Source organism: Streptomyces sp. NPDC048337 (assembly GCF_043201175.1).
Classification (GTDB): Bacteria; Actinomycetota; Actinomycetes; order Streptomycetales; family Streptomycetaceae; genus Streptomyces.
In genome coordinates this window covers 224,864-272,772 of the sequence record NZ_JBICYR010000009.1, presented here as the reverse complement: position 1 = coordinate 272,772, position 47,909 = coordinate 224,864, and the positions used below count along the sequence as shown (strand labels likewise).

The window sequence follows — 47,909 nt, the reverse complement described above, 5'->3', positions numbered from 1 at the left end:
CTGCCGGGAACCCCCCCAAAGGAACGGGCCGGGTCAGAGACACATCCACGAGCCTGTCAGGGACCAGGCGACGGGCCGGGGGCGGCCCAACCCACATCAAACAGCGCCGAGAAGCCCATCCCGCGCCGCCGACGCGCCAGATCGCTACGCGCTCCCCACGTCTCGGCGTCCGACGGCCGCCTGGGGCCGATACCCGCACCAAAGGGCGGCTGGAAGCCCGTCGGAGGATGGCGGCGCGGCAGATCGCTACGCGCTTTGCACGTCTCGGCGTCCGACGGCCGCCTGGGGCCGATACCCGCACCAAAGGGCGGCTGGAAGGCCATCGGAGGATGGCGGCGCGGCAGATCGCTACGCGCTTCGCACGTCTCGGCGTCCGTCGGCCGCCTGGGGCTGATACCCGCACCAAAGGGCGGCTGGAAGGCCATCGGAGGATGGCGGCGCGGCAGATCGCTACGCGCTTCGCACGTCTCGGCGTCCGGCGGCCGTCTGGGGCTGGGTGGGTGGCGGAGGATCAGCCGGCGGTCTTCGGGGCGGCCTGCCACTCGCGGCCGATGCCCCTGATCAGGGCCGGGTAGACGCCGAGGTATCGGAAGGGCTTGATGGCTGCCATGTATACGGCGCCGAGCGGGCCGTTCGGTTTCACCAGGACGGTCATCTGGCCGCGGTAGCCGCCTGTTCCGTCCGGAACCCAGCCGATGTGCATCAGCCCGTGCACGGTCCGGTTGCCCATCTCGGCGACCCACTCGTCATGGGTCTGGTAGACGGACGTGAACGGGACCGCGCCGAGGTCGGCGCCGCGGGGACCCTCGCGGAGGTCCTCCGGCAGGCGGTCCCGGAGGGAGTGCACACGGGTGCCGACGCCGGCATCGGCCTTGTCCCAGCCGAGGAGTTTGCCGAGCTTCCAGCGGATCGCGAAGAGCGTGCGCACCACCGGGGAGGAGATGGGCTCGCCCGTGCCGTTCGTGAACTGGTCCACCAGTCGCGCGAGGTCGTCGGGACCGCCTGGTGTCGGCAGTGCCCATACGTCCTCCACCTGGAAGTCGCCGGCGATCTCGTGGATCCGCCAGGGACGGGAGGTGTGCGCGGTTGTGGGGAGTCTCATGTGTCGGCCCCTATCTATACGATGGCGTATAGATCAAAGCTAGCACTATCTATACGGCACCGTATAGACGAGGGGAGCACATCATGGGCGTGACGCGCACGCCTCGCGGCAAGTGGATCGAGGAGGGGCTCAAGGCGCTGGCGGCCGGCGGCCCGGAGGCCGTGCGGATCGAGCCGCTGGCGCAGGCGCTCGGCGTCAGCAAGGGCGGCTTCTACGGGTACTTCGACAACCGGGGCGCGCTCCTCACCGAGATGCTCGACACCTGGGAACGCGGGGTCACCGAGGCGGTGATCGAGCAGGTCGAGAGCGGCGGGGGAGAGGCGAAGGCCAAACTGGAGCGCCTCTTCGCGATCGCCGCATCCGCCGACGGCCCCACGACGGGTGTCGCGGCCGACCTCGCGATCCGCGACTGGGCACGGCGCGACGAAGACGTGGCAGAACGCCTCCGACGCGCCGACAACCGCCGCATGGACTACCTGCGTTCCCTGTTCCGCTCCTTCTGCCCCGACGAGGACGACGTCGAGGCCCGCTGCATGCTCGCCTTCTCCCTGCGCATCGGGTACTACTTCATCGCCGCCGACCACCCTGGCCGCTCCCGCGCCGAGGTCATGGCCCTGACCAGACAGTGGCTCCTCCGCTAACAGCCACCCCCATCCCCCGTCCGCTGTCCGCCATCCCCCGTCCGCCGTCCTGGGGCGCCCCTCCGCCACCCACCCAGCCCCAGACGTCCGCCGGACGCCAAGACGTGAGAAGCGCGTAGCGATCTGCCGCGCCGCCGTCCTCTGATCGGGCCGCCCTGTCAAGGGCGCTCACCTAAGCGCCCGAACCGCCTCCCCCAAGGCCTCCATCGCCCGCCCGAACGCCGCATTCGGGGGTGCCGCGTAGCCCACCACGAGACCCTCGCGGGGCGGTCCGGCTGCGGCGGGGTGCCGGTAGGAGGACAGGCCGTCCAAGGCCAGGCCCGCCGCGTGGGCCGCCCGCAGGGCCGGGGCTTCGCGGCCCGGGGGGAGTTCCACGACCGCGTGGAGGCCGGCCGAGATGCCGGTCACCCGGACCTCCGGGGCGCGGGCTGCCAGTACGGAGACCAGCTGGTCGCGGCGGTCGCGGTAGCGGCGCCGCATCCGGCGGACGTGCCGGTCGTAGCCGCCGCACTCGATGAAGTCGGCCAGCGCCAGCTGGTCCAGCGCACTCGCCCAGGACTCGCGGGCCCCCTTCGCCGCCAGGACGGGACCGACCAACTCCTCCGGGAGGACCAGCCAGCCGAGGCGCAGCGCCGGCGAGAGGCTCTTGCTGAGGGAGCCCGCGTACACCACGTGTTCGGGGGCCAGACCCTGGACGGCGCCGACCGGAGTAGGTCCAACACTCTGGGACCTTCCGGTTGGCGGGCCGTTCTCGCAGGTCAAGAGGGGTCCGGCATGGCTGCGACACCGAAGGTCAGCGATTTTAGGAATCCCTCGCACTCTAGGGAGGGGGTGAACACATCCACTCAGGTCAGCGCGGGCAAGGGATTGACTCACCAGACCGTGAGCGTGAAGGCATCCGCGCACGGCAGCGAAGACAGGCAACCGACTCCCTTCCCCAGGGGAGTGAAGGCATCTACCCACGCGGGCGCGTCCCGCTCAGCGAGCAAGGCAGACGACAGGCCAGAGGTGGACCTGTTGCTCAGGAAGTCAAAGATCGTCCGGGAAGGTGAGCGGGCCCTATCGCTGCGGGCTCAGGAGGAGCGCGGGCGGCACTGGGCGGATGAGCACGGCTACCGGGTCCGCAAGGTCTGGAAAGAGAACCTGTCCGCGTGGTCGGACGTTCAGCGCCCGAAGTACGACGCGGCCATGGGCGCTGTGCTGAACGGTGAGGTTCCCGCGCTGTGGGTGTACGCGCTGGACCGATTCAGCCGTAAGGGTGCTGAGGCGGTCGTCCCGATTCTGGGCAAGGCGCGGGTCATCTTCGATTACGAGCGTCTTGACTCGATGGATGAGCGCGACCGGCGTTGGATTATCGACCGTGCGGAGAATGCCCGCGAATACTCGCAGCGGCTTTCGTACAACGTGCGGAGCACGAAGACGCGTCAGCGGAACGAGGGGCGTTGGCTGGCCCGTGCCCCGTTCGGTCTGGCTGCCGACAAGGACACACGGAAGCTCTCTCCGAACCGCGTGAAGGTGCGGGGCAAGGACTATTCCCCGTGGGCCATCGTGGTCCGGATCTTCAAGGAGATAGCGGGCGGTACGTCGTCGCGTGCACTGGCCCGGAAGTTCAATGAGGAGGGGATCAAGTCAGCGACGGGCAAGAGTTGGCGTGCGGACAGTATCCGGGCGATCGTCATTCATCCGGTCTATGAGGGGTGGCTTACGGTTTCGCCGGGCGGGAAGTCTCACAAGGCCCCGACGCACTATTTCAACGACGCTGGGGAGCGGGTCCGCTGCGTTGAGTCGGGCGTGTTGAAGTCGATGATTGCGGCGAAGACGGCTGAGCGTGCCCGGCGTGTTCTCAGCGGGCATCAGATCGTTGACAACACTCCGCGTGTGGGTCGGGTGGCGCACTTGCTTACCGGCAAGCTCCGGTGTGCCGAATGTGGCTATGCCATGACCCTCAGCGGCAAGTCCTACAACTGTCAGATGCGTGCGAATGGCGGTGCGTGTGCTGCCCCGGCTTCTGTATGGCGTGACGCCCTTGAGCCGTACATCGTGGATCGCTGGATTGCGCGTATGGAGAATTCCGATGTTGACGACCCGCTGATGATTGCAGTTGCCCAGCGCTGGCAAGCACTCACCCGCCCCCAGGAGTCGGCGGAGATCCGAGAAGCAGGGGCGGAACTCAAGGCCGCACAAGAAGGGCTGGACAATTTCCACGCAGACGATCAGGCAGGCTTCTATTCGGGGCGTTCCGCGAAGTACCGGATTCCCGCGAAGGCAAAGGCTGAGGAGCGCCTGACGGCAGCAGAGGAGCGCGTCAACGAACTCTCCGGCGGACCGGTGGATATCAGCTTCCTCATGAACGGGATGGCCCGCGAAGCGTGGGAGGCGGCGGACGCTGCGCTCAGGCGTGACCTTCTCGGACTGGGCATCGACCACGTGACCGTGACGAAGGCACCCGGCCAGGGCGTGAGGTTCAACGGCAAGACCCGCTGCGGCATCGAGTGGGCCACGCCGGAAGGCGAAGAGGCGGAGGAGTCGGCAGACATGGCGCTAGCCGCGTAGGCAGCCGCCTGAGCCCCGAACAGGCCCCGTTGGTCCCTGACGACCGGCGGGGCTCTCTCGTGCCCGAAGGAAACCCCTCCGCTCCAGTGGTGACGAGTGGTGATTGCGGTGGTTCTTCGGGTTGCGGTTTGACCTGGGGATATTTACAGCTACGTAAGTTGCTCAACTTGCAAGGTTCCTGCTTACAGCGGGGATAGAGCTGTGTGTTTCTTGCTCAGTGTTTGCGAATCCCTTGAACGCGCCTTGCAGGACAGCGGGGCGAAGAGTTGCGAGAGGTCTGTTGTGGAGAATCTGAAGAGTTCCAGCGTGGGCGATTGGGCTGAACTGATCGGGGACGCCGCCCGGCGCTACCTCAGTCCGCCCGTTCTGTGGTGTCCCGCTTCCCGATGCTGGGTGGAAGGGAGAGCACCTTACCCGCCACTTGATCCGGCCCTCTGGCGGGTTCGTATGTCGTCGTTCCTGAACACGCTTGAGATGCACGCGGACGGTCCCGGAGAGTTCGGTATTGCCGAAGTGGGGAAAGCTCCGGTGCCCTCTCGCAACGTGTACCCCTCGTGGCAGCGCATGGCGCGGGAAGTCCGCTACGCGTCCGGCCCCGTCACACGGGACCTGAAAGAGGTCTTGTCCGGTGAACCGGCATTCCGCCGCGAGTCCGCCATGACTCCTGAGCGGTGGCTCTCTCTGTGCGAACAGTCGGAAGCCGCCTTCGTATCTCGCCGTGACCTGATAGCCGCTTTCCGGCACGACTGTCCGAACGCCGCTATTGGCGAGCGCGCCTTTCTGCTGCTGGCTCGCAATCTCTTCGGGCGGGATGGCCGTTTCGGTCCGAACGGCGCCCGTGGTCCGTGGGGGTTCCGGGTGCGCCTGCCCCGCTGACCAATACCTCACGTGAGTTGTTGCCCCGGCTTCACCGAACCGGGGCTTTTCTATGCCCTGAGACTGGAGGCACACTGTGTACTACAACCCAACTGGCGTGACTGAGAACGAGATTGACGCGCTTATTGACACCCCAGACGAACTGACTGAGCACAAAGACCCGGAGCTTGTCCGGGCATTCATGCAGTGGGACACCAACCGCTCAATGCAGGGTGAGAGCGGCCCTGTGGACGTGCGCGCTGGGTTCGTCCGTGGTGGCTACCGGCTGACAGCCGACCCGTTCCGGCCTCTGTGGGATTTCCCGCCCGCGCTGCGTGATGACGTGCTGCGCTCCCGCCTGATCATCCGTCGCCGTGAGGCTCGCCCCATGTCGTGGAAGACGAAGGGCGGCACTATCCGCGTGGTGGATGGCGTGAAGGTGTTCACGGGCGAATGCGAGGTGTGCGGCAAGACGTATGAGCAGCAGCGCCCCGAGGGGCAGAAGCGCCGTTGGCCGCTGATGTGCTCAGACGGGTGCCGGGCGGAGCGCAACCGGCAGCGTAAGCGTGATTGGGCGACGAAGAACCGCGCTGCCGCTAAGGCCGCGTAGACATTTACTAATCCCTTTGAAGGGGCTTCCGAGATTCTATCTCAGCCCCCAGCCGGCTCGGACCCCCAAAGCTTCCCGGTCCGGGCCTTTCTGTTGCCTTCAAGAGGATCAGCAAGGGGCCTTAGATGAGTCATGCCGAGATAGCGCGCACCGCCATTGAGAAGCGGGATGCCGCATCGCACAAGCTACGTGAACTTGCGGACGGAGCGCGGAACCGCAAGCTCACCCCCAATGAGCAGAAGGAGGAGGGCAAGCTACTCGACCAGATCAAGGAACACGACGACAACGCCAAGCGCCACATTGCGGCATCTGCCGCTGAGGAAATGGCGATGAGCGTCAGGTCTCCACTTCAGGAGATGGGTACTACGCGCAGCCTTTTCCCCGGTCGGGAGAGTGCCGGAGTTACGCCGGGCGATCTCATGAGCCGTTCCATTAAGTCGGCCCGTGGGATCACCACGACCGGCACCGCCAAGGCTTTCAGCCCGGAGCAGACTGCTAAGCAGTTCGTTGACCTCCTGGCCCCTCAGTCGGTCGTTATGGCGTCCGGTGTGAACCGGGTGCAGACGAACGCTGAAACCTACTCGTTCCCGGTTATCCGTTCCGACTTCACGGCCGGATTCGTTGGTGAGCTTGACGACCTGCCGACCGGCGGATTTGGTGCTGACCCGCTCAAGGTCACGCCGAAGAAGATCGCTGCTGCTGACATGCTGGCCAATGAGCTTGTGCAAGATGGCGGTTCTTCGTTCCTGAACCCCGTTGCGAAGTCGCTTATGCGGTCCGTTGCGCTGGGCTTCGACCGTGAGGCGCTGATAGGAACCGGCACCAGTAAGGGGTTCGTCGGCATTGCCAAGACCGCCGGAATCCAGACTCACGCGGTCACGGGCGGGCTCAAGGACCTTGACCCGTTCGTCACGGCATTTGGCAAGCTGGAATCGGTGAACGCAAAGGCCACGACCATTGTGATGAACCCAAAGAGCTGGACCACGCTTATGGCGCTGCGTGAGGCGACGGGCTCTCTTAAGCCGCTTCTGAGTGAGTCGGCCGGCTCGCCGACCACTGGCATTCAGCGGTCGATTCTGGGTGTCCCCGTGTGGCTTTCCCCGTTCTTGGCGGATACCGAAATCCTGACCTACGAAGCAGATCAGGTCTTCGCTGTGTGGCGCAAGGATGCCGGATTTGAGATCAGCGATCAGTTCGGATTCCTCAAGGACGGTACTGCCGTGCGCGCTATCGCTCGTGCCGCTATCGCTGTCCCGAATGCTGCTGCCGTCTGCAAGATCACCGTTTCCGCCTAAGAGGAGTTCAACCCATGTCTTTCTTCAACACTGATGAGCCGACCGTGACCGTTCGCATGATTGGTTACATGAGCTACGGCCCGACTGATGGCGGAATTCCGGCTCATGTTCTCCAGAACGGCGAGACGTACGACGTTCCGCAGTCTGAGGCGGATTGGCTGCTTGGCGCTGATCTCGCTGAGCGCGTCTAACCGTGTTCGTGGAATTGCTCTCGGGGGTGCGCATTGATGGTGCACCCCTGGGGGCGGGTATGTGTGTGGAGTGTCCCGCTGACGTAGGGGGGTACCTCACCGAAAAGGGGTGGGGGCGGAAGCGGGCGGCTGCCCACAAACTCAGTGACGGTCGTCCGGTGATCGCATTCAGGGTGCGTGAGATTCCCGGCACTGCTGAGGAGTTGAGCGATTGGTCATCGTGGATGCGCCCGGCGTGGATGCGACCGGATGGCCGGGCAGTGCTCAGCGGGGATGACAGGCAATGGATTCCGGCTCGCTGCCGGTCGTGTCAGCGCTTTGGATACAGGCTCAAGGATCGGTTGCCCCAATCTGCGCGACGTGATGAGCGCGCGGATTCATGGGTCATTGAATGCGAGCGTTGCCGCCCTGTGGATGACACATCATCAAGCGAATGAGCGCGCAGGCTCGCGCTGAGTGTCGCTGGCATAGGGCGTACGCGGGTCGAAAGTTCGCAGAATTGGCGCTCAGCGATCCCGGTCCCAGCTCGGAAAACGCGTCCGTCCCGGACAAGCCTTTCCGGACTGTCCGCTAACTCAAGAGGGGGAACCCATGAGACGAAGGTGCGCGCACGCGCCGTGCGATGTGCCGATTCCTGCCGATGCTGACCGGCGCACCCGGTATTGCAGCGAGGCTCACCGCAAGGCGGCAGCCCGCGCCCGCAAGGCAACCGCGATGGCATCCAAGATCCGCCCTGAGCCCGTCTCCGGCGACGCGGAGCGATACCCGGCACTCCGGGCCGTCTGGGATGCGGTAGCCGCTCAGATCGTCGCTGAGGGCGTCACGGTGCCGGGCTCCTCCGGTATGCCCGTGGCTCACCCGCTCTTGCGCTTCCTGGGGCAACTCGACACGGCCCTGTCGGCACACGAGAAGACGGCCGATCCTGCTGCTTCGGCCGACCCCATCGACGCTGCCCGCGCGGCTGCCGTCGCCGCACTGGACGCGTACCGCAATGGCCAGTGACGAACTCCGCGCACTCTGCTGTGAGTTGGCCGAGCACGACACCCCGGAGCGCCACCCCTTGTGGCCCGTACTCGCCACGCTATACCGGCTCGAACTCGGCACCGCACCACAGCCGTTGGACCTATTCGCGGTCGGCTGCTGCCCCCGCCACTTCTGACCCTGCCTCCGATGGCTGCCCGCGCTGGGTGGTCGTCGGGGGCTTTCTGCGTTTCTGTGACGGTATGTAAGGGAAAATCGGGCATACATGGGCGCTGAGCCTCAGTCGGCGGGAACGCTGAGTGATCAAATGGCCTGTCGCCGGCCAAGTTGCGGGCGTACGCTGGCCGTACGGCTTGACTTCGTGCCAGGGAGCGCGCAATGACCGAACTGCCCACAGAGCTGACAACCGGCGAACGTATCCGCATCCTTCGGGAACGCCGTGGATTGAGTCGCCCCGTGCTGGCCGGTCTCGTCGGCCGTTCACCCGACTGGCTCAAGAAGATCGAGAACGGCGATCGCGAACTACGGTCGATCACACACCTTGTGCGCCTCGCGAACGCGCTCCACGTGCCGGACGTCGCGACCCTGACAGGTGGAGATCTGAGCATCCCTGCCGATGCGGTGGGCAAGCTCTCGCACGCTTGCGTTACGCCTATCCGGGCCGCCCTGCACGGCGTCTCGTTCGCTGCCGTACCGACCGTGGGCACGGTGACCCCTGAGGCCCTGAGAGGCCGCGTAGACGGCGCTTGGAGGCTGTGGCACAGCAGCACCCATCAGCGCACCGAAGTGGGGGCACTCCTGCCGGACTTGATCCGGGACGCTCACGCGTGCGTCAAGGCCCACCAGGGGGGCGAGCGACGAGCCGCCCACGCTGCTACCGGGGACCTGTACCGACTCGTTCAGCGCCTCTTGGCGCACATCTGCGAGCCTGAGCTGTACTGGCTCGCTCTCGACCGTGGACGCGCCCACAGCGAGGAAGCCGACCACCCCGTCTCGCTGGCTCTTGCTGCTTGGTCAACGGCCATCGGGCAACGGGCGGCAGGCTTCGCGGAGGAAGCGGTCCAGACTGACGAGGCAGGCATGGCGCTTCTCCGTGACCAACTGGAGGACGGGCCCGCCGAACTACTCGGCGCCTACGGTGCGTTGAATCTCCAAGCCGCCGTTTCGTGCGGTCTTGACGGCCGCTCCGGCGACGCTGAGCGCTACCTTGCCGAGGCCGATCGCACGGCCCGGCGGCTGCCCGCCGACTACACCCAGACCCAATCAGCGTTCGACGTGTCCAACGTCGCCGTTCACGGTGTCAGCGTCGGCGTGGGGCTGCTGACCCCTGGCGAGGCTCTGCGGCGTGCTGAGGGCATCGCCCCCGAGGGGATCGCGTCTCTTGAGCGTCGCTCTCGTCTGCTGCTGGACATCGCTGCCGGACATGCTCAGAAGCGGGAGACTGCGGCAGCCGTGCACTACCTGAGCCATGCGCACCGTGTGACGCCTGAAGGCATTCGATACATCCCCATGGCGCGCGGTCTCGCTGCCCAACTCGCGAAGACGGCATCCGGCCCCCTCAAGGGCGAGGCGGTCGCGCTCGCTGAGGCGGTCGGCGTGGTCGCTGCGTAGCCCAAACGGGTAGGGGGACAGTCTGTCCCCCTTGCCAACTCCTGCGCCCCCTACGGTCCTTCGAACCTGATGAGACCTAGGGGGCGCAGTCATGAGCAGCGCGGCGGACGACGTGGCAGAGCTGGGCGCGGCGATAGGGCGTCGTGACTTCCACCGGCTCCGGCCCGAGGGCGAGCGCGGCTTTCGGGCGTCCTTCACGCCGGAGGAACGGGCGCTACTCGATGCGGGGTTTACCGAAATCCTTGCCAAGCGCGAGGCCCGTGAATGGGTTCGCGCCATACGGGATGCCGCACCCCAACTCGTACAAGCAGCCTTAGAAGCCGCCGAAAAGGAGATGGCCAATGCGCAGCGACCGGCCGAAGCTGACCACGATTCCCGCTGACGCATACTGGCCCAAGGGGAATGCAGTGGAGCCCTCCAACTCTCGACCGGACTCTGACCCGGACAACTGGTGTCTTGAAGGCTTGGACATCCCACGCGACATCAGGGCCACTTTCGCCAGACTCGTCCCTGAAATCGACACGCTCCCTTGGGACGACGGCGCGATGTGCAATCTCCGCGTGAACCACAGTGGGCACCACGTAGGCCACCTCGCCGCATCCCGCGACACAGGGGACGAAGGCCGTGTTGCCTTGTGGCTCCACTGGGGCGAGGGCAGGCCACCGTTCGTGAGAGCCATCCCGTTCTGTGCGCACACCACGTGTGAGCACCCTCGGGACTACTACTGCGTTGGTTGCTTTATGCCCGCTGGGCATGAAGGCGCACACCAGGCGATGTGATGGCCAAACTAACCGCCCGGGAGATGAAGGAAAACCGCGACTATATAGCCGCTCACGAAGACAAGCTCAGGAATCGGCTTGCCAACGGTGAGACCTACGTGCAGTTGTCTGCACAACTTGGAATCAGCGAAGGCGTACTTCGCCGCATGTTGGAAATCGTCCTGCCTGGAAGGAACGTACGTGCCCACCCCCCTTGTATCTGTCAGGATCGAGCGCCCCGCACAGTGCGATTCGTGGGTCAAGCTGTACCCGAATCAAGTGGCGGCCGTACGGCGAGGAATTCGGGGCACGCGGCGTTATGACGAGTGGGTCAACGAGTCTGCGACATGTGGGCTGGCGTACGGGCACGCGGGTTGGCATGAAGCCGGAATGCGTCCGAACCGTCCCGAGGATGGGGGCGGGGAAATCGGCATCCGCTGGAACACCAGCAACGGCCGCGTGAACGGCTGCCAGGTGGTCCTACTCGAACCCCTCGCCGCCGGTCGGGCCTGATCGGGTGCGAGGACGGGGGCACCGCCAGCGGCCCCCGAGAAGCCCCGTTCGTGCGTCTCCCCCGGCGTACGGGCGGGGCTTCTTGCTGCCCTGAACTGGGCACTTTTCAAGTTGCCAGGGTGTAGGGTCCACCGGCTTGCGGTCGTAGCGGAACTCTCCGTCGTAGTCGTCCTCCACGATCAGCCCGCCCGCGGTACGCGCCCACTCCACGGCGGCGGCCCGCCGCGCCGGCAGCAGGCGGCCGCCGGTCGGGAACTGGTGCGCGGGGGTGAGCAGCAGGGTGCGTGCCCGGCCCGGGACTTCGTCGGTCCGGGCGCCGTCCTCGTCGACGGCGACGGGGTGCGGGCGGACGCCGGCGGCGTCGAGGATGCCGTGGTGAAAGGGGAGCCCGTACGCCTCGACGGCCCAGTCCCGGGGCCGGATCGAGGCGAGCAGGCGCAGGCCGTTGGCGAAGCCGGAGCAGATGACGATGTTCTCCGGGCCGGTACGCACGCCCCTTGCCCGGGACAGATAGCCCGCCAGTGCCCGCCGCAGCTCCGGGCGGCCCCGCGGATCTCCGGGCCCGAAGGCCTCGGTGGGCGCCTGGGCGAGGGCCCGGCGCGCGCTGGCGGCCCAGGGGCCGCGCGGGAAGGAGGCCGGGTCGGGCTTGCCCTGGAGCAGGTCGTGGCGGGGGCCCTCGGGGGCGGGCCCGGCGGTGGCGGCCGGTGCGGCCGCGGCCGCCACGCCTTCCGCGACGCGGGTGCCGGAGCCCTGACGGGCGGTGAACCAGCCCTCGGCAACCAGTTCCGCGTACGCGTCGGCGACGGCGTTACGGGCCAGCCCGAGGTCGGCGGCGAGCGTCCGGTAGGGCGGCAGCCTCGTCCCGCCCACCAGCCGACCACTGCGCACGGCGCCCCGCAGCGCCTGGGCCAGGGCAGTCCGCCGGGCGCCGCCGACGGGAAGCTCCAGATGCAGATCGGCACCGCCGCCGGTGCCGGGGCCGGGGCCCGAGTCGAATCCGGCACCGCTGCCGGTGCCGGCGCCCGCGCCGGAGTCCGACTCGGTGCCCCCGCCCTCGGAGTGGGAAAGGCTCATGCCTGCGATCCCGCCGCGAATACCGTGTGCGTGGCCGTCAGGAAGTGGCGGACGGTGTCCCGTTCGGCGGGGGTGAAGGAGTCCAGTACCCGGAGCAGCCCGTCGATCAGGGGGCCGAAGAACTCCCGGCCCAGGCGGATCGCCTCCGGCTCCACCCGGAGCAGGATGCGGCGGCGGTCGCGGTCGTCGCGGACCCGCGCCACGTGGCCGAGCCGCTCCAGCCGGTCGATCACGGCGGTGGTGCCCGCCGAGTTGAGGCCGAGCCGGGTGCCGAGCAGGCCCGCCGTGGCCGGCTCGCCCGCGCGGGCCGCGTCCAAGAGGCAGATCAGGGCCCGTACGTCGGTGGGGTGCATGCCGTTCCGGGTGGCGAACTCCCCCTGGCGCAGCCCGAATTCGACGGTCACCGCGCGCAGCAGATGCGCCAGGTGCAGGTTGTCGGGTTCCCGGCTGTCGTCCACATCGCCTCCGCCTGATATCCCTCGCCAAGCGAGATTATCGCCCGCTGAGATATCGGAGCCACCCATGCCGCCGGCCGCGGCCCGCGCAGCCGCGATGAGATCCTTCCGCACGGCCTACGACCAGGTCCTCGAGCAGCGGTGGCCCGACCCGTACGAGCCGGTCGACCTGCCCACCCCCTGCGGGATCACCCGCGTCAACAGCTGCGGCCCGGCGGACGCGCCGCCGCTGGTCCTGCTCCCCGGCGGCGGGGCGACGTCCACCGTGTGGGGAGCCTGCGTCGCGGCCGGACTCGCCCGCAGCCACCGCGTGCACGCGGTCGACCTGGTCGGGGACCCCGGACCCGGCGTCCCCGCGCCGGGGCGGCCGGTACGGGCCGTCGCGGACCTCATCGGCTGGCTCGACGCGGTCCTGGACGTCCCCGGCGTCTCGCACCATGCGCGTCCCCTCACGGCGGCCGCGGAGATCGCCCGGTGCCTGGCGGTGGCGGACTAGGTGGCGTCCCGGCGGTCTTCGCGAGGCGTGGCGCAGCCAGGCGGACCTCGACGCCCACCTGGCGCTGCCGCACCTCCGCGACTTCTGGGAGCGGCGGATGGACTACCTGGCGAGTGACCTCGAGCTCCGCTTCCTGACGATGCGGAGCCCGTACGACAAGGCCTAGCGGGCGCCGGTGGCCGTCCGCGTCCGCTACCCCTTGCGGGACAGGGCGTCCCGGACGGCCTCCTCGGAGCGGGCGACCACGGCCGTGCCGTCCTCGGCGGTGATGATCGGGCGCTGGATCAGCTTGGGGTGCGCGGCCAGATGGGCGATCCAGCGGCCGCGCGCCTCGTCGGTCTCCTCGCGCGGCAGCTCCCGTACGCCGGTCTCCTTGGCCAGCGGGTCCGAGGTGCGGGTGATGTCCCACGGCTCCAGCCCGAGGCGGCCGAGCACCTCGCGGATCTCGTCCCCGGAGGGCACGTCCTCCAGGTACCGGCGCACGGTGTAGTCGGCGCCCTCCGCGTCGAGCAGGGTCAGCGCGCCGCGGCACTTGGAACAGGCGGGATTGATCCAGATCTCCATGCCCGCCAGCCTATCCAGAACCCCTCCCGGCGCCGGTCTGGCCAGGGCCTTTGTCAGTGGCCCCCGGTAAAATCGAGGGAGAACGACAGGAAGCCAACTACCGTTTGGGAGGCTGTAGATGGCCACTGCCACCACCATCCAGCACGTCAAGAAGAAGCCGCTGCCGGCGGGCCTGCCCCGCGAGTGGTACGAGAGCCACAACCGCCGCCTGAAGGCGATGCGCCTGGCGATATCCCTGCTCGACTCGGGGACGTATGACGCCCGGCGCGCGACCAACCGGAAGATCCGGACGATGGCCGTCCGGACCGGCATCCACCGGCCGTCCAATGTCACCTGCAAGATGGTGCGCGCCTTCATCCAGGAGCAGTGACAGTCGGTCATCAGCCACTCCGTGCCGATCGGCAAGACCGGCAAGACCGGCACGGAGTGGTCATCCGTCCAGGCGGAGCAGCAGGAGGGCCACGTCGTCGCGGGGGCCGCCGTTCGTGAAGGCCGCGAGGTCCCGCCAGATCGCCTGGGCCAGGCCGGCCGGATCGGTCGACAGTACGGGGACCCGTGCGGCCAGCGGGTAGAAGTGGCCCGCCGCGTCGCGGGCCTCCGTCACGCCGTCGGTGTGCAGCAGGAACCGGTCCCCGAGGCGCACCGGCAGCTCCGCCACCGGCGGGGGGAGCGTCCCCGCGAGGCCCAGGCCCAGGGGCGGCCCCGGCTCCACGGCCACCTCCTCGACCTGCGGGCCGCGCAGGCGCAAGGCGGGCGGGTGCCCGCACGACATGATCCGTACGAGGTCCAGCCCGGGCGGGAACTCCATCAGCACGGCCGTCGCGAACAGTTCGGGGTGCTCCACGGCAGCGGCGGTCGCGTCCGCCGTCAGCCGCCGGTCCAGGCGGGCCGCGACCGCCGACAGCTCCGCGTCGTCGAGCACCGCCTCGCGGAAGGCCCCGAGCAGCGCCGCCACCGTGCCGACCGCCGCCAGGCCGTGCCCCTGCACGTCCCCGACCAGCGCACGCACCCCGTACGGCCCGGCCCGTACGTCGTACAGGTCGCCGCCCACCAGGGTGCCGCGCTGGGCCGCCCGGTAGAGGCCGGAGCAGGCCACCGGACCCACACGTTCCGGCACCGGCGGGAGGACCGCCAGCTGCGCCGCCTCCGCCACCGTCCGTACGCTGACCAGCTGGGCGTCGCGGCGCCGCCGGACCCAGGCGATCACCACGCTCAGCAGTCCGACGGTGGCGACCGTGGCCAGGTCGGTGCCCCGGGCGTGGGCGATGCCGAGGCTGGGCACGCCCAGCAGCAGGAGCACGACGCCGGCGAAGAACGCGGTCCCGGCCGCCCCGTACGCGAACGCGGCCACCGGTGGCAGCCCGGCGAGGAAGTAGCCGAGCTCCACGTCACCCGGGGTGAGCCCCTGGGCGAGGACCAGCCCCACGAGGGCCACCGCGGGCGCGAACCGGGCCCAGCGCGGCGGCGGCTCCCCGCGCAGCCAGCCCGGCTCCCCGCGTCCGCGTCTCACCCCTCCACCCTGGTACGGGGGCGGGGCCCGCGCACCCCGGACCGGTCTGCCGGGTGGCCCCGTACGGCCGGTGCCACGACAGTGGTGGCGTGACGGGAAACGAAGGCTCAGGCGAGGCCCCGGCCCCGACGCGGGCGCACATGGAGGCCCACGGCGGCGGTGGCGGCGGCACGCAGAGCGGGGAGATCAGCACCCGGCTGAACTGGCTGCGGGCGGGGGTGCTCGGCGCCAACGACGGGATCATCTCCACGGCCGGCCTGGTGGTCGGCGTGGCCGGGGCCACCACCTCGCGCTCGGCGATCCTGGCGGCGGGGGTCGCCGGGCTGCTGGCGGGGTCGCTGTCGATGGCGGCGGGGGAGTACGTGTCGGTCAGCTCCCAGCGGGATTCGGAGCGGGCGGCGCTGGACCTGGAGCGGCGGGAGCTGGCGGAGGAGCCGGAGGCGGAGCTGGCGGAACTCACCGAGCTGCTGATGGGGCGGGGGCTGAGCCGGTCGCTGGCGCGGGAGGCGGCCGAGCAGCTGACGGAGCGGGACGCGTTGCGGGCTCACGCCCGGGTGGAGCTGGGGATCAACCCCGACGAGCTGGCCAATCCGTGGCATGCGGCGCTGGCCAGCCTGGTGGCCTTCACGGTGGGGGCGTTGCTGCCGCTGCTGGCGATCGTGCTGCCGGGGCCGTCGGAGCGGGTGCCGGTGACCGTGGGGGCGGTGTTGTGCGCGCTGACCCTGTGCGGGGTGATCAGTGCCCGGCTGGGCGGAGCCCCTGCGCTCCGCGCGGTCGCCCGGAACGTGGCCGGTGGCGCCCTGGCCATGGCCGTCACCTACGCGGTGGGCACCTGGCTCGGCACCACCTGACCCCCCCCGGCCCACCCGGTGCTCCGCTCTGCCCCGCACACCGCGCCTCAAACGCCGGCGAGGCTGGGTTTGGTGCGGCTGGTTGGGCCCGCCCGCCTTAAAGATCGGGGCTCCGCCCCGCACACCGCGCCTCAAGCGCCGGCGGGGCTGGGTTTTGGCTGAGGGGTGCTCTCAGGTGGAACCGCCGTGCAGGGGCGGTTTCAGCCTCGCCGGCGTTTGAGGCGCGGGGGCTCGGGGGCGGAGCCCCCGCAGCGGCGCCGCACTCGGCAAGCCGGCCCCGCCGCGCCGCGGCCCGGCAGGATAGGGGCATGCGTATCGCGGTCACCGGTTCCACCGGGCTCATCGGCAGCGCCCTCGTGCGGTCCCTCCGGGCGGACGGGCATGAGGTGGTGCGGTTCGTGCGGCGGGCCGCCGCCGCGGCGGACGAGGCGCGGTGGGATCCCGCGCGGGGGTACGTCGACCCCGACGGGCTGGCCGGTTGCGGAGCCGTCGTGCATCTGGCCGGGGCCGGGGTCGGGGACCACCGGTGGACGCCCGCGTACAAGAAGGAGATCCGCGACAGCCGGGTCCTCGGCACCTCCACCATGGCCCGGGCGCTCGCCGCCCTCGCGCAGCCGCCGCAGGTGTTCGTCGTCGGATCCGCCGTCGGGTATTACGGGGACGCCGGCGACCGGGTCGTCGACGAGGGCTCCCCGGCAGGGCACGGCTTCCTCGCCGAGGTCTGCGTCGAGTGGGAGGCGGCCGCGGAACCGGCCCGCGCGGCCGGGATCCGTACCGCCTTCGCCCGTACCGGCCTGGTCGTCGCCCGGGAGGGCGGGGCCTGGGGGCGGATGTTCCCACTGTTCCGCGCCGGCCTCGGCGGCCGGCTCGGCAACGGCCGCCAGTACTGGCCGTACATCTCCCTCCGGGACCACATCGCGGCCCTGCGGCACATCATCGACACGCCCGGCATCGAAGGCCCGGTCAACCTCACCGCCCCCGAGCCGCTGACCAACCGCCAGGTCACCGCGGCCATGGCCCGCGTACTGCACCGGCCCGCCGTGCTGCCGGTACCGGCGGTCGCCCTGCGCATCGTGCTCGGCGAGTTCGCCTCGGACGTGCTGGGCAGTCAGCGGGCCCGCCCCACCCGGCTGCTGGAGTCGGGCTTCGTCTTCCGGGACCCCGGCGTCGAGCAGGCCATCCGGGCCGCCCTCCCCCGCACGTAGCAGTCCCGTGCGACCGCCGTGCGACCGTTCGTGACCCGGATGCGACCGCTGTGCGACCGGAGATGACCGTAATACCCCACCGAACTCGGGTTCCCCTGGAGCCGGTTGGGGGAAGGAGGATTCCCACACAGCCGCGCCGACCTCGGGGAGGGGCACGTGCTCAATGCGGACGTCGTCATCGTAGGAGCCGGAGTCTCAGGACTCGCGGCCGCGCACCACATGATCGCAGCGGGGGTCGCGGTCACCGTTCTGGAAGCCGCGGACGACCCCGGCGGCCGGATGGCCACCGTCTCGGCCGACGGGTTCCGGCTGGACCGGGTCGGGCAGCTGCTCCACACCTCGTACACGGAACTCGGCCGGACCCCCGGCCTGTCCGGCCTGCCCCTGCGCTCCTTCGCGCCCGGGGTCCTGGTCCACACCGACGGCAAACAGCTCCGGGCCGGAGCCCTCACCCCGGCCCGCGCCCTCGCCAGCGGCTCCCTCGACCAGGCCCGGCTCAGCGCCGCCCTCGGCCGGCTCGCCGCCCTGCCCGAGGAACGCCTGCTCGCCCGTCCCGAACGCACCGCGCTCGCCGCCCTGCGCTCCCGCGGCCTGCCCCCGCGCACCGTCAACGGCGTGCTCCGGCCGCTCCTCGCGGCCCTGCTCCGCGACCCGGAGCTCACCACCTCCAGCCGCGTCGCCGACCTCGCCCTGCGCGGCTTCGCCCGCGGCCGCCTCGCCGTGCCCGAGGGAGGCGCGGCAGCCCTGCCCGAGCTGCTCGCCGCCGCCCTGCCGCCCGGCACCGTCCGGACCGGGGTCCGGGTCCGGTCGGTGGCGACCAACCTGGTCACCACCGAGGAGCACGGCGACTTCGGCTGTCGCTCCGTCCTCCTCGCCACCGGCGCCCGCGCCGCCGCCGAACTCCTGCCCGGCCTGCGCGTGCCCGGCTTCCACGAGGTCACCGTCCTGCACCACGCCACCGCCGCACCCCTGCCCTGGGACGGCTCGCTGCTGCTCGACGCGGACCCCAAGTGGCCCGTCTCCCACACCACCGTCATGAGCGCGGTCGACCCGACGCGGGCCCCGGCCGGCCGCGGCCTGGTCACCACCACCGTGCTCGGCCCGCCACCACCCCCGCGTACGGTCGCCTCGCGCCTCGCCCGTCTCTACGACACCGCCACCCGCGACTGGGAACTGCTGGCCCTCCACCACACCCCGGAGGCCGTCCCCGCCATGCCCCCGCCCCACGACCTGCGGCGCCCGGTGCGCGTCCTGGCCGGGCTCTACGTGTGCGGGGACCACCGGGACACCAACACCGTCCAGGGAGCCCTGCGTTCCGCCCGCCGCGCCACCACCGCCGTCCTCCGCGACTTCGGCATCCCGCTCCCGACCGCCCCGGAACCAGCCCTTCCGATGGCGGCCTGAACAGGCTCAAGCGCCGGCGGAGACGGACTGCCCGAAGGGCAAGTTCCAGCCCCGCCGGCGCTTGAGCTGCGTTGCCGGGGGCGGAGCCCCCGGCAACGGCGCCGCAGGCTCACGACAACGCCGCCACCCGATCCCGGTACGTCCGCACGGCAGACGCGTCCCGATACGGCTCCAGCCTCCGCTCGAAGTCCCGTACGTACTCCACCGCCCGCACCGACCGCATCTCCATCGCCTGCTGCGCCGCCTCCGCCCCCAGCGCGCACGCCTGGTCCAGCTCGCCCAGCCCCAGCCGCGCCGTCGCCAGCACCACCCGGCAGAACAGCCGGGACCGCGCGTACCCCGGCGCCCGCAACTGCAGGGACCGCTCCGCGTGCTGCGCCGAGGCCCGGTACTGCTGGAGGTCCCGGTGGCAGTGCCCGAACTCGTCCGCCAGCTGTGCCTCGTCGTAGAACCGCGCCCAGTGCGGTACGTCGTCCCCCGGCCGGGCCGCGCCCAGCGCCCGCTCGGCCCGCACCAGCGAGGCCGTGGCCGCCCGCACCTCGCCGAGGACCGCGTGCCCGCGCGCCTCCGCCGAGTGCAGCAGGGCCTGCACCACCGGCGGGGGACCGGAGCCGACGCCCTGCTGGGCGACGCGGGCCAGCTGCACCGCCTCCCGGCCGTGGCCCAGGTAGACCGCCTGCCGGCTCATCGTGACCAGCACGTACGACCCGTACGGCCGGTCGCCCGCCGCCTGCGCGAGCCTCAGCGCCTGCACGAAGTACCGCTGGGCCAGCCCGTGCGCGGCGATGTCGTACGAGGTCCAGCCCGCGAGCCGGGTCAGGTCGGCGGCGGCGGAGAACAGCCGCCGCCCGGTGGTCTCGCCGTAGGTCCCGCGGAGCATCGGTTCGGCCTCGTGCTCCAGGTAGCGCACCAGGGCCTGCCGGGCGTGCCCGCCGCCGTAGGCGTGGTCCAGGGTGCGGAACAGCTCGCTCACCGAGCGCAGTGCCGCGATGTCCCCGCTCGTCACCCGCTGCCCCGGTCCCCGGTCGATCTGCCGCTGGCGGGGCACCGAGGACCGCCCCTGGACGGGGACGCGGGCCGCGGCCGACGGTGCCGTCGGATGGGCGCCGCGCCCCACCCGCTCGTCGGCCCGCCCGATCAGCCAGTCCCGGCTGGGCACGACCAGCCCGGCCGGGGTGAAGGCGATCTTCCGCAGTTCGGCGTGGGAGCCGGAGTCCTTGCGCCACAGCCCGCTCGCGATGTCCACGGCCTCCTCCGGGGTGGCCGCGAACTCCAGCCCCGCGTACACGGGCGCGCAGGCGTCCAGCCCCAGGTCCTGCGCGGAGAGCCGTCGCCCCAGCCGCCGGGTGAAGACCTCCGCGATCAGCGCGGGGGTCGTGCCGCGCGGCTGCTGCCCGCGCAGCCAGCGGGTCACGGAGGTCTTGTCGTACCGCAGGTCGAGACCGTGCTCCAGGCCGAGCTGGTCGACTCGGCGGGCGAGCCCGGCGTTGGAGAACCCGGCTTCCGCGATCAGCGCCGCGAGCTGCCGGTTGGGGACACGCTGGGCAGGTCGTTCCGTCATCGGCTCCACGGTTTCCTGACGTGACGGACCGGGGTCCCGGCCCTGTGAACGGCGCGAATGTAGCGGCGAACTCCCCTCTTGCCGTCCTCTCTGTCCCACATTCATCCGATCGTGTGCAGAATCGGTAGGACTCTTTACGGACCGACCCCCTCCGCACGCATAGGCTGCGGGCCATGACCCGCCGGCCCCACGGGGCGCACCTTCCCGAGGAGCGTCCCGAATCCACCGCTCCGCTGCCTCCGCCCGAGCTGACCGAGGCGGAGTGCCGGCGGTGCGGGACCTACATCGCGGGGCTCGACGGGCGGTACGCCTGCGGGGTGTGCGGCTGGGTCAACGACCACTCGGAGGGGCACCGGCGGCTGCCGCGCGAGGACGAGGACCCGGACCGGCCGCCGAAGGGCCGGCGCCGCCCGAGGCAGCTTCCCGGTCCACCCGTCGAAGAGCCCGTCCCGGAGCCCGTCCCGGAGCCCCCGGAGGGACCCCGGGAGGGGCCGCCGTACCCTTGCTGAGTGCGATACGTGCACACAGCAGGTTCAACGAGGAGGCGCTGCGGTGGCTGAGCTTGGGTTTGTCCATCTGGGCTTCGGGCCGGACGGCTACGTCGAGTACACCGAGGCCTGGGACGAGCAGCGCCGGGTGCACGCCGCCCGCTTCGCGGACGAGATAGCGGACACGTGCCTGCTGCTGGAGCACGAGCCCGTCTACACGGCCGGCCGGCGCACCGACCCCAGCGAGCGCCCGCTCGACGGCACCCCCGTCATCGACGTGGACCGCGGCGGCAAGATCACCTGGCACGGCCCGGGCCAGCTCGTCGGCTACCCGATCATGAAGCTGCCCCGCCCGGTCGACGTGGTCGCCCACGTCCGCCGCCTGGAGGACGCGCTGATCCGCACGGCCGCCGACTTCGGCGTGGAGACCACCCGGGTCGAGGGCCGCTCCGGTGTGTGGGTCCTCGGCGACCCCGTCGAGGAGCGCCCGAAGATCGGCGGCCTCTCCCTCGACCTCGACCCCCGGATGCACGACGACGAGTTCGACGCCCGGCTGAACGGCCCCGAGTACGCCCCGTCCAACGCCGGCCAGCGCCGCGAGGACCGCAAGCTCGCCGCCATCGGCATCCGCGTGGCCAAGGGCGTCACGATGCACGGCTTCTCGTTCAACGTGAACCCGGACAGCACGTGGTTCGACCGGATCATCCCCTGCGGCATCCGGGACGCCGGTGTGACCTCGCTCTCGTACGAGCTGGGCCGCGACGTCACCATCGCCGAGGTGCTGCCGGTCGTCGAACGCCACCTGAAGGACGTACTGGAGCACGCGGAGCTGCGGCCCCGCGCGATCGAGTCGGCCGCTGGCGCCTAGCGGCGGGGGAATGCGTCCGGCCCCGCACCGGTTGGCCGACGTAAGAGCGTACGAAATTACGGGCGTACCCTGGTGGGCGCCGAAGAATCAAAGTCACAGGGAGCCGGTCGTGTCCGCAGTCGCACCCGACGGACGCAAGATGCTGCGCCTGGAGGTCCGGAACAGCCAGACCCCCATCGAGCGCAAGCCCGAGTGGATCAAGACCCGGGCGAAGATGGGTCCCGAGTACACCAAGATGCAGGCCCTGGTGAAGGGCGAAGGACTGCACACGGTGTGCCAGGAAGCCGGTTGTCCGAACATCTACGAATGCTGGGAGGACCGCGAGGCCACCTTCCTCATCGGTGGCGACCAGTGCACCCGGCGCTGTGACTTCTGCCAGATCGACACGGGCAAGCCCGAGGCCCTGGACCGGGACGAGCCGCGCCGTGTCGGCGAGTCCGTGGTGACCATGGACCTGAACTACGCCACCATCACCGGCGTCGCGCGCGACGACCTCCCGGACGGCGGCGCCTGGCTGTACGCGGAGACCGTGCGCCAGATCCACCAGCAGACGGCGGGCCGCGAGGCCGGCCACACCAAGGTCGAGCTGCTGGCCCCCGACTTCAACGCGGTCCCGGAGCTGCTGGAGGAGGTCTTCGCCTCCCGTCCCGAGGTCTTCGCGCACAACGTCGAGACCGTGCCCCGGATCTTCAAGCGGATCCGCCCCGCCTTCCGCTACGAGCGCTCGCTCGAGGTGATCACCAAGGCCCGCGCGTACGGCCTGGTCACCAAGTCGAACCTGATCCTCGGCATGGGCGAGGAGCGCGAGGAGGTCTCGCAGGCCCTGAAGGACCTGCACGAGGCCGGCTGCGAGCTCATCACCATCACCCAGTACCTGCGGCCCTCGCCGCGGCACCACCCCGTCGAGCGCTGGGTGAAGCCGGCCGAGTTCGTGGAGCTGGCGAAGGAGGCCGAGGAGATCGGCTTCTCCGGTGTGATGTCCGGCCCGCTGGTCCGGTCCTCGTACCGCGCCGGGCGCCTCTACCAGCAGGCGATGGAGAAGCGCGCCACGGTGTGACGCGGGCTACCACACGGACTGTGTGAACTCACGCACAAAGTCTTACCAACGGGTAACACCGCATCGACGCGGCCCCTAGGCTCATTCAAGGAAGAGCCCGGTGGGCCGCGTCAATGTTTCATCACGTTTGACCGCCAGGTCATGCGCTGGTAACACCAATCAGTGACGCTGTATCCACGCACAGCAACGCACCGCCATCGCACCGCCGACGTGAGTTCCGTGAAAGGGATCGACATCATGCAGGCCGCGCCCGTACGCGCCATCGCCATCCCGTCCTTGTCCGACGCCTTCCGGGGCATCGAGTCGCTGCTCATGAGCGGCGCCCGCCGCAACGCCTGGACGGCGGTGCTCGAGGACCGCCGCAGGGCCAAGGACCGGGTCGAAACCGAACACGTACTTGAGGCCGCGGCGACCCGGACCCCGCAGGCCACGTAAACTTCGCTCTATGGCGAGGAAGTCAAACGCAGAGACTGCTGCGAACCCCGGGCGACTGAAGCAGATCGCCCTGACCTACAAGATGACGCGCAAGGCCGACCCGAAGGTCGGTCTGATCGTCGCGGGCGTGGGAATCGTCACCTTCGGTGTCTTTCTTGCGATCGGCTTCCTGATCGACCACCCGGTCTACCTGGGCATCCTGGGCTTCCTGGTGGCGTTCCTGGCGATGGCGATCGTCTTCGGGCGACGGGCCGAGCGGGCTGCCTTCGGGCAGATGGAGGGCCAGCCGGGCGCGGCCGCGGCCGTACTGGACAACGTAGGCCGGGGCTGGACGACCACCCCCGCCGTCGCGATGACCCGGCAGCAGGACATCGTCCACCGCGCGGTCGGCAAGGCCGGCGTCGTGCTGATCGCCGAGGGCAACCCGAACCGCGTGAAGCCGCTGCTCGCGAACGAGAAGAAGAAGCTGGCCCGGATCATGCCGGACGTGCCGGTGCACGACTTCATCGTCGGTACGGGCGAGGGCGAGGTGCCGCTCAAGAAGGTGCGCACCACCCTCCTCAAGCTGCCGCGCGTGCTGGCCGGCCCCCAGATCACCGAGGTCAACGACAAGCTGCGCGCCATGGGCGACCTGATGTCGAACATGCCCCTGCCAAAGGGCCCGATGCCGAAGGGCATGCGGATGCCGCGCGGCGGAAAGATGCGCTGATCCGCTCGGCGGATATTCGTATACGAGACAGAGGCGAGACAGAGGCGCCCCCGAACCGAGCGGTTCGGGGGCGCCTCTGCGTGTCCTTCTCCGAGGCTAGATGCGGACCTGGATCGCGCGGGACAGGCGGTCGTGGAGTCCGCGGCCGTCGCGGTCGCGGACCAGGGCGGGGACGAGCAGGGCCAGCAGGAGGGTGCGCAGCACCACGCGGGGGAGGCCCAGGCGGCTGCCGTCCTCGGAGAGGACGCGCAGGCCCACGATCCGCTTGCCGGGGGTGAAGCCCACGGTGCCGACCGTCAGGAGGGTCAGGGTGAGGAAGAGCACGTACGTCCAGTTGGCCAGCGCGTTCATGTCGCCACCGCCCGTGATCAGGCCGTAGGCAATCACCTCGCAGGCGATCCAGTCGAGGGCGATGGCGGCGAGGCGCCGGCCGAACCGGGCCATCGAGCCGGGCCCCTGCTGGGGCAGGCCGAGCCGCCGGCCCGGGTAGCCGTAGTCGACGCCCATGTCCTCGGCGGCCGCGCGGGGGCCGGAGAGCCAGGATCCGATTGCTTGCCTGTTGTCCACCCGACCACGGTACCGGTGGCGTCTCGCGACCTTCGGGCGGGACCCTGGTTAACTTGTGCGAAACAAATGGGTCATGCTTGAGAAATCCCGTCTGCTTATGGTCGGGTCAGCGTGCGGCACCGCACTGACGCACCACGAGCTATAAAGCCCGTCCCTCCCCCGGGGACCGGGAGTAGGAGGAGTTGGATGTTCAAGAACGCCGACGAAGTGAAGCAGTACATCGAGGAGAACGACGTCAAGTTCGTCGACGTCCGCTTCTGCGACCTGCCTGGTGTGATGCAGCACTTCACCATCCCGGCGCGAGCGTTCGACCCGGCGGAGGAGCTCGCCTTCGACGGATCCTCGATCCGCGGCTTCCAGGCGATCCACGAGTCCGACATGGCTCTGCGTGCCGACATCACCACCGCGCGCCTGGACCCGTTCCGCCGTGACAAGACGCTGAACATCAACTTCTTCATCCACGACCCGATCACGGGCGAGGCCTACAGCCGCGACCCGCGCAACATCGCGAAGAAGGCCGAGGCGTACCTCGCCTCCACCGGCATCGCCGACACCGCGTTCTTCGGCCCCGAGGCCGAGTTCTACGTGTTCGACAGCGTGCGCTTCGCGACCTCCGCGAACGAGGGCTTCTACCACATCGACTCCGAGGCCGGCGCCTGGAACACCGGCTCCGAGGAGAACAACCGCGGCTACAAGGTCCGCTACAAGGGCGGTTACTTCCCGGTCGCCCCGGTCGACCACTTCGCCGACCTGCGCGCCGAGATCTCCCTCGAGCTGGACGCCCAGGGCCTGCAGGTCGAGCGCCAGCACCACGAGGTCGGCACCGGTGGCCAGGCCGAGATCAACTACAAGTTCAACACGCTGCTGGCCGCGGCCGACGACCTGATGCTCTTCAAGTACATCGTGAAGAACGTCGCCTGGCGCAACGGCAAGACCGCGACCTTCATGCCGAAGCCGATCTTCGGTGACAACGGCTCGGGCATGCACGTGCACCAGTCGCTGTGGGCCGGCGGCGAGCCGCTGTTCTACGACGAGGCCGGCTACGCGGGCCTGTCGGACACCGCCCGCTACTACATCGGCGGCATCCTCAAGCACGCCCCGTCGCTGCTCGCCTTCACCAACCCGACGGTGAACTCCTACCACCGCCTGGTGCCGGGCTTCGAGGCGCCGGTCAACATGGTGTACTCGCAGCGCAACCGCTCCGCCGCCATGCGCATCCCGATCACGGGCTCGAACCCGAAGGCCAAGCGCGTCGAGTTCCGCGCGCCGGACCCGTCCTCGAACCCGTACCTCGCCTTCGCGGCGCTGCTCCTCGCGGGCCTCGACGGCATCAAGAACAAGATCGAGCCGATGGAGCCGATCGACAAGGACCTCTACGAGCTCTCGCCCGACGAGCACGCGAGCGTCCCGCAGGTCCCGACCAGCCTCGAGGACGTCCTCAAGGCGCTCGAGGAGGACCACGAGTACCTCCTGGCCGGCGGTGTCTTCACCCCGGACCTGATCGAGACCTGGATCGACTACAAGCGCACGCACGAGATCGCCCCGATCGCGCAGCGTCCGCACCCGCACGAGTTCGAGCTCTACTTCGACCTCTAAAAAGCCTGATGGGAGGCCCCCCGCCACTCTCCACGGAGAGCGGCGGGGGGCCTTTCCGCTTTGACAGGGATCCGGGGTCGGGCCAGGGTGGAAATGTCCTAAAGGCCGGATAAGCGAGACTCGTTCGGAGGTGCATGAAGATGCGCCGTAGGATCGTTGCGGCAGTCCTTGCAGGCGCCGCCGGAATCACCCTCGGACTCATGCCGGTCGGCAGTGCCTCGGCCAACGGCGGCACCTGGAGGTGCGACAACTGGAACGACGGGCGTCGCTGGGACGACTGCTGCAACCGGGACTGGCGCTACGTGCCCGACTGGTGCTGGGACAACGGCCGTGTCGGCGGCGTCGGCGGCTACCGGGACGACTGGCGCAACTGGAACGACTCGAACTGGAACTGGAACTGGAACGACTCGGGCCGTGGCGGTGACGGGAACTGGAACTGGAACGACTCCGGCCGCGGCGGTGACGGGAACTGGAACTGGAACGACTCCGGCCGCGGCGGCAACGGTGACTGGGGCAACGGTGACTGGGGCAACGGCGCTCGCGGTGGTGGCAACTGGGGCGGCTGAGGCCCACCAGGAGACATCGGGCCGCGCGCCCGGGCCGATGCCCCTGCCCCGCTGACCTCAGCGGAGCAGGGGCATCGCGCCGGTCAGGTCGCGCAGACAGCGGACCGCGAGCTCGGCCGGGGAGCCCGGGCCGCTGACCGGGGCGTCCGTGGCCGACCACAGTTCCAGGGAGATGCGGATCGCGTCCGTGGCCGCCGCCGCGATCAGGCGGACGCCCAGGGGATCGGCGTCCGGGCCGGCCAGCCGGGTCACGACCGGGACCAGGTGCTCCTCGGAGTCCTGGTTCACGCGGTACCAGACCGCGCGCAGGGCCGGGTCGGTCGCCGCCGCGCGCAGCAGCCCGCGGGTCACCTCCAGCCCCTCCTGGACCGCCTGCGGGCCGGTCAGCGAGCGGGTCACGGCGCGCTCCAGGGCCTCGGCGAGGGGAGTGCCCGGGGTTTCCTCGGCGAGCAGCGCCCGCCAGGCGTCACCGCCGCCGGCGAGCAGCGGGGCCACCGCGTCCTGCTTGTTGCGGAAGTAGCGGTAGAAGGTGCGCAGGGCCACGCCCGCACGGTGGGCGATGTCCTCGGCGGTCGTGCCGTCGGGGCCGTGCTCGGCGAACAGTTCGCAGGCGGCGCGGGCGATGTCGAGCTGGGTGGCCGCCTTGCGGCGCTCGGTCAGCGACTGGGCTCCGGGGCCGGCCTGGGGAGAGTACGGACGAGGGGATCTCACGGGGTGAAGCGTACCTCCCGGGATCAAGGGGGAGGGCATTCGCTGCCACTCTGGCAAAACGTGTCAGCGCTTGGGTACGCTCGCCCCATGAACCGTTACGAAGGACGTCGCGTCCTCATCACCGGCGGCGGCTCCGGCATCGGCCAGGCCACCGTGCACCGCATCCTCGCCGAAGGCGGCCGGGTCCACACGGTGGACGTCAACGAGGCCGGCCTCAAGGCCACCGCCGACCGGGCCGCCACCGACGGCCACCAGGACCGGCTGACCACCGCCGTCCTCGACATATCCGACGAGAACGCCGTCAAGGAGGGCGTGGCCGCCGCCGTCGACGCCCTCGGCGGGATCGACGTGCTCGTCAACGCCGCGGGCATCCTGCGCTCCGCGCACACCCACCAGACCACGCTCGACCTCTGGAACAAGGTCATCGAGGTCAACCTGACCGGCACCTTCCTGATGATCCGCGAGTCGCTGCCGGCCCTGCTGGCGGGCGAGCAGCCGGTCGTCGTGAACTTCAGCTCCACCTCGGCGTCCTTCGCCCACCCCTACATGTCCGCCTACGCGGCCAGCAAGGGCGGCATCCAGTCCATGACCCACGCGCTGGCCGCCGAGTACAGCAAGCAGGGGCTGCGCTTCGTCTCCGTCGCCCCCGGCTCGATCGAGAGCGGCATGACGACGGGCACCGGCCCCGGCCTGCCCGAGGACACCGACTGGTCCCTCTTCACCAAGCTCGCCCCGGCCCTCGGCCAGGGCTTCGCCGGCCCGCAGACCGTGGCCGGCGTCGTCGCGATGCTTGGCTCCGAGGACGGCGCCTTCATCACCGGTACGGAGATCCGCATCGACGGCGGCACGCACTACTAGCAGTACTACGACCGGAAACGGTCCCAGAGCCGGGGGAAGCGCTCCGCCAGCACGGCTTCGTTCTCGAAGTCCAGCGGGGCGCCCTCCGGCTCCGCCGGTTGCAGCGGTACGCCCAGATCCGGCGCCACCGACCCGGTCAGCTGCTCGTACGCCTCGTCGGCCGCGTACCCCAGCTCCTCGCCGTCCCCGTCGATCTCCTCGTCGAAGTCGCCCAGCAGTTCCGCGAGATGGTCCGGGTCGTGCACCGCGCCCTCGAAGACCTCCCGGCCCTGCCCGATCAGCCAGCAGCGGAAGTAGTCGAAGGCGTCGTCGCTCGCCCCGTCGAGCAGCACCCAGGCGGCCCCCCACAGGTCCCACGTGTACGCCCTGTTGTAGCGGGACTCGAAGTGCCGGGCGAAGTCGAGGACGGAGTCGGGATCGAGCTGCGCCAGCCGCTCCACGAGCAGCTCGGCGTGTTCCTCGGGGTCGCCCTCGGCGGCCTCGCGGGTACGGTCGACGATCTCCCAGAACTCCGTCTCGTCCATCACCGCTCCAGCATCACGGGTCGGACCCCCCGCCGCCACCGCTCATACGGCCAAAGGCCGGTGTCCGACCCCCTGGAGGGTGGACACCGGCCTTCGGTGCGTCAGTCGCGGCGTCAGTCGCCTACGGACTAGAGCCCGTAGCGCTCCCGGGCCTCCTTGATGGAGGACGCCGGGACCTCGCCGCGGCGGGCGAGCTGGGCCAGCGCGGCCACCACGATCGACTGGGCGTCGACGCCGAAGTGGCGGCGGGCGCCCTCACGGGTGTCGGAGAGGCCGAAGCCGTCCGTGCCCAGCGAGGTGTAGTCCTGCTCGACCCACTGGCTGATCTGGTCCGGGACCTGGCGCATCCAGTCGGAGACCGCGAGGACCGGGCTGGTGACACCCTCCAGGGCGCGGGTGACGTACGGGGTGCGCACCTCGCCGCGCAGCAGCGCCTCGTCGCACTCCAGCGCGTCGCGGCGCAGCTCGCCCCAGGAGGTGGCGGACCAGACGTCGGCGGCCACGTTCCAGTCGGCGGCGAGCAGCTGCTGCCCCTCCAGGACCCAGTGGATCGCCGTACCCGAGGCCATCAGCTGGATCTTCGGGGCGTCGGCGGCCGGGGAGGCCTCCGCCAGGTCGGCCGCCGTGTTGAAGCGGTACAGACCCTTGATGATGCCTTCCTCGACGCCCTCGGGCATCGCGGGCTGCGGCTTCGGCTCGTTGTAGACCGTCAGGTAGTAGAAGACGTCTTCCGGCTTCTCGCCGTACATCCGGCGCAGACCGTCCTTGACGATCACCGCGATCTCGTACGCGAAGGCCGGGTCGTAGTTGAGCGACGCCGGGTTCGTGGACGCGATCAGGTGCGAGTGGCCGTCCGCGTGCTGCAGGCCCTCACCGGTCAGCGTGGTGCGGCCGGCGGTTGCGCCGACGATGAAGCCCTTGCCGAGCTGGTCGGCGAGCTGCCACATCTGGTCGGCGGTGCGCTGCCAGCCGAACATCGAGTAGAAGATGTAGAAGGGGATCATCGGCTCGCCGTGCGTCGCGTACGACGTGCAGGCGGCGATGAAGTCGGCCATGGCGCCGGCCTCGGTGATCCCCTCGTTGAGGATCTGGCCGTCCTTGGCTTCCTTGTAGTACATGAGCTGGTCGCGGTCGACCGGCTCGTACGTCTGGCCCAGCGGCGAGTAGATGCCGGCCGACGGGAAGAGGGACTCCATACCGAACGTACGGGCCTCGTCGGGGACGATCGGCACCCAGCGCTTGCCGGTCTCCTTGTCCCGCATCAGGTCCTTGACGAGGCGGACGAAGGCCATGGTGGTGGCCATCTCCTGCTTGCCGGAGCCCTTGAGCAGCGGGGCGAAGGAGCGCTCGGCCGGAGCGGGCAGGGCCACGTGGTGGACCTTGCGGGCCGGGGCGGGGCCGCCGAGGGCCGCGCGGCGCTCGTTCAGGTACTGCACCTCGGGGCTGTTGGCGCCCGGGTGGCCGTACGGGACCTGGCCGTCGGCGAAGGCGCTGTCCGGGATCGGGAGGCCAAGGAGGTCACGCATGTCCTTGAACTCGTCGATCGTCAGCTTCTTCATCTGGTGGTTCGCGTTCTTCGACTCGAACCCGGCGCCCAGCGTGTAGCCCTTGACGGTCTGCGCGAGGATGACCGTCGGAGCGCCCTTGTGCTCCAGGGCGGCCTTGTACGCGGCGTAGACCTTGCGGGGCTCGTGGCCGCCGCGGGAGGTGTGGAAGCACTCGGCGATCTTCGCGTCGGAGAGCACGCCGGCCAGCTGCACGAGCTCGGCGTTGACGCCGAAGAAGTGCTGGCGGATGTAGGCCACGTCGCGGGTCGCGTACGTCTGGAACTGCGCGTCCGGTACCTCGCGCAGGCGGCGTACCAGGGCGCCCGTGGTGTCGAGCTGGAACAGCTCGTCCCAGGCGGAGCCCCACAGGGTCTTGATGACGTTCCAGCCGGCGCCGCGGAACTGGGCCTCCAGCTCCTGGACCACGCGGAAGTTGGCGCGGACCGGACCGTCGAGGCGCTGCAGGTTGCAGTTGATGACGAAGGTCAGGTTGTCGAGCTGCTCGCGGGAGGCCAGGGCCAGGGCGGCGGTCGACTCGGGCTCGTCCATCTCGCCGTCGCCGAGGAAGGCCCAGACGTGCGAGTTGGCGGTGTCCTTGATGTTCCGGTTCTGCAGGTAGCGGTTGAAGCGCGCCTGGTAGATCGCGGAGAGCGGGCCGAGGCCCATGGAGACCGTGGGGAACTCCCACAGCCACGGCAGGCGCCGCGGGTGCGGGTAGGACGGCAGGCCGTTGCCGCCGGACTCCTGGCGGAAGTTGTCGAGCTGCTGCTCGGAGACGCGTCCGTCGAGGAAGGCGCGGGCGTAGATGCCGGGGGAGGCGTGGCCCTGGATGTAGAGCTGGTCGCCCGATCCGTCGGCCTCCTTCCCGCGGAAGAAGTGCTGGAAGCCGGTCTCGTAGAGCCAGGCGGCGGAGGCGAAGGTGGCGATGTGGCCGCCGACGCCGTACTTGGAGCCGCGGGTCACCATGGCGGCCGCGTTCCAGCGGTTCCAGGCGGTGATCTTGGCTTCCATCGCCTCGTCACCGGGGAACTCCGGCTCCGCGGCGGTGGGGATGGTGTTGACGTAGTCCGTCTCCAGCAGCTTGGGCAGTGCGAGGCCGGCGGCCTCGGCGTGCTGGAGGGTGCGACGCAGCAGGTATTCGGCCCGGCGTGTACCGGCGGCCTTGGCGACGGCGTCGAGGGAGGCCGCCCACTCGGCGGTTTCCTCGGTGTCGCGGTCCGGGAGCTGGTCGAGCTCGCTCGGAAGCTTTCCTACGGGGTCGGACATCGCTGTGCGCCGCCTTCCGGGTAATGGAGAGGTGGTGAAAAAATCCCTGACGGGCAGGACAGGGTCGTTGGACCTGGTTGAGGTCCGGCCTGACTGTAAATCCCTGATCGATGATCGATCAAATAAAAGTGACGAAGAACCGTCCATCCGACAAAAGTCGGCACCGGGTGCCAGAAAATCAGGCACCCGGTGCCGGGCAAATCGGGATGATCCGGTCTGCTCAGGCGCGCGGGGCGCACCCCAGGACATGCCGCTTCACGAGCAGGCCGATGTCCGGATCCTGGGCGCGGAACGCCTCGACGAGGGCCTCGTGCTCCTCCGCGTAGGACTTCTGGACCGTTCCCAGCCACCGGATGGACAGGGCCGTGAACACCTCGATGCCCAGGCTCTCCCAGGTGTGCAGCAGCACGCTGTTCCCGGCCGCCCGCACCAGCTCCCGGTGGAAGCCCACCGTGTGCCGCACCTGCGCCGTGCCGTCCTCGCTGCGGTCGGCCTCCCACAGGGCCGCCACGTGCGGCTCCAGGGCCGAGGTGTCGGCCGCCAGCCGGGGCGCGGCCAGCTCGGCGGCGATCTGCTCCAGACCGGCCCGGACCGGGTAGATCTCCTCCAGGTCCGCCGCGGAGAGGTTCCGTACGCGCACACCCTTGTTGGGCGCCGACTCGATCAGCCGCAGCGTCTCCAGCTCGCGCAGGGCCTCCCGTACGGGCGTCTGGCTGACCTCCAGCTCCACGGCGATCCGGCGCTCCACGATCCGTTCACCGGGCTTCCAGCGCCCGCTGACGATCCCCTCCACGATGTGCTCGCGGATCTGCTCGCGCAGCGAGTGCACGACGGGTGGGGTGATCATCGGCGGTTCATCTCCTGGTGGGTGTGCAGGGTCAATGCGGGGCCTGATGCGTAGACAATACGGCGGCGCCCCCGCCCGGGAGTATCCCGGACGGGGGCGCCGACAGTGAGGCTGGTTACAAGCCGTTCGGCTCAGAGGCCGAGCTCGACCTCGAACTCGCCGGCCTCGAGGATCTGCTTGACCGCGGTGAGGTACCGGGCCGCGTCCGCGCCGTCCACCAGACGGTGGTCGTAGGACAGGGTCAGGTACGTCATGTCGCGGATGCCGATGTTGGTGCCCTCGGCGGTCTCGATGACCACCGGGCGCTTCACCGTGGCACCGATGCCCAGGATGGCGACCTGGTTCGGCGGCACGATGACCGTGTCGAACAGCGCACCGCGCGAGCCGGTGTTGCTGATGGTGAAGGTCGCGCCCGACAGCTCGTCCGGCGTGATCTTGTTGCCGCGGACCTTGGCGGCCAGGTCGGCGGTCGCCTTGGAGATGCCCGCCAGGTTGAGGTCGCCCGCACCCTTGATGACCGGGGTCATCAGGCCCTTCTCGGAGTCCACGGCGATGCCGATGTTCTCCGAGTCGAAGTAGGTGATGGTGCCCTCGTCGTCGTTGATCCGGGCGTTGACGACCGCGTGGGCCTTCAGCGCCTGGGCGGCGGCCTTGACGAAGAACGGCATCGGGGACAGCTTGACGCCCTCGCGGGCGAGGAAGCCGGCCTTGGCCTTCTCGCGCAGCTTCATGATCTTGGTGATGTCCACCTCGACCACGGAGCTGAGCTGCGCCTGCGAGTGCAGGGCCTTCATCATGTTGTCGCCGATGACCTTGCGCATGCGGGTCATCTTGACGGTCTGGCCGCGCAGCTCGGAGACGGCGGCGGCGGCCGGGGCCTTGGCGGCCGGGGCGGCAGCGGCCGGCGCCGGGGCGGCGGCAGCGGCCTTGGCGGCCTCGGCGGCGGCCAGGACGTCCTGCTTGCGGATACGGCCACCGACGCCGGTGCCCGAGACCGTGGCCAGGTTGACGCCGGACTCCGTGGCGAGCTTGCGCACCAGCGGGGTCACGTACGCGCCCTCGTCACCGGCGGAGACCGGGGCGGCGGGGGCGACCGGAGCCGGAGCGGCCACGGGGGCCGGAGCGGCAACCGGAGCCGGGGCGGCAACCGGAGCCGGGGCGGCGACCGGGGCCGGAGCGGCCACGGGGGCCGGGGCGGCCACGGGGGCCGGGGCTGCGACCGGAGCCGGGGCGGCGGCGGCCGGAGCCGCGGCGGGGGCGGCACCGGCGACGCCGATGACGGCCAGACGGGCGCCGACCTCGGCGGTCTCGTCCTCGCCGACCAGGATCTCCAGCAGGGTGCCGGCGACCGGCGCGGGGATCTCGGTGTCGACCTTGTCGGTGGAGACCTCGAGCAGCGGCTCGTCGGCCTCGACCGTCTCGCCGACGGACTTCAGCCAGCGGGTGACGGTGCCCTCGGTGACGGACTCGCCCAGGGCGGGCAGCACGACGTCGGTGCCGGAGGCGGCGCCGGCCGGGGCCGCGGGAGCCGGGGTCTCGGCCGGTGCGGGGGCGGCCGGGGCCTCGGCGACCGGGGCCGGAGCGGCGGCGGGGGCCGCGGCGGCGGCCGGAGCCGCGGCGGCGGCCGGAGCCGCGGCGGCGGCCGGGGCGCCGGAACCGTCGTCGATGACGGCGAGCTCTGCGCCGACCTCGACGGTCTCGTCCTCGGCGACCTTGATGGAGGCCAGGATGCCGGCGACGGGCGACGGGATCTCGGTGTCGACCTTGTCGGTCGAGACCTCGAGCAGCGGCTCGTCGGCCTCGACGCGCTCGCCCTCGGCCTTCAGCCAGCGGGTGACAGTGCCCTCAGTGACGCTCTCGCCGAGCGCCGGAAGGGTTACGGAAACCGACATGGTTTCTGTTGCTCCTTACGAAAGTGCGGAAGTGGTCGTCGCGCCCGGGACGATTAGTCGTGGGAGTGCAGCGGCTTGCCGGCCAGGGCCAGGTGGGCCTCGCCGAGCGCCTCGTTCTGGGTCGGGTGCGCGTGGATGAGCTGCGCGACCTCGGCCGGCAGGGCCTCCCAGTTGTAGATCAGCTGGGCCTCGCCGACCTGCTCGCCCATCCGGTCACCGACCATGTGGACGCCGACCACGGCACCGTCCTTGACCTGGACGAGCTTGATCTCGCCCGCGGTCTTCAGGATCTTGCTCTTGCCGTTGCCCGCCAGGTTGTACTTCAGGGCGACGACCTTGTCCGCACCGTAGATCTCCTTGGCCTTGGCCTCGGTGATGCCGACGGAAGCGACCTCGGGGTGGCAGTACGTGACGCGCGGAACGCCGTCGTAGTCGATCGGGACGGTCTTGAGACCGGCCAGACGCTCCGCGACCAGGATGCCCTCGGCGAAACCGACGTGCGCGAGCTGCAGGGTCGGGACGAGGTCACCGACGGCCGAGATCGTCGGCACGTTGGTCTGCATGTACTCGTCGACCAGGACGTAGCCGCGGTCCATCGCGACGCCCTGCTCCTCGTAGCCCAGGCCCTGGGAGACCGGGCCGCGGCCGATGGCGACCAGCAGCACCTCGGCCTCGAAGGTCTTGCCGTCGGCCAGCGTGACGCGGACGCCGTTCTCCGTGTACTCGGCCTTGTCGAAGAAGGTGCCGAGGTTGAACTTGATGCCGCGCTTGCGGAACGCGCGCTCCAGCAGCTTCGAGCTGTTCTCGTCCTCGACCGGGACGAGGTGCTTGAGGCCCTCGACGACGGTGACGTCGGTGCCGAAGGACTTCCACGCCGAGGCGAACTCGACGCCGATGACGCCGCCGCCCAGGACGATGGCGGACTCGGGCACGCGGTCCAGGACCAGCGCGTGGTCCGAGGAGATGATGCGGTTGCCGTCGATGTTCAGGCCCGGCAGCGACCGCGGCACGGAGCCGGTCGCCAGCAGGACGTGGCGGCCCTGGATGCGCTGGCCGTTCACGTCGACGGAAGTCGGGGAGGAGAGGCGGCCCTCACCCTCGATGTAGGTCACCTTGCGGGAGGCGACCAGGCCCTGCAGGCCCTTGTACAGGCCCGAGATGACCTCGTCCTTGTACTTGTGCACGCCCGCGATGTCGATGCCCTCGAAAGAGGCCTTGACACCGAACTGGGCGGCTTCGCGCGCCTGGTCCGCGACCTCACCGGCGTGCAGCAGAGCCTTCGTGGGGATGCAGCCGTTGTGCAGGCAGGTGCCGCCGAGCTTGTTCTTCTCGATCAGCGCAACGTCGAGACCCAGCTGGGATGCGCGGAGAGCCGCGGCGTAACCGCCACTGCCACCGCCGAGGATCACTAGGTCGAAAACGGTGCTGGCGTCGTTCGCCACGTCACGTCCTCCATGCATGTGCGCCGGGCACCGGTCCTCTGTGACCGGGCGGCGGCTGGTAATCGGCCGCTTGTTTCTTCGGCCCTGTGGTGGGGGCCCTGTCCTGCCGAGAACCCATCTTCGCATTTGTCGCGGGAACGCGGGACGCCGGGCCCAGCATGTGGGAGGTCGTTCTGCACGAACTACGCATTACCGCTGCGTAGAAACCTACGGATTTCGTTGTGGGTGAACAGGCCTCAGGCCTTGATCAAGGGTTCGATCAAGGCCTGAGGCGTGTCTCACATCGTTCGGTGGAGCGTCAGCCCAGGTCGCCCGTGGCCGTGCGCTCGGCCAGCCGCACCAGGGTGCGCACGGCCGAGCCGGTGCCGCCCTTGGGGGTGTAGCCGTACGGCGCGCCCTCGTGGAAGGCCGGGCCCGCGATGTCGAGGTGGGCCCAGGTGATGCCCTCGCCGACGAACTCCTGCAGGAAGATGCCGGCCAGCAGACCGCCGCCCATGCGCTCACCCATGTTGGCGATGTCGGCGGTGGGGGAGTCCATGGACTTGCGCAGGTCGGCGGGGAGCGGCATCGGCCACGAGGCCTCGCCGACCTCCTCGGCGATCTCGTGGATCGACGTGCGGAACGCGTCGTCGTTGCCCATGACCGCGAAGGTGCGGTTGCCCAGGGCCAGCACCATGGCGCCGGTCAGGGTGGCGACGTCGACGATCGCGTCCGGGGCGTCCTCGGAGGCCTTGGTCAGCGCGTCGCCCAGGACCAGGCGGCCCTCGGCGTCCGTGTTGAGCACCTCGACGGTCTTGCCGCTGTACATGCGCAGCACGTCGCCGGGCTTCACGGCGGAGCCGGACGGCATGTTCTCGGCGAGCGCGAGCCAGCCGGTGACGTTGACCTGGAGGCCCAGCTTGGCGGCGGCGACCACGGAGGCGAAGACGGCGGCGGCGCCGGCCATGTCGCACTTCATCGTCTCGTTGTGGCCGGCCGGCTTCAGGGAGATGCCGCCCGAGTCGTAGGTGATGCCCTTGCCGACGAAGGCCAGGGTCTTCTCCGCCTTGGGGTGGGTGTAGGAGAGCTTCACCAGGCGCGGCGGGTTCTCGGAGCCCTTGCCGACGCCCATGATGCCGCCGTAGCTGCCCTTGACCAGGGCCTTCTCGTCGAGCACCTGGACCTTGATGCCGTGCTCCTTGGCGGTCGCGGAGGCGACCGCGGCGAAGGCCTCGGGGGTCAGGTCGTTCGGCGGGGTGTTGACCAGGTCACGGGCGATGTTGACCTCGGTCGCGACGACCGTGGCGCGCTCGACGGCGGCCTTGTGCTCCTTGTCGCGCGGCTTGGCGCCCAGCAGGGCGACCTCGGCGAGCGGCAGCTTCGGACCCTCCTTCTTGCCGGAGCCCTTCTTCTCGCCGCCCTGGTAGGCGGTGAAGGCGTACGCGCCCAGCAGCGCGCCCTCGGCCACGGCCGTGATGGCGGAGGCGTCGTCCAGGGGGAGGGTGAAGCCGGCCTTCTTCGAGCCGTGGAGGGCGCGGGCGGCGGCGCCGGCGGCGCGGCGCAGCACCTCCTCGTCGAACGACTCGTCCTTCTCGGGGAGGGCGCCCAGTCCGACCGCCAGCACGACCGGGACCTTCAGGCCCGCCGGGGCCGGCAGCTTGGTGATCTCGCTTTCGGCGCCCGAGGCACCGAGCGCGTCGAGCACGGCGGCGAGCTTTCCGTCGTACGCCTTGTCCACGGCCTCGGCGCCGGCGGCGACGACCGGCCCCTTGGGGCCCTTCGCGACACCGACGACGAGGGCGTCGGCGCGCAGCGTCGCGGCGCCGGCAGTGCTGAGAGTCAGAGCAGTCACGGTAGTGAAGTCTCGCTTCCGTTTGTGTGTGTGTGGGCCGAGTGGGTGGACGGCCATCCGTAGCGATCGTATTCCGGCCCGACGGCCGCCGGAAATGAGCCTACGCGCAGCTACTCGCCCGCACGTCACTCGAAGGTTTGGCAAGTTGTTCGATCAAGAGGCCACCAGGTTCACCCATCTGTGGACTCTGCTCCAGGTTTGCCTCGTAGACCTGACGAGGTCCGAGAGACTCGGTCCACTCTCGCAAGGGGACGCGGGGTTCCTTTGCATGATTTCCACAGAGCCTCCTCCGCCCGGCCATCCGCCAGGGCCGAGTCGAGGACGCCTGCGGGGGGAAAGGCCGAAATGGTCAACAAGAACCGGATGAACAGGGTCGCCGCCGTCATGGCCGCGGCCGCCCTGGTGTCCGTGGCAGTACCCGCCGCGACCGCCACGGCGGCCACGACGCCGCGCATCGACCTCAAGGTGCTCGTCGTCGACGACGGCGGCAGCTCGGTCGAGGCGATCACCGCGGAGCTCCGGGACACCGGCGTGCCCTACACCCGCGTGGTGCTGGGCAGCGGCGGCCGGCCGGTCATCGACGCCGCCTTCCTCAGCGACACGGTGGACGGCCGTCCGCGCGCCAAGTACCAGGGCGTCGTCCTGCCCAACGAGAACCCGTTCGGCGAGGGCTCGGCCGAGATGGCCGCCCTCGTCGCGTACGAGACGGCGTACGGGATCCGTCAGGTCGACGCCTACACCTGGGCCCACCCGGGCGTCGGCCTGGAGTACACCGACAACGGCGGCTACAGCGGCCAGCTCGACGGCACCCAGGCCGCCGTCACCGCCGCCGGCCAGGCCGGCCCCTTCGGCTACCTGGGCGGGCAGGTCGCCTTCGAGGACAACTCCGCCCTCGTCCCCGAGAGCTTCGGCTTCATGGGCAAGCCGCGGACCGGCTACACCAGCTACCTCGACGCCCCCGTCGGCACGGGACGGGCCTCGCTCGTCGGCGAGTACGCCCACGACGGGCGCAGCGAACTGGTCGTCACCTTCGGCTACAACCAGTACCAGCAGCAGTTCCGGCTGCTGGCCCGCGGCATCGTCGACTGGCTCACCCAGGGGGTCCACCTCGGCCAGAGCCGCAACTACTTCGCGGTCCACGTCGACGACGTCTTCGCCCCGGACGCCCGCTGGAACAAGGACCTCAACTGCACGCCCGGCGACTACGCCTGCGCGGGCGGCGAGGGCAAGGAGAGCACCATCCGCATGACCGCCGCCGACGCCGTGTACGCGGCGCAGTGGCAGCGCGCCAAGGGCTTCAAGCTCGACATGCTCTTCAACGCGGGCGCCGGCGAGGAGTGGAAGGCCGAGAACGGCGGCACCGACGCCCTCACCGCGCAGCTCGTCGCCGACCGGGCCCAGTACCGCTGGATGAACCACACCTACACGCACCCCTTCCTCGGCTGTGTCCAGGACACCACCACCATCCCGTGGACCTGCACGAAGAACGCCCAGGGCGCCATCAACTGGATGAGCCGCGCCGAGATCTCCGCGCAGATCCGCGACAACAACAACTGGGCCGCGTCCAAGGGCATCACCACCGACCGGACCGAGCTCGTCACCGGCGAGCACTCGGGCCTCAAGACCCTCCCGCAGCAGGCCCAGGACAACCCCAACCTGGCCGGTGCGCTCGCCGACAACGGCGTGAAATGGGCGGGCAGCGACAACTCCCGCGAACCCCAGCAGCGTCCGGTCGGCGCCGCCCTCACCGTGCCCCGCCACCCGATGAACGTGTACTACAACACGGGCACCAACGCGGAGATGGCCGACGAGTACAACTGGATCTACACCAGCCGCGAGGACGGCGGCAGCGGAGTCTGCGAGGACAACCCCGCCACCTCCACCTGTCTGCCGGCCCCGCTGGACCCGAACACCGGCTACCTCGACCACATCGTCCCGCAGGAGGCCCGCACCGCCCTGCGCCACGTGCTGGCCAACGACCCGCGCCCGCACTACGTCCACCAGTCGAACCTCGCCGAGGACCGCACCCTCTACCCGGTGCTCGACCGGGTCCTGGACACCTACCGCGCGCTGTACGCACCCAGCGCGCCGATCGTGAACCAGAGCATGAAGGACACCGGCGTCGAGCTCGGCCGCCGCGCCGCCTGGGACAAGGCGCTCGCCGAGGGCAAGGTCACCGCCTACCGCATCGGCACGGCCGTCACCGTCAAGGCGCCCTCCGGGGTCGTCGCCCCGGTGACCGCCCCCAACGGCACCAAGAAGCAACTCCTGCTCGGCACCACCGACTTCGGTACCGCCTACGCGGGCAACCGCTCCGCCTGGACCGGCCCCGAACTGCTGCAGACCGCGGTCACGCTCAAGCTGCCCAGCTGACCGTACGGGGCAGTCCAGCAAGCCGTCACGAGAACCACCTGAAGCCGGCGCTCCGGATACGCACACACGGGCGCCGGCCCCTTTCACGTCCTGGGGGGACATCACGCATGAGCCATGGGCGCCATGTCACCATGCTCACCGAAGGCACCTACCCGCACGTCCACGGGGGCGTCAGCACCTGGTGCGACCAACTGGTACGCGGCATGCCGGAGGTCGACTTCAACGTCATAGCCCTGACCGGCTCGGGACGCGAGCCGGTCACCTGGGAGCTGCCGCGCAACGTCTACCGGCACACCGCCGTCCCGCTCTGGGGCCCGCCCCCGGGACGAGGCCGCCGTTCGACCCTGCGCGGCAAGGCCCACCGCCGCTTCACCGAGGTCTACGAAACCTTCCTGCTCTCCCTGCTCGACCCGGCCGCCGGGGGATTCTCCGAGGCCCTGCGCGCACTCGCCCTCCTCGCCCGGGCCGGGAAACTCGCCCCGGCGCTGCGCTCCGAGTCCGTCCTGCGCCTGCTGATGGCCGTCTGGACCCGCCCCGGCCTCGGCACCGCCGCCGCCGAGCCCACCATCCACGACGCGCTCACCGCCACCGACCTGCTGGAGCACGCGCTGCGCCCGCTGGCCGTGCGGATCCCGCCCGACAGCGTCGCGCACGCCGTCAGCAGCGGCCTGGCCACCCTCCCGGCCCTCGCCGCCAAACAGCTCGACGAGGTGCCCTTCCTCCTCACCGAGCACGGCATCTACCTGCGCGAGCGCTACCTCGGCTACCGCACGGCCGAACAGCGCTGGCCGGTCAAGGCGCTGATGCTCGGCTTCTACCGCGAGCTCAACACCGAGGGCTACCGGCAGGCCGACCTGATCACCCCCTGCAGCCAGTACAACCGCCGCTGGGAGGAGCGCGGCGGCGCCGCCTCCGACCGGATCCGCACGGTCTACAACGGCGTCGACCCGCACGCCTTCCCCGAGGCCGGCCCCGAACCCGAGGTGCCCACCCTCAGCTGGTGCGGCCGCATCGACCCCATCAAGGACCTCGAAACCCTCATCCGCGCCTACGCCTTCATGCGCGAGGAACTGCCCGCCCTGCGGCTGCGGCTCTTCGGCCCGGTCCCGGCCGGCTGCGAGGAGTACAAGCTGCGCCTGGAGAAGCTCGCCGCCGAACTCGGCGTCGGCGACGGGATCTCGTACGAGGGCCGCATCGAGCAGGTCGCCCGGGCCTACGCGGCCGGCAGCATCGTGATGCTCTCCAGCATCAGCGAGGGCTTCCCCTTCTCCATCATCGAGGCCATGTCCTGTGGCCGCACCACCGTCTCCACCGACGTGGGCGGGGTCCGCGAGGCCGTCGGCGACACCGGCCTGGTCGTCCCGCCCCGCGAGCCCGAGACCATGGCCCGCGCCACGCTCGCCCTGCTCCGCGACGACGAACGCCGCGCCGAGCTCGGCCGGATGGCCCGCAAGCGGGTGGTGGAGAAGTTCACCCTCCACCAGTCCGTGGACGGCTTCCGGCACATCTACCGCGAGCTCTCGGGCCAGCCCGTCCTGCCCGTCCGCGAGGGCGAGGACTGGACCCGGCGGCTCGCCGACCCCTGGTACCGCGAACTGGCCGCCGACGGGAGCCTGTGGTGAGCGGATCCCTCTGGCTCAAGCCGCCCGGCTCCGAGGGCGGGTGGGTCCCGGCCGGCCGCCTGCTCCCCGGCTCCGCCGGCGCGACGGCGTACAAGCGGGCTCCCCGCCCGGCCGGGGCCGCCGGCGGCACGGGCCCCGGCGCCACCGGACACCCGGCCGGGGCCGGCCGCGACGGCGCCGGGGTGTCCGACTCAGCCTCAGCCTCCGCCGGGCCGGGATCACCCGGCCCGGCGGGGTGGCCGACCGCCGCCGACACACTGCCGGCCGTCCCGCGGCCCCGCCGCGACGGGCCGGCGGCCGCCGACCCCATGGACGAACTGCTCACCCGCCTGGACGGGCTGGTGGCCGCCGCCGTCCACCCCGACGAGATCGCCGCGATCCTCGAATCCGACGGCATGACCGACGAGCACATCCGGCTCAGCTACGGCCGCCACGACTCCTTCGCCCTCGCCGAAGAGCTCTACGCCCGGGTGCCCCGCTCCTTCCCGGAGCCCGCGGACACCCCCGACCCCTGGAAGGTCTCCCTCACCGCCTGCCTGCTGCGCGGGGTGATCTTCGCCCTGCCCGGCCTCGCCTACGTCCTCGGCGCGCCCCTCCTCGAAGGCCCGCCGGACCGGCTCGGCCTGCCCGCCGGGACGCTCACCCTGCTCGCCGGAGCGCTCATCGGCTGGGTCTGGGACCAGACCCTGTCCCACCGCGCCTACTCCTGGCTCGGCCTCGGCGACCGGGCCGCCGCCGCGCGGACCCTGCTCGCCGGAGCCCCCGCCGGTTCCCTGCTGGGCACCGCCGCCGCGCTGGCCGTCCCCGGCGGGCCGCCGTTCTCGTACGCCTTCGCCGCCGGACAGGCCCTCTACGTCGGGGCCGCCACCGTCCTGCTCGTCCTCGGCCGGGAGCGGATGCTGCTCGCCGCACTCGGCCCGATGGCCGCCGGCGCCCTGCTCGCCCTCTTCATCGACCTGCCCGTGCCGGTCCGCGTGACGCTGCTCGCCGTGTCCCTGCTTGCCGCCTGCACCCTGGCCGTACGGGAACTGCCCGTCTCCGCGGGCGCACGGTCCGCCGTGCGCCGGATCCGGGGCTGGACCGAGCGGCCCCCGGGCGGCGGCGGGCCGGTGCGCTGGCGGATGCTGCGCGGCGCCGAGGAGGAGTACGCCCCGCGCGGGCCCCGGCTCGGGGACTCCGTCCCGTACGGGGTCTTCGGGCTCGGCACCGGCCTGCTCGTGCTGTACGCCGCCCTCGGGGAGGTGCTCGCGGGCGGCCCCGCCGAGGCCGTGGCCGCCCCCTCGGCGGTGGCGCTCACCCTCAGCATGGGCCCCGCCGAATGGCTCCTCCACCGGTTCCGCAGCGGCACCCTCGCCGGGCTCCGGGCCGCCCGCTCGCCCGGCGCCTTCCGGCGGCGGATGCACGCCACCCTGGCCCGCTGCCTCGCCGCCTACCTCGTGGTGCTGCTGGCCCTGGGCCTGGCCGGAACCCTGCTCTGGCCGGGCGCCCCCGCCCTGACCGGGGTCCGCGCCCTGACCCTGCTCCTGCTCGGCGCGGTGATGTGGACCGGCCTGCTCCTCCAGTCCTTCGGGGCGGTCCGGCCCGCTGCCGTGGTGTGCGCCTCGGCCGCCGTCGCCCAGAGCCTGGCCCTGCTGGCCGGGCTGGGACAGCCCCGGCTGATCCAGCTCGTGGTGGCGGGCGCGGCCGCGGCGGCCCTGGCCGTCCTGGTCTGCCTGCTCCTGGGCCGGGCGACCGCCCACCGATGAACCACGTCAGAACGTATGAAACCTCTGAAACCTCTGAAACCTCTGAAACGTTATGAAGCGTATGAGAAGAAGGATTCCCTCCCCATGCTGCTGGTGCCCCTCTACGAGCACCCCGCCGACCGGCCCGACGACTGGGAACGGCTGATCGGCTCCGCCGGCCGGCTCCACTCGGTGGTGCTCAACCCCGACAGCGGGCCCGGCGCCGCCCCCGACGAGCGGTTCGCGGGCGTGGCCGAGCGGCTGCGCGAGGCCGGGGTGCCCGTCCTCGGCTACGCCGACACCGACTACGGGCGCCGCCCGCACGCCGCCGTGGTCCAGGACCTGCTGCGCCACCGCGACTGGTACGGCACCGACGGCGCCTTCCTCGACCAGGCCGCCTCCGCCCCCGAACTGCTGGCGCACTACGGGCGGCTCGCCGTCGCCGCCCGGGCCGCGGGGGCCCGTACCCTCGTCCTCAACCACGGGGTCCACCCGCACCCCGGCTACGCCGAACTCGCCGACCTGCTCGTCACCTTCGAGGGCCCCTGGGACGACTACCGGGACGCGGGCCCCGTACCGCCGTGGACCGCCGACCACCCCGCCCAGCGGTTCTGCCACCTCGTCTACGCCGTCCCGCCGGGCGCCCCCGCCGCCGAACTCGCCGAGGCGCGGCGGGCCGGCGTGCACTGCGCGGTCCCGGGGACCGGCGCCCACCCGTGGGGGACCCTCCCGTACGCCCTGGAGGCCACGGCGTGAAGCGTCTGCGCACCTTGCTCGTCGTACCGCTCCTCCTCCTCGCCGCCTGTACGGCGGCCGAGGACCCCGACGACATCTCGCCCGACCCGGCGCCGGGGGAGCGGTGGCAGCCGAAGCCGGGCGTGAGCTGGCAGTGGCAGCTCACGGGCGGGCTCGACACGTCGGTGAAGGCGGCGGTGTACGACGTCGACGGCTTCAACACGACGAAGGAACAGGTCGCCACCCTCAAGCAGGCCCGCCGCAAGACCATCTGCTACCTCTCCACCGGCGCCTGGGAGGACTTCCGCCCGGACGCGGGGCAGTTCGCGAAGGACCTGCTCGGCGAGGGCAACGGCTGGGAGGGCGAACGCTGGCTGGACATCCGGCGGGTGGCGGAGCTGGAGCCGCTGATGGCCAAGCGGTTCGACATGTGCCGGGAGAAGGGCTTCGACGCGGTCGAGCCGGACAACATGGACGCCTACAAGAACAAGTCGGGCTTCCCCCTCACGGCGGAGGACCAGCTGCGCTACAACCGGCTGATCGCGAAGCTGGCGCACGACCGGGGGCTGGCGGTGGGGCTGAAGAACGACCTGGACCAGATCCCGCAGCTGGTGGGGGAGTTCGACTTCGCGGTGAACGAGCAGTGCGCGCAGTACGGGGAGTGCGAGCGGCTGACCCCCTTCATCGAGGCCGGCAAGGCGGTCTTCCACGTCGAGTACGAGCTGCCGACGGGGCGCTTCTGCGGGCGCTCGCGACACCTTCAGCTGAGCTCGCTGCAGAAGCGGGGGGACTTGGACGCTTGGCGGAAGAGCTGCTGAGGGGGTCGGGGGTCGGGGTCTGGGCTGGTCGGTCTCAGGGAGGGGTTGGGGGTTTCCCGTCAGTCTCATCGTCCTTCCGTGTCGTGCCGGCCTGTCAAGGGCGCTCCTCCTTCGTCGTCGCGTCGCTTCGCGATGGCCTACGGCCACCCTTGACAGGCCGACCCGCCCCGGAAAAACGAAGACTGCCGGGAACCCCCCAAAGGAACGGGCCGGGTCAGAGACACATCCACGAGCCTGTCAGGGACCAGGCGACGGGCCGGGGGCGGCCCAACCCACATCAAACAGCGCCGAGAAGCCCACCCGGCGCCGCCGACGCGCCAGATCGCCACGCGCTCCCCACGTCTCGGCGTCCGACGGCCGCCTGGGGCCGATACCCGCACCACAGGACGACCGCATGGGCCTCCGGACCCGGCAGGCGCATCAGATCGCTACACGCTGCCCATCGCTCGGCGTCCGCCGGCCGCCTGGGGCCGATACCCGCACCAAACAGCGGCAAGAAGCCCATCGGAGGACGGCGACGCGCCAGATCGCTACGCGCTTCGCGCGTCTTGGCGTCCGACGGTCGCCTGGGGCTGGTCGTGGGCGGGCTCGACGGTGCTGTTCAGCTCTTGTGGGCCAGCGGTTGCCCGGCGAAGCTCACCGCTGCCAGGCCATGGGCCATGAGGTTGCGAATGTTGCTGTGATCAGTGCCGTTCGGCGTCGCCAGCACGCTGCGATAGTGCTCACCGAATGCCAGCAGCGCCTCTTCGTCGCTCAGCCCTTCCAGCAGGGCCAGGCCCAGCGTCTTGCAGGAACCCTCGTTCTCACCTGCGGCATTTTCCAGTTCGCCGTTGCGGAACGCCTGCGGCTGATACTCGTAGTGCGCGGCGACGAAGGCCAAGGTGTCGGCGAACTCGTGCTCACCCGACGCAAGGCTTGCCCGCAGCGAGTTCAGATCAGTCATGTCGGTTCCCCTGGGTTGGACAGACGATCCGATTGCCGTCCGTGACCGGACGACGATACCCCCTATGGTGAGCCGGTAAGAATCGCGCGACACGTCCGAACGAGCGGCATCTCCGCAGGTCACGATGTGCGTCTGTACCATCCGACGAGCCGACAACGGCACGTTCTCGTCTTCCGCTGCCAGCCCTCCGGCGACGCCAACTGCTCACGGATCAGCCCCAGACGGCCGCCGGACGCCAAGACGTGCGAAGCGCGTAGCGATCTGCCGCGCCGCCATCCTCCGATGGGCTTCAAGCCGCCCTTTGGTGCGGGTATCGGCCCCAGGCGGCCGGCGGACGCCGAGACGTGCGAAGCGCGTAGCGATCTGCCGCGCCGCCGTCCTCCGATGGGCCTCTCGCCGCTGTTTGGTGCGGGTATCGGCCCCAGGCGGCCGGCGGACGCCGAGACGTGCGAAGCGCGTAGCGATCTGCCGCGCCGCCGTCCTCCGATGGGCTTCTCGGCGCTGTTTGGTGTGGGTTGGGCCGCCCCCGGCCCGTCGCCTGGTCCCTGACAGGCTCGTGGATGTGTCTCTGACCCGGCCCGTTCCTTTGGGGGGTTCCCGGCAGTCTTCGTTTTTCCGGGGCGGGTCGGCCTGTCAAGGGTGGCCGTAGGCCATCGCGAAGCGACGCGACGACGAAGGAGGAGCGCCCTTGAAAGGCCGGCACGACACGGAAGGACGATGAGACTGACGGGAAACCCCCAATCCCTCCCTGAGACCGACCAGCCCAGACCCCGACCAATCCCGGGTCCGGCCGCCTGTACCCGCCGGCCTCCGCCCCCGCCCCGCTGGGAGGCGGGTGGGCAGCCGCCGACCGGCTCCCGGCCCCTCGAGGGGGAAGAAGCGGGCCCGGGCCGGAAACGGGACAACGGCAGCGCGGGACGGTGCCCCGCGCAGCGCGGGACGGTGCCCCGGTCCCCCCCCGCCTCAGACCGGCAAAATCGCGTGCACCCGGTAGCCGCCCCCATACCGGGGCCCCGCGAAGCAGGAGCCGCCGAGGGCGCCCGTGCGTTCGCGCATGCCGAGGAGGCCGTGGCCGCCGCCCGGGTCGGTCGGGGGTGGGGCGGAGTCGGCCGAGTCGCCGCCGTCGTCGAGGACCGTCACCTCCACCGACGGCCCCACCCGCACCACGCTGACCTCCGCCCGCGCCCCCGGCCCCGCGTGCTTGCGCACGTTCGTCAGGGCCTCCTGGACGACCCGGTACGCCGCCAGGTCCACGGCCGCCGGCAGCGCTCCCGCCCCGGGCCCCAGCTGCACGATGACCTCCACCGGCAGCCCGGCGTGCCGGAAGGTGTCCACCAGCTCGTCCAGGACGGCCAGCCCCGGCGCCGGCTCCGTCGGCGCCTCCGGGTCGCCGGACTGGCGCAGTAGCCCGACCGTGGCGCGCAGTTCGTTCAGTGCCGAGCGGCTGGCTTCCCGTACGTGGGCCAGGGCCTCCTTCGCCTGGTCCGGGCGCTTGTCCATGACGTGCGCGGCCACCCCCGCCTGCACGTTGACCAGCGCGATGTGGTGCGCCACCACGTCGTGCAGGTCCCGCGCGATCCGCAGCCGCTCCTCGGCGACCCGCCGCCGCGCCTCTTCGTCCCGGGTCCGCTCGGCGCGCTCGGCCCGCTCCCGGATGGCGTCGATGAAGGCCCGCCGGCTGCGCACGGCGTCACCGGCGGCCGCGGCCATGCCCGTCCAGGCGAAGATCCCGAGGTTCTCCTGCGCGTACCAGGGCATCGGTCCGGCGAGCATGGCCACGCCCGTCAGGCCCGTCATGGTGAGCAGTCCGATCCGCCAGGTCGTGGGCCGGTCGGTGCGCGAGGCCACCGTGTACAGGGCGATCACCGCGCACATGGCGACGGGCGCCCGCGGCTCCCCGGTGGTCAGCTCCAGCAGCGAGAGCCCGCAGGTCACGGCCAGTACGGTGCGCGGCCGCCGGCGCCGCCACACCAGGGCGGCCGCGCCGAGCAGCATCAGTACCAGCGAGAACGGCTCGGGGGTGCGCGTCCCGAAGGTGGGCCCGTGCGGGCCGTGCGGATCGGCGAAGGACCCGAGCACCATGGCGACGAACGCCCCGAACGCGAGCACGGCATCGGTGGCGAGCGGATGGGCCCGCATCCACTGCCGGGTGGGCGCGAACCGCCCGAGGTCTGTCGTCACGCGGATACGGTACGGCCTGCCCGGGCTCCGGCTACCGGCTGTCCACCGGCGGAGGGCGCCGGCCCAGCGGCTGCCGGGA

At 70.7% G+C, this 47,909-nt stretch carries 43 protein-coding genes and 2 pseudogenes (1 of these 45 cut by a window edge); 27 read left to right on the top strand and 18 right to left on the bottom strand.

The window, feature by feature from the left end; genetic code table 11:
* Positions 1-511 precede the first annotated feature (511 nt).
* Positions 512-1,102, bottom strand: coding sequence for a DUF2867 domain-containing protein (locus ACGFYU_RS18110; RefSeq protein ID WP_393828262.1), 591 nt, complete (start codon positions 1,100-1,102; stop codon positions 512-514).
* Positions 1,103-1,185: 83 nt separating this feature from the next.
* Between ACGFYU_RS18110 and ACGFYU_RS18105 the strand changes: the two genes are divergently transcribed.
* Positions 1,186-1,743, top strand: a complete 558-nt coding sequence (locus tag ACGFYU_RS18105; protein WP_393828261.1) for a TetR/AcrR family transcriptional regulator — start codon at positions 1,186-1,188, stop codon at positions 1,741-1,743.
* Positions 1,744-1,911: 168 nt separating this feature from the next.
* Here ACGFYU_RS18105 and ACGFYU_RS18100 read toward each other — a convergent pair.
* Positions 1,912-2,451, bottom strand: a pseudogene (locus ACGFYU_RS18100) (aminotransferase class I/II-fold pyridoxal phosphate-dependent enzyme); the annotation flags it as partial.
* A 300-nt stretch (positions 2,452-2,751) separates the two neighbouring features.
* Here ACGFYU_RS18100 and ACGFYU_RS18095 point away from each other — a divergent pair.
* The 8 genes from ACGFYU_RS18095 (at position 2,752) to ACGFYU_RS18060 (ending at position 10,221) form a co-directional block, all read left to right on the top strand.
* Entirely contained in the window at positions 2,752-4,296 is a 1,545-nt protein-coding gene (locus ACGFYU_RS18095) for a recombinase family protein (protein WP_393828260.1), read from the top strand.
* Positions 4,297-4,743: 447 nt separating this feature from the next.
* A complete protein-coding gene (locus ACGFYU_RS18090; protein WP_393828259.1) occupies positions 4,744-5,172 on the top strand; it encodes a hypothetical protein in 429 nt (142 codons plus the stop codon).
* A gap of 97 nt (positions 5,173-5,269) precedes the next feature.
* On the top strand, positions 5,270-5,761 hold the full coding sequence (locus tag ACGFYU_RS18085; protein ID WP_393828258.1) for a hypothetical protein: 492 nt from the start codon (positions 5,270-5,272) through the stop codon (positions 5,759-5,761).
* Between the two features lie 125 nt (positions 5,762-5,886).
* Complete coding sequence (locus tag ACGFYU_RS18080) at positions 5,887-7,056, top strand: phage major capsid protein (RefSeq protein WP_393828257.1); 1,170 nt, start codon at positions 5,887-5,889, stop codon at positions 7,054-7,056.
* A 14-nt stretch (positions 7,057-7,070) separates the two neighbouring features.
* Positions 7,071-7,247, top strand: a complete 177-nt coding sequence (locus ACGFYU_RS18075; RefSeq protein WP_393828256.1) for a hypothetical protein — start codon at positions 7,071-7,073, stop codon at positions 7,245-7,247.
* 714 nt (positions 7,248-7,961) lie between these two features.
* Positions 7,962-8,249, top strand: a complete 288-nt coding sequence (locus ACGFYU_RS18070) for a hypothetical protein (RefSeq protein ID WP_393828255.1) — start codon at positions 7,962-7,964, stop codon at positions 8,247-8,249.
* A 357-nt stretch (positions 8,250-8,606) separates the two neighbouring features.
* On the top strand, positions 8,607-9,839 hold the full coding sequence (locus ACGFYU_RS18065; protein WP_393828254.1) for a helix-turn-helix domain-containing protein: 1,233 nt from the start codon (positions 8,607-8,609) through the stop codon (positions 9,837-9,839).
* 91 nt (positions 9,840-9,930) lie between these two features.
* Complete coding sequence (locus tag ACGFYU_RS18060; RefSeq protein WP_393828253.1) at positions 9,931-10,221, top strand: hypothetical protein; 291 nt, start codon at positions 9,931-9,933, stop codon at positions 10,219-10,221.
* 1,018 nt (positions 10,222-11,239) lie between these two features.
* Here ACGFYU_RS18060 and ACGFYU_RS18055 read toward each other — a convergent pair.
* Positions 11,240-12,058, bottom strand: a pseudogene (locus tag ACGFYU_RS18055) (PLP-dependent aminotransferase family protein); the annotation flags it as partial.
* Between the two features lie 122 nt (positions 12,059-12,180).
* Positions 12,181-12,642 (bottom strand): MarR family transcriptional regulator, encoded by a 462-nt coding sequence (locus ACGFYU_RS18050; RefSeq protein WP_393828252.1) that lies wholly within the window; start codon positions 12,640-12,642, stop codon positions 12,181-12,183.
* A 64-nt stretch (positions 12,643-12,706) separates the two neighbouring features.
* Between ACGFYU_RS18050 and ACGFYU_RS18045 the strand changes: the two genes are divergently transcribed.
* The gene (locus ACGFYU_RS18045) at positions 12,707-13,135 is read left to right on the top strand and encodes an alpha/beta fold hydrolase (RefSeq protein ID WP_393828251.1); all 429 of its coding nucleotides are present in this window, start codon (positions 12,707-12,709) and stop codon (positions 13,133-13,135) included.
* A gap of 192 nt (positions 13,136-13,327) precedes the next feature.
* On the opposite strand, the gene ACGFYU_RS18040 is transcribed toward ACGFYU_RS18045, so the two are convergent.
* A complete protein-coding gene (locus ACGFYU_RS18040) occupies positions 13,328-13,699 on the bottom strand; it encodes an ArsC/Spx/MgsR family protein (RefSeq protein ID WP_393828250.1) in 372 nt (123 codons plus the stop codon).
* A gap of 118 nt (positions 13,700-13,817) precedes the next feature.
* On the opposite strand from ACGFYU_RS18040, the gene ACGFYU_RS18035 reads away from it, so the two are divergent.
* Positions 13,818-14,069, top strand: coding sequence for a hypothetical protein (locus ACGFYU_RS18035; protein WP_393828249.1), 252 nt, complete (start codon positions 13,818-13,820; stop codon positions 14,067-14,069).
* Positions 14,070-14,129: 60 nt separating this feature from the next.
* Here the strand turns inward: ACGFYU_RS18035 and ACGFYU_RS18030 are convergent, their stop codons facing one another.
* Complete coding sequence (locus ACGFYU_RS18030; protein ID WP_393828248.1) at positions 14,130-15,209, bottom strand: PP2C family protein-serine/threonine phosphatase; 1,080 nt, start codon at positions 15,207-15,209, stop codon at positions 14,130-14,132.
* Between the two features lie 140 nt (positions 15,210-15,349).
* Between ACGFYU_RS18030 and ACGFYU_RS18025 the strand changes: the two genes are divergently transcribed.
* From ACGFYU_RS18025 to ACGFYU_RS18015, 3 genes are all read left to right on the top strand, one after another.
* Entirely contained in the window at positions 15,350-16,060 is a 711-nt protein-coding gene (locus ACGFYU_RS18025) for a VIT family protein (RefSeq protein WP_393828276.1), read from the top strand.
* A 308-nt stretch (positions 16,061-16,368) separates the two neighbouring features.
* Positions 16,369-17,265 carry a TIGR01777 family oxidoreductase gene (locus ACGFYU_RS18020; RefSeq protein WP_393828247.1) on the top strand — a complete coding sequence of 299 codons (897 nt, stop codon included), beginning with the start codon at positions 16,369-16,371 and terminating at the stop codon, positions 17,263-17,265.
* A 156-nt stretch (positions 17,266-17,421) separates the two neighbouring features.
* Positions 17,422-18,669 carry an NAD(P)/FAD-dependent oxidoreductase gene (locus tag ACGFYU_RS18015; RefSeq protein WP_393828246.1) on the top strand — a complete coding sequence of 416 codons (1,248 nt, stop codon included), beginning with the start codon at positions 17,422-17,424 and terminating at the stop codon, positions 18,667-18,669.
* A gap of 109 nt (positions 18,670-18,778) precedes the next feature.
* Here ACGFYU_RS18015 and ACGFYU_RS18010 read toward each other — a convergent pair whose 3' ends face one another.
* Positions 18,779-20,230: a regulator gene (locus ACGFYU_RS18010; RefSeq protein WP_393828245.1), complete on the bottom strand. Its 1,452-nt coding sequence runs from the start codon at positions 20,228-20,230 to the stop codon at positions 18,779-18,781.
* A gap of 173 nt (positions 20,231-20,403) precedes the next feature.
* Between ACGFYU_RS18010 and ACGFYU_RS18005 the strand changes: the two genes are divergently transcribed.
* The 5 genes from ACGFYU_RS18005 (at position 20,404) to ACGFYU_RS17985 (ending at position 23,787) form a co-directional block, all read left to right on the top strand.
* Positions 20,404-20,739, top strand: a complete 336-nt coding sequence (locus ACGFYU_RS18005) for a hypothetical protein (RefSeq protein WP_393828244.1) — start codon at positions 20,404-20,406, stop codon at positions 20,737-20,739.
* A 43-nt stretch (positions 20,740-20,782) separates the two neighbouring features.
* Positions 20,783-21,586: a lipoyl(octanoyl) transferase LipB gene (lipB, locus tag ACGFYU_RS18000; protein ID WP_393828243.1), complete on the top strand. Its 804-nt coding sequence runs from the start codon at positions 20,783-20,785 to the stop codon at positions 21,584-21,586.
* 109 nt (positions 21,587-21,695) lie between these two features.
* Entirely contained in the window at positions 21,696-22,643 is a 948-nt protein-coding gene (gene lipA, locus ACGFYU_RS17995) for a lipoyl synthase (protein ID WP_393828242.1), read from the top strand.
* 237 nt (positions 22,644-22,880) lie between these two features.
* A complete protein-coding gene (locus ACGFYU_RS17990) occupies positions 22,881-23,078 on the top strand; it encodes a hypothetical protein (protein WP_215013833.1) in 198 nt (65 codons plus the stop codon).
* A 10-nt stretch (positions 23,079-23,088) separates the two neighbouring features.
* A complete protein-coding gene (locus ACGFYU_RS17985; RefSeq protein ID WP_385180855.1) occupies positions 23,089-23,787 on the top strand; it encodes a DUF4191 domain-containing protein in 699 nt (232 codons plus the stop codon).
* A gap of 96 nt (positions 23,788-23,883) precedes the next feature.
* On the opposite strand, the gene ACGFYU_RS17980 is transcribed toward ACGFYU_RS17985, so the two are convergent.
* Entirely contained in the window at positions 23,884-24,354 is a 471-nt protein-coding gene (locus ACGFYU_RS17980) for an RDD family protein (protein WP_393828241.1), read from the bottom strand.
* 186 nt (positions 24,355-24,540) lie between these two features.
* Between ACGFYU_RS17980 and glnA the strand changes: the two genes are divergently transcribed.
* Positions 24,541-25,950 carry a type I glutamate--ammonia ligase gene (gene glnA, locus ACGFYU_RS17975; RefSeq protein WP_393828240.1) on the top strand — a complete coding sequence of 470 codons (1,410 nt, stop codon included), beginning with the start codon at positions 24,541-24,543 and terminating at the stop codon, positions 25,948-25,950.
* 200 nt (positions 25,951-26,150) lie between these two features.
* Positions 26,151-26,516, top strand: a complete 366-nt coding sequence (locus ACGFYU_RS17970; protein ID WP_393828239.1) for a hypothetical protein — start codon at positions 26,151-26,153, stop codon at positions 26,514-26,516.
* A gap of 57 nt (positions 26,517-26,573) precedes the next feature.
* On the opposite strand, the gene ACGFYU_RS17965 is transcribed toward ACGFYU_RS17970, so the two are convergent.
* Positions 26,574-27,227 (bottom strand): TetR/AcrR family transcriptional regulator, encoded by a 654-nt coding sequence (locus ACGFYU_RS17965; protein WP_393828238.1) that lies wholly within the window; start codon positions 27,225-27,227, stop codon positions 26,574-26,576.
* Positions 27,228-27,314: 87 nt separating this feature from the next.
* Here ACGFYU_RS17965 and ACGFYU_RS17960 point away from each other — a divergent pair, with 87 nt between their 5' ends.
* Positions 27,315-28,085 (top strand): SDR family NAD(P)-dependent oxidoreductase, encoded by a 771-nt coding sequence (locus ACGFYU_RS17960; protein WP_393828237.1) that lies wholly within the window; start codon positions 27,315-27,317, stop codon positions 28,083-28,085.
* Positions 28,086-28,090: 5 nt separating this feature from the next.
* Here the strand turns inward: ACGFYU_RS17960 and ACGFYU_RS17955 are convergent, their stop codons facing one another.
* The 6 genes from ACGFYU_RS17955 to ACGFYU_RS17930 form a co-directional block, all read right to left on the bottom strand.
* Complete coding sequence (locus ACGFYU_RS17955) at positions 28,091-28,609, bottom strand: DUF4240 domain-containing protein (protein ID WP_393828236.1); 519 nt, start codon at positions 28,607-28,609, stop codon at positions 28,091-28,093.
* Positions 28,610-28,737: 128 nt separating this feature from the next.
* Positions 28,738-31,422, bottom strand: coding sequence for a pyruvate dehydrogenase (acetyl-transferring), homodimeric type (gene aceE / locus ACGFYU_RS17950; protein WP_393828235.1), 2,685 nt, complete (start codon positions 31,420-31,422; stop codon positions 28,738-28,740).
* A gap of 220 nt (positions 31,423-31,642) precedes the next feature.
* Positions 31,643-32,266, bottom strand: a complete 624-nt coding sequence (locus ACGFYU_RS17945) for a GntR family transcriptional regulator (RefSeq protein WP_385184073.1) — start codon at positions 32,264-32,266, stop codon at positions 31,643-31,645.
* Positions 32,267-32,400: 134 nt separating this feature from the next.
* Entirely contained in the window at positions 32,401-34,161 is a 1,761-nt protein-coding gene (sucB, locus tag ACGFYU_RS17940; RefSeq protein ID WP_393828234.1) for a 2-oxoglutarate dehydrogenase, E2 component, dihydrolipoamide succinyltransferase, read from the bottom strand.
* Positions 34,162-34,214: 53 nt separating this feature from the next.
* Entirely contained in the window at positions 34,215-35,603 is a 1,389-nt protein-coding gene (gene lpdA, locus ACGFYU_RS17935; RefSeq protein WP_382643443.1) for a dihydrolipoyl dehydrogenase, read from the bottom strand.
* Between the two features lie 298 nt (positions 35,604-35,901).
* A complete protein-coding gene (locus tag ACGFYU_RS17930; protein ID WP_393828233.1) occupies positions 35,902-37,434 on the bottom strand; it encodes a leucyl aminopeptidase in 1,533 nt (510 codons plus the stop codon).
* A 345-nt stretch (positions 37,435-37,779) separates the two neighbouring features.
* Between ACGFYU_RS17930 and ACGFYU_RS17925 the strand changes: the two genes are divergently transcribed.
* The 5 genes from ACGFYU_RS17925 to ACGFYU_RS17905 all read left to right on the top strand — a co-directional run bounded on the left by ACGFYU_RS17925 (position 37,780) and on the right by ACGFYU_RS17905 (position 44,706).
* A complete protein-coding gene (locus ACGFYU_RS17925; RefSeq protein WP_393828232.1) occupies positions 37,780-39,807 on the top strand; it encodes a hypothetical protein in 2,028 nt (675 codons plus the stop codon).
* Positions 39,808-39,914: 107 nt separating this feature from the next.
* Positions 39,915-41,429, top strand: a complete 1,515-nt coding sequence (pelF, locus tag ACGFYU_RS17920; protein ID WP_393828231.1) for a GT4 family glycosyltransferase PelF — start codon at positions 39,915-39,917, stop codon at positions 41,427-41,429.
* A complete protein-coding gene (locus ACGFYU_RS17915) occupies positions 41,426-43,174 on the top strand; it encodes a hypothetical protein (protein ID WP_393828230.1) in 1,749 nt (582 codons plus the stop codon). Before pelF ends, ACGFYU_RS17915 begins: the two co-directional genes overlap by 4 nt.
* An 84-nt stretch (positions 43,175-43,258) precedes the next feature.
* Positions 43,259-43,909: a spherulation-specific family 4 protein gene (locus tag ACGFYU_RS17910; RefSeq protein WP_393828229.1), complete on the top strand. Its 651-nt coding sequence runs from the start codon at positions 43,259-43,261 to the stop codon at positions 43,907-43,909.
* Positions 43,906-44,706, top strand: a complete 801-nt coding sequence (locus ACGFYU_RS17905; RefSeq protein WP_393828228.1) for an endo alpha-1,4 polygalactosaminidase — start codon at positions 43,906-43,908, stop codon at positions 44,704-44,706. Before ACGFYU_RS17910 ends, ACGFYU_RS17905 begins: the two co-directional genes overlap by 4 nt.
* 601 nt (positions 44,707-45,307) lie before the next feature.
* Here ACGFYU_RS17905 and ACGFYU_RS17900 read toward each other — a convergent pair.
* From ACGFYU_RS17900 to ACGFYU_RS17890, 3 genes are all read right to left on the bottom strand, one after another.
* Complete coding sequence (locus ACGFYU_RS17900; RefSeq protein ID WP_393828227.1) at positions 45,308-45,649, bottom strand: HopJ type III effector protein; 342 nt, start codon at positions 45,647-45,649, stop codon at positions 45,308-45,310.
* A 963-nt stretch (positions 45,650-46,612) separates the two neighbouring features.
* Positions 46,613-47,788, bottom strand: coding sequence for a histidine kinase (locus ACGFYU_RS17895; protein ID WP_393828275.1), 1,176 nt, complete (start codon positions 47,786-47,788; stop codon positions 46,613-46,615).
* 73 nt (positions 47,789-47,861) lie between these two features.
* Positions 47,862-47,909: the final stretch of a hypothetical protein gene (locus tag ACGFYU_RS17890; protein ID WP_393828226.1), read on the bottom strand. It continues 666 nt past the right edge of the window; only the last 48 of its 714 coding nucleotides appear in the window; its start codon lies off the right edge, out of view; it ends in the stop codon at positions 47,862-47,864.

Bases quoted from the DNA above. Each gene is read 5' to 3' on its own strand.
- ACGFYU_RS18110 (WP_393828262.1), bottom strand. From the start codon at position 1,102: ATGAGACTCCCCACAACCGCGCACACCTCCCGTCCCTGGCGGATCCAC.
- ACGFYU_RS18105 (WP_393828261.1), top strand. From the start codon at position 1,186: ATGGGCGTGACGCGCACGCCTCGCGGCAAGTGGATCGAGGAGGGGCTC.
- ACGFYU_RS18090 (WP_393828259.1), top strand. From the start codon at position 4,744: ATGTCGTCGTTCCTGAACACGCTTGAGATGCACGCGGACGGTCCCGGA.
- ACGFYU_RS18080 (WP_393828257.1), top strand. From the start codon at position 5,887: ATGAGTCATGCCGAGATAGCGCGCACCGCCATTGAGAAGCGGGATGCC.
- ACGFYU_RS18075 (WP_393828256.1), top strand. From the start codon at position 7,071: ATGTCTTTCTTCAACACTGATGAGCCGACCGTGACCGTTCGCATGATT.
- ACGFYU_RS18070 (WP_393828255.1), top strand. From the start codon at position 7,962: ATGGCATCCAAGATCCGCCCTGAGCCCGTCTCCGGCGACGCGGAGCGA.
- ACGFYU_RS18065 (WP_393828254.1), top strand. From the start codon at position 8,607: ATGACCGAACTGCCCACAGAGCTGACAACCGGCGAACGTATCCGCATC.
- ACGFYU_RS18060 (WP_393828253.1), top strand. From the start codon at position 9,931: ATGAGCAGCGCGGCGGACGACGTGGCAGAGCTGGGCGCGGCGATAGGG.
- ACGFYU_RS18045 (WP_393828251.1), top strand. From the start codon at position 12,707: ATGCCGCCGGCCGCGGCCCGCGCAGCCGCGATGAGATCCTTCCGCACG.
- ACGFYU_RS18040 (WP_393828250.1), bottom strand. From the start codon at position 13,699: ATGGAGATCTGGATCAATCCCGCCTGTTCCAAGTGCCGCGGCGCGCTG.
- ACGFYU_RS18035 (WP_393828249.1), top strand. From the start codon at position 13,818: ATGGCCACTGCCACCACCATCCAGCACGTCAAGAAGAAGCCGCTGCCG.
- ACGFYU_RS18025 (WP_393828276.1), top strand. From the start codon at position 15,350: ATGGAGGCCCACGGCGGCGGTGGCGGCGGCACGCAGAGCGGGGAGATC.
- ACGFYU_RS18020 (WP_393828247.1), top strand. From the start codon at position 16,369: ATGCGTATCGCGGTCACCGGTTCCACCGGGCTCATCGGCAGCGCCCTC.
- ACGFYU_RS18010 (WP_393828245.1), bottom strand. From the start codon at position 20,230: ATGACGGAACGACCTGCCCAGCGTGTCCCCAACCGGCAGCTCGCGGCG.
- ACGFYU_RS18005 (WP_393828244.1), top strand. From the start codon at position 20,404: ATGACCCGCCGGCCCCACGGGGCGCACCTTCCCGAGGAGCGTCCCGAA.
- ACGFYU_RS17990 (WP_215013833.1), top strand. From the start codon at position 22,881: ATGCAGGCCGCGCCCGTACGCGCCATCGCCATCCCGTCCTTGTCCGAC.
- ACGFYU_RS17985 (WP_385180855.1), top strand. From the start codon at position 23,089: ATGGCGAGGAAGTCAAACGCAGAGACTGCTGCGAACCCCGGGCGACTG.
- glnA (WP_393828240.1), top strand. From the start codon at position 24,541: ATGTTCAAGAACGCCGACGAAGTGAAGCAGTACATCGAGGAGAACGAC.
- ACGFYU_RS17970 (WP_393828239.1), top strand. From the start codon at position 26,151: ATGCCGGTCGGCAGTGCCTCGGCCAACGGCGGCACCTGGAGGTGCGAC.
- ACGFYU_RS17960 (WP_393828237.1), top strand. From the start codon at position 27,315: ATGAACCGTTACGAAGGACGTCGCGTCCTCATCACCGGCGGCGGCTCC.
- ACGFYU_RS17955 (WP_393828236.1), bottom strand. From the start codon at position 28,609: ATGGACGAGACGGAGTTCTGGGAGATCGTCGACCGTACCCGCGAGGCC.
- aceE (WP_393828235.1), bottom strand. From the start codon at position 31,422: ATGTCCGACCCCGTAGGAAAGCTTCCGAGCGAGCTCGACCAGCTCCCG.
- sucB (WP_393828234.1), bottom strand. From the start codon at position 34,161: ATGTCGGTTTCCGTAACCCTTCCGGCGCTCGGCGAGAGCGTCACTGAG.
- ACGFYU_RS17925 (WP_393828232.1), top strand. From the start codon at position 37,780: ATGGTCAACAAGAACCGGATGAACAGGGTCGCCGCCGTCATGGCCGCG.
- pelF (WP_393828231.1), top strand. From the start codon at position 39,915: ATGAGCCATGGGCGCCATGTCACCATGCTCACCGAAGGCACCTACCCG.
- ACGFYU_RS17910 (WP_393828229.1), top strand. From the start codon at position 43,259: ATGCTGCTGGTGCCCCTCTACGAGCACCCCGCCGACCGGCCCGACGAC.
- ACGFYU_RS17900 (WP_393828227.1), bottom strand. From the start codon at position 45,649: ATGACTGATCTGAACTCGCTGCGGGCAAGCCTTGCGTCGGGTGAGCAC.
- ACGFYU_RS17895 (WP_393828275.1), bottom strand. From the start codon at position 47,788: ATGCGGGCCCATCCGCTCGCCACCGATGCCGTGCTCGCGTTCGGGGCG.